The organism is Allgaiera indica, from assembly GCF_900106675.1.
Classification (GTDB): domain Bacteria; phylum Pseudomonadota; class Alphaproteobacteria; order Rhodobacterales; family Rhodobacteraceae; genus Acidimangrovimonas; species Acidimangrovimonas indica.
This window is the reverse complement of record NZ_FNOB01000001.1, coordinates 112,398-168,116: the sequence shown is the minus strand read 5'-3', so window position 1 is coordinate 168,116 and position 55,719 is coordinate 112,398. Positions and strand designations below refer to the sequence as shown.

Annotated in this window: 51 protein-coding genes (2 of these 51 running past the window's edge); 27 read left to right on the top strand and 24 right to left on the bottom strand. The window is 67.4% G+C overall.

The window, feature by feature from the left end:
* The 6 genes from BLV97_RS00770 to mdh form a co-directional block, all read right to left on the bottom strand.
* Positions 1–4: the start of a 2-oxoglutarate dehydrogenase E1 component gene (locus BLV97_RS00770; protein WP_092163902.1), read on the bottom strand. It extends 2,957 nt beyond the left edge of the window; 4 of the gene's 2,961 nt are visible here — the first part of the coding sequence; it begins with the start codon at positions 2–4; its stop codon lies off the left edge, out of view.
* Between the two features lie 338 nt (positions 5–342).
* Positions 343–1,224, bottom strand: coding sequence for a succinate--CoA ligase subunit alpha (gene sucD / locus BLV97_RS00765; protein WP_035845955.1), 882 nt, complete (start codon positions 1,222–1,224; stop codon positions 343–345).
* Between the two features lie 149 nt (positions 1,225–1,373).
* Positions 1,374–1,625 (bottom strand): hypothetical protein, encoded by a 252-nt coding sequence (locus BLV97_RS00760; RefSeq protein WP_143037466.1) that lies wholly within the window; start codon positions 1,623–1,625, stop codon positions 1,374–1,376.
* Between the two features lie 128 nt (positions 1,626–1,753).
* A complete protein-coding gene (sucC, locus tag BLV97_RS00755) occupies positions 1,754–2,947 on the bottom strand; it encodes an ADP-forming succinate--CoA ligase subunit beta (RefSeq protein ID WP_035845937.1) in 1,194 nt (397 codons plus the stop codon).
* A 196-nt stretch (positions 2,948–3,143) separates the two neighbouring features.
* On the bottom strand, positions 3,144–3,839 hold the full coding sequence (locus tag BLV97_RS00750; protein ID WP_051646272.1) for a sulfotransferase family protein: 696 nt from the start codon (positions 3,837–3,839) through the stop codon (positions 3,144–3,146).
* Positions 3,839–4,801, bottom strand: coding sequence for a malate dehydrogenase (mdh, locus tag BLV97_RS00745; protein WP_035845939.1), 963 nt, complete (start codon positions 4,799–4,801; stop codon positions 3,839–3,841). Before mdh ends, BLV97_RS00750 begins: the two co-directional genes overlap by 1 nt.
* Positions 4,802–4,983: 182 nt before the next feature.
* Here mdh and BLV97_RS00740 point away from each other — a divergent pair, with 182 nt between their 5' ends.
* The 3 genes from BLV97_RS00740 to selD are packed head-to-tail and all read left to right on the top strand — an operon-like array spanning position 4,984 to position 9,022.
* Positions 4,984–5,736 (top strand): sulfite exporter TauE/SafE family protein, encoded by a 753-nt coding sequence (locus tag BLV97_RS00740; RefSeq protein ID WP_035845941.1) that lies wholly within the window; start codon positions 4,984–4,986, stop codon positions 5,734–5,736.
* 56 nt (positions 5,737–5,792) lie between these two features.
* Entirely contained in the window at positions 5,793–6,848 is a 1,056-nt protein-coding gene (gene mnmH, locus BLV97_RS00735; protein ID WP_035845942.1) for a tRNA 2-selenouridine(34) synthase MnmH, read from the top strand.
* A complete protein-coding gene (selD, locus tag BLV97_RS00730) occupies positions 6,836–9,022 on the top strand; it encodes a selenide, water dikinase SelD (RefSeq protein ID WP_092163901.1) in 2,187 nt (728 codons plus the stop codon). The genes mnmH and selD overlap by 13 nt, the downstream gene beginning before the upstream one ends.
* A 174-nt stretch (positions 9,023–9,196) precedes the next feature.
* Here selD and BLV97_RS00725 read toward each other — a convergent pair whose 3' ends face one another.
* From BLV97_RS00725 to BLV97_RS00715, 3 genes are all read right to left on the bottom strand, one after another.
* Positions 9,197–12,301 (bottom strand): DNA translocase FtsK, encoded by a 3,105-nt coding sequence (locus BLV97_RS00725; RefSeq protein WP_035845946.1) that lies wholly within the window; start codon positions 12,299–12,301, stop codon positions 9,197–9,199.
* A gap of 16 nt (positions 12,302–12,317) precedes the next feature.
* Positions 12,318–13,511 carry an aminotransferase class I/II-fold pyridoxal phosphate-dependent enzyme gene (locus BLV97_RS00720; RefSeq protein WP_035845947.1) on the bottom strand — a complete coding sequence of 398 codons (1,194 nt, stop codon included), beginning with the start codon at positions 13,509–13,511 and terminating at the stop codon, positions 12,318–12,320.
* A gap of 167 nt (positions 13,512–13,678) precedes the next feature.
* Entirely contained in the window at positions 13,679–15,010 is a 1,332-nt protein-coding gene (locus BLV97_RS00715) for an amidase (protein ID WP_092163900.1), read from the bottom strand.
* Between the two features lie 156 nt (positions 15,011–15,166).
* On the opposite strand from BLV97_RS00715, the gene BLV97_RS00710 reads away from it, so the two are divergent.
* Both BLV97_RS00710 and BLV97_RS00705 read left to right on the top strand, forming a co-directional pair.
* Positions 15,167–16,405 carry an FAD-dependent monooxygenase gene (locus BLV97_RS00710; RefSeq protein WP_035846696.1) on the top strand — a complete coding sequence of 413 codons (1,239 nt, stop codon included), beginning with the start codon at positions 15,167–15,169 and terminating at the stop codon, positions 16,403–16,405.
* A 3-nt stretch (positions 16,406–16,408) separates the two neighbouring features.
* Complete coding sequence (locus tag BLV97_RS00705; protein ID WP_035846698.1) at positions 16,409–16,858, top strand: hypothetical protein; 450 nt, start codon at positions 16,409–16,411, stop codon at positions 16,856–16,858.
* A gap of 227 nt (positions 16,859–17,085) precedes the next feature.
* Here the strand turns inward: BLV97_RS00705 and BLV97_RS00700 are convergent, their stop codons facing one another.
* Positions 17,086–17,619, bottom strand: a complete 534-nt coding sequence (locus BLV97_RS00700) for a DUF3576 domain-containing protein (protein WP_035846700.1) — start codon at positions 17,617–17,619, stop codon at positions 17,086–17,088.
* Between the two features lie 296 nt (positions 17,620–17,915).
* Here BLV97_RS00700 and BLV97_RS00695 point away from each other — a divergent pair, with 296 nt between their 5' ends.
* Both BLV97_RS00695 and BLV97_RS00690 read left to right on the top strand, forming a co-directional pair.
* Entirely contained in the window at positions 17,916–18,896 is a 981-nt protein-coding gene (locus BLV97_RS00695) for a porin (protein WP_035846703.1), read from the top strand.
* Between the two features lie 96 nt (positions 18,897–18,992).
* Positions 18,993–19,652, top strand: coding sequence for a YggS family pyridoxal phosphate-dependent enzyme (locus tag BLV97_RS00690; protein ID WP_035846705.1), 660 nt, complete (start codon positions 18,993–18,995; stop codon positions 19,650–19,652).
* 105 nt (positions 19,653–19,757) lie between these two features.
* Here BLV97_RS00690 and BLV97_RS00685 read toward each other — a convergent pair whose 3' ends face one another.
* Positions 19,758–20,759 (bottom strand): polyprenyl synthetase family protein, encoded by a 1,002-nt coding sequence (locus tag BLV97_RS00685; RefSeq protein ID WP_035846707.1) that lies wholly within the window; start codon positions 20,757–20,759, stop codon positions 19,758–19,760.
* 53 nt (positions 20,760–20,812) lie between these two features.
* Between BLV97_RS00685 and BLV97_RS00680 the strand changes: the two genes are divergently transcribed.
* From BLV97_RS00680 to BLV97_RS00670, 3 genes are all read left to right on the top strand, one after another.
* Positions 20,813–21,028 (top strand): putative signal transducing protein, encoded by a 216-nt coding sequence (locus BLV97_RS00680; protein WP_035846711.1) that lies wholly within the window; start codon positions 20,813–20,815, stop codon positions 21,026–21,028.
* Positions 21,009–21,797: a tRNA1(Val) (adenine(37)-N6)-methyltransferase gene (locus BLV97_RS00675; protein WP_035846713.1), complete on the top strand. Its 789-nt coding sequence runs from the start codon at positions 21,009–21,011 to the stop codon at positions 21,795–21,797. The genes BLV97_RS00680 and BLV97_RS00675 overlap by 20 nt, the downstream gene beginning before the upstream one ends.
* A 132-nt stretch (positions 21,798–21,929) precedes the next feature.
* Positions 21,930–22,097 carry a YdcH family protein gene (locus tag BLV97_RS00670; RefSeq protein WP_081825210.1) on the top strand — a complete coding sequence of 56 codons (168 nt, stop codon included), beginning with the start codon at positions 21,930–21,932 and terminating at the stop codon, positions 22,095–22,097.
* A gap of 260 nt (positions 22,098–22,357) precedes the next feature.
* Here the strand turns inward: BLV97_RS00670 and phbB are convergent, their stop codons facing one another.
* The 3 genes from phbB to BLV97_RS00655 all read right to left on the bottom strand — a co-directional run bounded on the left by phbB (position 22,358) and on the right by BLV97_RS00655 (position 25,372).
* Positions 22,358–23,080: an acetoacetyl-CoA reductase gene (gene phbB / locus BLV97_RS00665; RefSeq protein WP_035846715.1), complete on the bottom strand. Its 723-nt coding sequence runs from the start codon at positions 23,078–23,080 to the stop codon at positions 22,358–22,360.
* Between the two features lie 105 nt (positions 23,081–23,185).
* Complete coding sequence (locus BLV97_RS00660) at positions 23,186–24,361, bottom strand: acetyl-CoA C-acetyltransferase (protein ID WP_035846718.1); 1,176 nt, start codon at positions 24,359–24,361, stop codon at positions 23,186–23,188.
* A gap of 183 nt (positions 24,362–24,544) precedes the next feature.
* Entirely contained in the window at positions 24,545–25,372 is an 828-nt protein-coding gene (locus tag BLV97_RS00655; RefSeq protein WP_035846720.1) for an EAL domain-containing protein, read from the bottom strand.
* A 191-nt stretch (positions 25,373–25,563) separates the two neighbouring features.
* On the opposite strand from BLV97_RS00655, the gene BLV97_RS00650 reads away from it, so the two are divergent.
* Positions 25,564–26,133 (top strand): DNA-3-methyladenine glycosylase I, encoded by a 570-nt coding sequence (locus tag BLV97_RS00650; protein WP_035846722.1) that lies wholly within the window; start codon positions 25,564–25,566, stop codon positions 26,131–26,133.
* A gap of 71 nt (positions 26,134–26,204) precedes the next feature.
* On the opposite strand, the gene lpxK is transcribed toward BLV97_RS00650, so the two are convergent.
* The 3 genes from lpxK to BLV97_RS00635 are packed head-to-tail and all read right to left on the bottom strand — an operon-like array spanning position 26,205 to position 28,758.
* Positions 26,205–27,203, bottom strand: a complete 999-nt coding sequence (gene lpxK / locus BLV97_RS00645; RefSeq protein ID WP_092163921.1) for a tetraacyldisaccharide 4'-kinase — start codon at positions 27,201–27,203, stop codon at positions 26,205–26,207.
* A complete protein-coding gene (locus tag BLV97_RS00640; protein ID WP_051646325.1) occupies positions 27,203–28,504 on the bottom strand; it encodes a 3-deoxy-D-manno-octulosonic acid transferase in 1,302 nt (433 codons plus the stop codon). The genes lpxK and BLV97_RS00640 overlap by 1 nt, the downstream gene beginning before the upstream one ends.
* Before the next feature lie 8 nt (positions 28,505–28,512).
* Entirely contained in the window at positions 28,513–28,758 is a 246-nt protein-coding gene (locus tag BLV97_RS00635) for a DUF4170 domain-containing protein (protein ID WP_035846727.1), read from the bottom strand.
* A gap of 221 nt (positions 28,759–28,979) precedes the next feature.
* Between BLV97_RS00635 and BLV97_RS00630 the strand changes: the two genes are divergently transcribed.
* The 3 genes from BLV97_RS00630 to BLV97_RS00620 are packed head-to-tail and all read left to right on the top strand — an operon-like array spanning position 28,980 to position 33,396.
* Complete coding sequence (locus BLV97_RS00630) at positions 28,980–31,781, top strand: molybdopterin oxidoreductase family protein (protein WP_035846729.1); 2,802 nt, start codon at positions 28,980–28,982, stop codon at positions 31,779–31,781.
* Positions 31,778–32,515: a 4Fe-4S dicluster domain-containing protein gene (locus BLV97_RS00625; protein WP_035846731.1), complete on the top strand. Its 738-nt coding sequence runs from the start codon at positions 31,778–31,780 to the stop codon at positions 32,513–32,515. Before BLV97_RS00630 ends, BLV97_RS00625 begins: the two co-directional genes overlap by 4 nt.
* Positions 32,515–33,396, top strand: a complete 882-nt coding sequence (locus BLV97_RS00620; protein WP_035846732.1) for a dimethyl sulfoxide reductase anchor subunit family protein — start codon at positions 32,515–32,517, stop codon at positions 33,394–33,396. Before BLV97_RS00625 ends, BLV97_RS00620 begins: the two co-directional genes overlap by 1 nt.
* 150 nt (positions 33,397–33,546) lie before the next feature.
* Here BLV97_RS00620 and BLV97_RS00615 read toward each other — a convergent pair whose 3' ends face one another.
* On the bottom strand, positions 33,547–34,200 hold the full coding sequence (locus BLV97_RS00615; RefSeq protein WP_035846733.1) for a peroxiredoxin: 654 nt from the start codon (positions 34,198–34,200) through the stop codon (positions 33,547–33,549).
* A 220-nt stretch (positions 34,201–34,420) separates the two neighbouring features.
* On the opposite strand from BLV97_RS00615, the gene BLV97_RS00610 reads away from it, so the two are divergent.
* Complete coding sequence (locus BLV97_RS00610) at positions 34,421–35,869, top strand: aldehyde dehydrogenase family protein (protein ID WP_035846735.1); 1,449 nt, start codon at positions 34,421–34,423, stop codon at positions 35,867–35,869.
* Between the two features lie 285 nt (positions 35,870–36,154).
* Here BLV97_RS00610 and BLV97_RS00605 read toward each other — a convergent pair whose 3' ends face one another.
* Positions 36,155–36,994, bottom strand: a complete 840-nt coding sequence (locus tag BLV97_RS00605) for a universal stress protein (RefSeq protein ID WP_035846737.1) — start codon at positions 36,992–36,994, stop codon at positions 36,155–36,157.
* Between the two features lie 255 nt (positions 36,995–37,249).
* Between BLV97_RS00605 and ccoN the strand changes: the two genes are divergently transcribed.
* The 4 genes from ccoN to ccoP are packed head-to-tail and all read left to right on the top strand — an operon-like array spanning position 37,250 to position 40,677.
* Positions 37,250–38,851, top strand: coding sequence for a cytochrome-c oxidase, cbb3-type subunit I (gene ccoN, locus BLV97_RS00600; RefSeq protein WP_035846740.1), 1,602 nt, complete (start codon positions 37,250–37,252; stop codon positions 38,849–38,851).
* Between the two features lie 12 nt (positions 38,852–38,863).
* Positions 38,864–39,592, top strand: a complete 729-nt coding sequence (gene ccoO, locus BLV97_RS00595; protein WP_035846743.1) for a cytochrome-c oxidase, cbb3-type subunit II — start codon at positions 38,864–38,866, stop codon at positions 39,590–39,592.
* 9 nt (positions 39,593–39,601) lie between these two features.
* Positions 39,602–39,805, top strand: coding sequence for a CcoQ/FixQ family Cbb3-type cytochrome c oxidase assembly chaperone (locus BLV97_RS00590; RefSeq protein WP_035846746.1), 204 nt, complete (start codon positions 39,602–39,604; stop codon positions 39,803–39,805).
* Positions 39,802–40,677 (top strand): cytochrome-c oxidase, cbb3-type subunit III, encoded by an 876-nt coding sequence (ccoP, locus tag BLV97_RS00585; protein ID WP_035846748.1) that lies wholly within the window; start codon positions 39,802–39,804, stop codon positions 40,675–40,677. The genes BLV97_RS00590 and ccoP overlap by 4 nt, the downstream gene beginning before the upstream one ends.
* Positions 40,678–40,740: 63 nt before the next feature.
* Here the strand turns inward: ccoP and BLV97_RS00580 are convergent, their stop codons facing one another.
* Positions 40,741–40,977 (bottom strand): hypothetical protein, encoded by a 237-nt coding sequence (locus tag BLV97_RS00580; RefSeq protein WP_035846751.1) that lies wholly within the window; start codon positions 40,975–40,977, stop codon positions 40,741–40,743.
* 98 nt (positions 40,978–41,075) lie between these two features.
* Between BLV97_RS00580 and BLV97_RS00575 the strand changes: the two genes are divergently transcribed.
* A complete protein-coding gene (locus tag BLV97_RS00575; protein WP_035846753.1) occupies positions 41,076–41,975 on the top strand; it encodes a LysR family transcriptional regulator in 900 nt (299 codons plus the stop codon).
* On the opposite strand, the gene BLV97_RS00570 is transcribed toward BLV97_RS00575, so the two are convergent.
* Positions 41,957–42,514 (bottom strand): acetate uptake transporter, encoded by a 558-nt coding sequence (locus BLV97_RS00570; RefSeq protein ID WP_035846756.1) that lies wholly within the window; start codon positions 42,512–42,514, stop codon positions 41,957–41,959. The genes BLV97_RS00575 and BLV97_RS00570 overlap by 19 nt on opposite strands.
* Positions 42,515–43,242: 728 nt before the next feature.
* Between BLV97_RS00570 and ccoG the strand changes: the two genes are divergently transcribed.
* From ccoG to BLV97_RS00545, 5 genes are all read left to right on the top strand, one after another.
* Complete coding sequence (gene ccoG / locus BLV97_RS00565; protein WP_035846759.1) at positions 43,243–44,793, top strand: cytochrome c oxidase accessory protein CcoG; 1,551 nt, start codon at positions 43,243–43,245, stop codon at positions 44,791–44,793.
* A gap of 1 nt (position 44,794) precedes the next feature.
* Positions 44,795–45,247 carry a FixH family protein gene (locus tag BLV97_RS00560; protein WP_035846761.1) on the top strand — a complete coding sequence of 151 codons (453 nt, stop codon included), beginning with the start codon at positions 44,795–44,797 and terminating at the stop codon, positions 45,245–45,247.
* A 3-nt stretch (positions 45,248–45,250) separates the two neighbouring features.
* A complete protein-coding gene (locus tag BLV97_RS00555) occupies positions 45,251–47,452 on the top strand; it encodes a heavy metal translocating P-type ATPase (RefSeq protein WP_035846763.1) in 2,202 nt (733 codons plus the stop codon).
* A 9-nt stretch (positions 47,453–47,461) separates the two neighbouring features.
* Complete coding sequence (gene ccoS / locus BLV97_RS00550) at positions 47,462–47,620, top strand: cbb3-type cytochrome oxidase assembly protein CcoS (RefSeq protein ID WP_035846765.1); 159 nt, start codon at positions 47,462–47,464, stop codon at positions 47,618–47,620.
* Between the two features lie 83 nt (positions 47,621–47,703).
* Complete coding sequence (locus BLV97_RS00545) at positions 47,704–48,897, top strand: lytic murein transglycosylase (protein ID WP_035846771.1); 1,194 nt, start codon at positions 47,704–47,706, stop codon at positions 48,895–48,897.
* Positions 48,898–48,914: 17 nt separating this feature from the next.
* On the opposite strand, the gene smc is transcribed toward BLV97_RS00545, so the two are convergent.
* A complete protein-coding gene (smc, locus tag BLV97_RS00540; RefSeq protein ID WP_035846773.1) occupies positions 48,915–52,370 on the bottom strand; it encodes a chromosome segregation protein SMC in 3,456 nt (1,151 codons plus the stop codon).
* A gap of 266 nt (positions 52,371–52,636) precedes the next feature.
* On the opposite strand from smc, the gene BLV97_RS00535 reads away from it, so the two are divergent.
* Positions 52,637–53,014: a GFA family protein gene (locus tag BLV97_RS00535; RefSeq protein WP_035846792.1), complete on the top strand. Its 378-nt coding sequence runs from the start codon at positions 52,637–52,639 to the stop codon at positions 53,012–53,014.
* Complete coding sequence (locus BLV97_RS00530; RefSeq protein WP_035846775.1) at positions 53,011–53,478, top strand: GNAT family N-acetyltransferase; 468 nt, start codon at positions 53,011–53,013, stop codon at positions 53,476–53,478. The genes BLV97_RS00535 and BLV97_RS00530 overlap by 4 nt, the downstream gene beginning before the upstream one ends.
* On the opposite strand, the gene BLV97_RS00525 is transcribed toward BLV97_RS00530, so the two are convergent.
* Together BLV97_RS00525 and serA are read right to left on the bottom strand one after the other, a co-directional pair.
* A complete protein-coding gene (locus tag BLV97_RS00525; protein WP_035846781.1) occupies positions 53,472–54,209 on the bottom strand; it encodes a metallophosphoesterase in 738 nt (245 codons plus the stop codon). The genes BLV97_RS00530 and BLV97_RS00525 overlap by 7 nt on opposite strands.
* A gap of 178 nt (positions 54,210–54,387) precedes the next feature.
* On the bottom strand, positions 54,388–55,719 hold the 3' portion of the coding sequence (gene serA / locus BLV97_RS00520) for a phosphoglycerate dehydrogenase (protein WP_092163899.1). The gene runs 264 nt beyond the window's last position; the window shows 1,332 of its 1,596 coding nt (coding positions 265–1,596); its start codon lies beyond the right edge, outside the window — the gene reads right to left on this strand; the stop codon is at positions 54,388–54,390.

The following is a 55,719-nucleotide window of genomic DNA, read 5'->3' as shown; positions in this document are numbered from 1 at the left end:
TCATGATGTTACCTCGAGCGGGTTTGGACCGTAGGGAAGGGGGCCGGGCTGCGAGCGCCGGAAAGGCCGCCGAAGCGGCCCGGGGGCGGGATGTGCCCCGGAATGGAAAATGCAGGAGTTCGGATGCAGGGACCGGAGGCGCCGGGCAGGGTGGGGGCGCCCCGCAAGCCGGGCGCCGGGACGCGGTGCCTCGGCGTCGTCCGGCTGGGCGCGAAGGGGGGGCCGCCGCAGCAGGGCGGGCGCGTCAGGCCGCGCGAAGAAGCGATGCTTCCCCGAACACGTCCTGATTGCCTGCGCGAACCCCATCGGGGGAACTCCCTCTTCTGCGCGTGGCGGCCGGGGTCAGCCGATCGCCTTCAACACTGCCTCGCCCAGGCCCGCCGGGCTGTCGGCCACGACGATCCCGGCCGATTTCATGGCCTCGATCTTCGATTCCGCGTCGCCCTTGCCACCTGCAACGATGGCGCCGGCATGGCCCATGCGCCGGCCCTTCGGCGCCGTGCGGCCGGCGATGAAGCCCGCGACCGGCTTCTTGCGGCCACGCTTTGCCTCATCACGCAGAAACTGCGCCGCCTCTTCCTCGGCCGAGCCGCCGATTTCGCCGATCATGATGATCGACTGGGTCTCGTCGTCGGCCAGGAACCATTCCAGCACGTCGATATGCTCGGTGCCCTTGATCGGGTCGCCGCCGATGCCGACGCAGGTGGACTGGCCCAGGCCTACATCCGTCGTCTGTTTCACGGCTTCATAGGTAAGCGTCCCCGAGCGCGAAACAACACCGACAGAGCCGCGCTTGTGAATGTGACCGGGCATGATGCCGATCTTGCAGGCGTCGGGGGTGATGACGCCCGGGCAGTTCGGACCGATCAGGGTGGACTTGGACCCGTTCAGCGCGCGCTTGACCTTCATCATGTCCAGCACCGGGATGCCCTCGGTGATGCAGACGATCAGCTCGATCTCGGCGTCGATGGCTTCCAGGATCGAATCCGCGGCGAAAGGCGGCGGGACGTAGATCACGGTGGCGTTCGCCTCGGTCTTGGCGACGGCTTCGTGAACCGAGTCGAAGACCGGCAGATTCAGATGGGTCTGGCCGCCCTTGCCCGGGGTCACGCCGCCGACCATCTTGGTGCCATAGGCGATCGCCTGTTCGGAATGGAAGGTCCCCTGGCTGCCGGTGATGCCCTGGCAGATGACGCGGGTGTTTTCGTCGACGAGTACGGCCATCTGGCCCTCCTGCTTGGTCTTAGGGTCGGGCGCCGCGAAGCGCCTGTAAATCTTGCGGCTGCAAAACATCCCCCGCCGCAGCCCGCCCTAGGGCGCGGGGATGGCCTGTCGGCGCGACGGCGCAGCCAGCCGCCGCGAGGGGATCCAGGTCAGCCGGCGGGCTTCGAATGCCCGCCGGTCGTGGTGACCGTCGGATCCCAGTAGTTCACCTTCTGCGGACCACAACGCACCGGCGAACTCGGCGTGCCGTGCATGTATTTCTGAGCCACGGGGTCGAGGTTCGGGCAGGTCAGGGTGCCCTTGTAGGTGTGTTCCTCGACATGGATCCCGTCGGCGCAGCCCGCCAGGGCCACGCAGCCAAGAATGGCTGCCAGTCCTGCTTTCGGAAGGTGTATCCTCATTCCGTTACTCTCCTCTTTGGCATACCCATGCTCACTCATACCACGGATCGGGCGCTTGCCGTTCACCGCCTTCGCTTCACTGTGCCAAAGGACAAGTCGCGTGATGTATTTGACTCAGGCGTCGTGGTTCAACCCTTCACCGCCTTGACGACCTTCTGGGCCGCATCCGACAGGTTGTCGGCCGCGATCACGTTCAGGCCGGAATTGCGGATGATCTCCTTGCCCTTCTCGACATTGGTGCCTTCCAGGCGGACCACCAGCGGAACCTTCAGCCCGACTTCCTTCACTGCGGCGATGACGCCCTCGGCGATGATGTCGCAGCGCATGATGCCGCCGAAGATGTTCACCAGGATGCCCTTCACGTTCGGGTCCGAAGTGATGATCTTGAAGGCCTCAGTGACCTTCTCCTTGGTGGCGCCGCCGCCGACGTCGAGAAAGTTCGCAGGCTCTGCCCCGTACAGCTTGATGATGTCCATCGTGGCCATCGCCAGGCCCGCGCCGTTCACCATGCAGCCGATTTCGCCGTCCAGCGCGACATAGTTCAGGTCATACTTGGACGCCGCCAGTTCCTTGGGGTCCTCCTCGGTCTCGTCGCGCAGCGCGGCGATGTCGGCATGGCGGTAAAGCGCGTTGCCGTCGAAGCCGAATTTTGCGTCGAGCACCTTCAGATCGCCGCCCTCGGCCACGATCAGGGGGTTGATCTCGAGCATCTCCATGTCCTTGTCGAGGAACAGCTTGTAGAGCGTGCCCATCAACGCGACGCATTGCTTGACCTGCGGACCCTTCAGCCCCAGCGCAAAGGCGATGCGGCGGCCGTGGAAGGCCTGGTAGCCGGTCGCGGGATCGACGCTGAACGACAGGATCTTTTCGGGGGTGTTGGCGGCCACATCCTCGATGTCCATGCCGCCCTCGGTCGAGCAGACGAAGGAAACGCGGCTGGTCTGGCGGTCCACCAGCAGCGCAAGGTACAATTCGCGCTCGATGCCCGAGCCGGCCTCGATGTAGATCCGGTTCACCTGCTTGCCGGCCGGGCCGGTCTGGTGGGTGACCAGGGTGCGGCCCAGCATCTGCTTGGCCATCGCCTCGGCCTCTTCGACCGACTTGGCCAGCCGCACGCCGCCCTTGTCGCCCGCCTCGGCCTCCTTGAAGTGGCCCTTGCCGCGCCCGCCGGCGTGGATCTGCGCCTTCACGACCCAGAGCGGTCCATCGAGTTCGCCCGCCGCCGTCTTGGCCTGATCGGATTGAAGCACAACGCGCCCGTCCGACACCGGAGCGCCGTAGTCGCGCAGAAGGGCCTTGGCCTGGTATTCATGGATGTTCATGAACTCGTCCCGTCTCTGAGAAATTTCAGCCGACATGGCACATCGCGGCGGGCGGAGAAACGGATATCTACAGGAAATCGCGGATTTGCGAAAAAAAAGGGGGCTTTGTGATCACGCAATTTGAAGCTGTGATCACATATCTATGCGGCCCCTCTCTGCGGCAGGGTGTCGCGGCCGAGTCGGCCGCATGGACGACTCACGGCCGGCATCGGCACCAGGCGTACACCGCGTAATCCGCGGCCAGCCATCCGCGCAGCGCCGCCGCCGCCTCGGGCGAAAGCCGGGCACGCTGCGGTTCGGGGTTGCGATGGGCGCCGACGGCGTCTTCGGGCGGGGCGAGATCGTGCGCCAGCCCAAAGCGCGCCTTCAGTCGCGCGATGTCGGCCGCGAACCTTTCGGTCTGGCCGATGAAGCCGATCCGCGGCGCCAGATGGTCCAGCGTTTCGGGACTGCCCAGGAAATGCGCCAGACCTTCGCGCGTGTGCTGTATGGCCTGCAGCGCGGCGTGGGCACGGGGATCGTCCGCGGCCAGAGCGCGGCCCAGGGCATCGGGGCTGTCGAAATCCGCGAATGCGCGGGCCTCGTCCTCGGTCCAGGGGATGTCATGGCGCGGCCAGCCCCGCCGTTGGCGCGACAGAAAGCCCGACACCAGCCGATCAAGCGGATCGCGGATGAAGAACCCGATCTCGGCGCGCGGATACCGGGCCGCGGCCTGGTCCAGCGTCACGCTATGGGGAAGGATCACGAACGGGCGCTGCCCGGTCCGCGCAAAATGGGCGCGAAGCATCGCCCGCAACGCGGTGCCCCCGGTCTTGCCGATATGCAGAAAGACCGTGCGGCGCAGTGCATGCCCCCGGCCGGGGTTTTCGTTGGCCGGGGGCTGCCTCGTCATCAGGAGAGCGAGGAGTCGATGCTCTTGCAGGCTTCGACCAGGCCCTTCACGGCGTCGACCGATTTCTGGAACGCGGCTTTCTCTTCCTTGTCCAGCTTGATGTCGATGACCTTCTCGATTCCGCCGGCGCCGATCACCGTGGGCACGCCCACATAGATGCCGTTCTGGCCCAGCGCGCCGTCGACCCAGGCGGCGCAAGGCAGCACGCGCTTCTGGTCCTTGAGGTAGGCCTCGGCCATCTCGATGCCGCTGGTGGCGGGGGCGTAGAAGGCCGAACCCGTCTTCAGAAGGCCAACGATCTCGGCGCCGCCGTCACGGGTGCGCTGGATGATCGCGTCCAGTTTCTCCTGGCTGGTCCAGCCCATTTCCACCAGGTCGGGCAGGGTGATGCCGCCTACGGTGGAATAGCGCGGCAGCGGCACCATGGTGTCGCCGTGGCCGCCAAGCACGAAGGCGGTGACGTCGCGCATCGAGACGCCGAATTCCAGCGACAGGAAGTGGCGGAAGCGTGCGCTGTCCAGCACGCCGGCCATGCCGCAGACCTTGTTGTGCGGCAGGCCCGAGAATTCGCGCAGCGCCCAGACCATCGCGTCGAGCGGGTTGGTGATGCAGATCACGAACGCGTTCGGGGCATGCGCCTTGATGCCTTCGCCGACCGATTTCATGACCTTCAGGTTAATGCCCAGCAGGTCATCGCGGCTCATCCCCGGCTTGCGCGGCACGCCGGCGGTAACGATGCAGACATCGGCACCCGCGATGTCGGCGTAGTCGTTGGTGCCTTTCAGCGAGGCATCGAACCCCTCCGCGGGACCGGATTCGGCAAGGTCGAGCGCCTTGCCCTGGGGAATGCCTTCGGCGATGTCAAACAGGACGACATCGCCGAGTTCCTTGATCGCGGCGAGATGGGCGAGCGTGCCGCCGATCTGACCGGCGCCGATGAGGGCGATCTTGGGTCTGGCCATGAGAAGGGTCTCCGGATCGGTTGAATTTGCGCGATGCGTAGTCCCTTCGGGCCGGACGCGCAAGGGTGCCGCGCTGCGGCGACAGGGTCGTGCCGGGCGGTGGCGGGCTGGCGGGGGCCAAGCGATTGCGCTAAATCCGGCCAGCGCGCGGGGTTAGCGCGGGTGAAAGGCAGGACACAGTCATGGTATTCGACCTGACCTTCTTCGCGCTGGCGATCCCGGCGGTGCTGTTCGCGGGCATCTCGAAAGGCGGGTTCGGCTCTGGCGCGGCCTTTGCGGCGACGCCGATTCTGGCGCTGATCCTGACGCCCGGCCAGGCGCTGGGGCTGATGCTGCCGCTCTTGATGCTGATGGATGTGACCAACCTGCGCCCCTATTGGCGCAAGTGGGACGGCGGCGCGGCGCGCGCCCTTCTGATCGGCGCGGTGCCGGGTATCGCGCTGGCGGCCGCGATCTACCATATCGCCGATCCGGAATTCTTCCGGCTGCTGATCGGCTCGATGGCGCTGGCCTTTGTCGCCTGGCAATTCGTGCTGGCGCGCGGCTGGGTGCGGCTGGGCCGGCGCAAGTCGGGTCGGGGCCTGGGTGTCGCCATGGGCGTGATCGGCGGCTTCACCAGCTTCGTGTCGAACGCCGGTGGCCCGCCCGCGGCGATCTACCTGCTTTCGATCGGCATCGGAAAGACCACCTACCAGGCTACGACTGTGGTCGTATTCTGGGTGATCAACATCCTGAAATTCTTCCCCTTCCTCTATCTCGGCATCTTCACCCACCAGACCGTTCTGGGCGATCTGATGCTGGCCCCCTTCGCCGTCCTCGGTGCCTGGATCGGGGTCAAGGCGCATCATATGGTGCCCGAGAAATGGTTTTTCGCCCTGACCTATGTGCTGTTGGTGCTGACCGGGGCCAAGCTGATCTGGGACGCGCTGGCCTGACGGTCGCGCATCCGGGCCCCCTTTCCAGCGCCGCGCGCACAGGGTAATCCCGGGCCATGGCCGTGACCCTGACATCGCTGACCGACCTCGCCTCGCTGGGCTTCGACGCCGTGATCGACGTGCGTTCCCCCGCCGAATTCGCCGAGGACCACATGCCCGGCGCGATCTCGCTGCCTGTCCTCGACGATGCCGAACGCGCCCGGGTCGGCACGATCTACAAGCAGGAAAGCCCCTTCAAGGCGCGCAAGATCGGCGCCGCTTTGGTGGCGAAGAATGCCGCCCGCCATATCGAAGGGCCCCTGGCCGATATGGACGGCGGCTGGCGTCCGCTGGTCTATTGCTGGCGCGGCGGCCAGCGGTCGGGTTCCTTCGCCACGATCCTGGGCCAGATCGGCTGGCGGGCCGAAACCGTCGCAGGCGGCTACAAAAGCTGGCGCGCGCTGGTGGTGAAGGCACTTTACGAAACCCCCTTCCCGGCGCCGGTGGTGGTGCTGGACGGCAATACCGGAACGGCGAAGACGGCACTGCTGCATCAGCTGCGGGCGCGCGGCGTGCAGGTGATCGACCTCGAGGGGCTGGCCAATCACCGGGGGTCTCTCTTCGGGCAGATGGTGGGCGGGCAGCCGGCGCAGAAGGGGTTCGAGACCGCGCTGGTGCAAGAGATCGCGGCGCTCGACCCGACCCGGCCCGTGGTGGTCGAGGCCGAATCGAGCAAGGTGGGCGATCTGCGCCTGCCGCCGAAGCTGTGGCGCGCGATGTGCGACGCGCCGCGCATCCATGTCGCGGCCCCGCTGGAGGCGCGCGCGGCCTTCCTGGCGCGCGCCTATGCCGACCTGACCGCCGATCGCGAGGCCCTGCATCGGGTGATCGACAAGCTGCGCCCGATGCAGCCCGCCGAGTCGATCGAGCACTGGCACGGCCTTGCGGACACGGGCCGGTTCCAGACGCTTGCGGCAGAACTGATGCGGCAGCATTACGACCCGCGCTACGACAAGCAGCGCGCCCGCACCGCCGGCGACCAGGCCCGCACCGTCACCACCGAAGATCTGGGCGAGGCCGCGCTACCCGGTCTAGCGGCCCGAATCGAGGCGCTGATCCAATGCAGCCGCTGATCCCCGCCACCCGGGACGTGGTGCTGATCGGCGGCGGCCATGCCCATGCGCTGGTGCTGCGCCGCTGGGGGATGCGGCCGCTGCCCGGCGCCCGGCTGACGCTGATCAACCCGCATCCCACGGCGCCCTATTCGGGCATGTTGCCGGGCCATATCGCCGGCCATTACGACCGTGCCGCGCTGGAAATCGACCTGGTGCGCCTTGCCCGTCACGCCGGCGCCCGGCTGATCCTGGGCCGGGCCGAAGGCATCGACCGCGCGGCGCGCACCGTCCATGTTCCCGGCCGCCCGCCGGTGGCCTATGACGTGGCCTCCATCGACATCGGCATCACCACTGAAATGCCCGAGCTTGAGGGCTTTGCCGCGCATGGCGCGCCGGCCAAGCCGATGGACGATTTCGCCGCGCGCTGGGGGGCGTTCACCGCCCTCGCCGCGCGCGGCGAGGTGGCGGCGCAGGTCGTGGTGCTGGGCAGCGGCATTGCCGGGGTGGAACTGGCGCTGGCCGCCGCGCATCGGCTGCGGCAGGTGGGCATCACCGACCCGCAGGTCACGATCGTCGAACGCGCGCCCGAGGCGCTGCCCAACATCGGCAAGGGCGCGCGTTCCGCGTTGCTACGTCATCTGGCAGAGGCCCGCGTGACCCTGATCACCGATGCGGTGGCCAAGACTGCCACCGCCGAAGGCCTGCGTCTGGCCGATGGTCGCCTGATCCCCGCCGCCTTCCAGTTGGGCGCGGCGGGGGCGCGGCCGCAGGGCTGGCTGGCCGACACGGGGCTGGAGCTGCACGAGGGCTATGTCAGCGTCGGCCCGACGCTTCAGTCGCTGACCGATCCCGCGATCTTCGCGGTCGGCGATTGCGCGCATCTCAGCCATGCGCCGCGGCCAAAGGCCGGGGTCTTCGCGGTGCGCGAAGCGCCCGTGCTGTATCACAACCTGCGCGCCGCGCTGGGGGCGGGCGACCTGCGGCCCTATCGGCCGCAGCGCGACTACCTGAAACTTGTTTCGACCGGGTTCAGGGGCGCGGTGGCCGACAAGGCGGGGCTGCGGCTGGGCGGGCGCTGGCTTTGGCGTTGGAAGGATCGGATCGACCGCAAGTTCATGCGCAAATTCCATGACTTGCCGGCGATGCCTCGGCCACCGCTGCCGCGAGAGGTCGCCGCCGGCGTGGCCGAGGAACTGGCCGACGGCAAGCCGCTTTGCGGCGGTTGCGGCGCCAAGGTGGGGCCCGGGGCGCTGTTCGCGGCGCTTGCGGGGCTGCCGGGGCCGCAGCGCGCCGATACCCTGTCGGGGCCGGGTGACGATGCCGCGGTGCTGACCCATGGCGACGGCGTGCAAGTGATCACCACCGACCATCTGCGCGCCTTCACCGAAGATCCCTGGCTGATGGCGCAGATCACCGCGATTCATGCGCTTGGCGACATCTGGGCGATGGGCGCGGCGCCACAGGCGGCGCTGGCGCAGATCACCCTGCCTCGGCTGTCGCCCGACCTGCAGGCCCGCACCCTGGCCGAGATCATGGCGGCCGCCGAGTCTGTCTTTCGCGCAGCGGGGGCGGATCTGGTGGGGGGCCATACCTCGGTCGGGTCGGAACTGACGCTCGGCTTCACCCTCACCGGCCTCGCGCCCCGCGCCACGGCCAAGGGCGGTGCGCGCCCCGGTGACCTCCTGATCCTGACGAAACCCCTGGGCACCGGCACCATTCTGGCCGCCGAGATGGCCCGCGCCGCCCCCGGCCGTGCCGTCGCCGCCTGCTTTGCCAGCCAGTCGCGGCCCTTGTCAGCAGACGCCGCAATCCTGGCCCCCGAGGCCCATGCGATGACCGATGTGACCGGCTTCGGCCTGGCCGGGCATCTTTTCGAGATCCTCGACGCCTCGGCCTGTGCCGCCAAGCTGGACCTTGCGCAGATCCCCTTCATTGAGGGCGCTGCGGATCTGGCCGGTCGGGGCCATCGCTCGACGCTCTATCCCGCCAACCGGCGGGCCGCCACGCGGATGGCGGTGCCCGACGGCCCCGAACCGGATCTGCTCTTCGATCCGCAAACCGCGGGCGGGTTGCTTGCGGCGGTGCCCGGGCCGCGCGCCCAGGCCCTGTGCGCCGCTCTGAGGGACGCTGGCGCGCACGCTGCGGTGATCGGCGAGGTCACCGAAGGCTTCCCCTGGATCGACGTGACCTGAGCGCCTAAGGCCCGTCCGGGACGTGTTTCCGCGAAGCCGAGGGCGGAAAGCGCCTTGATCTTCATCTTGGTCCAAATACTCCGGGGGTGCAGGGGGCAGAGCCCCCGCCGCCGGCGCCGCAAACGAAAACCAGGGCCCGAGGGCCCTGGCACGAACGCCATGCTGGGGGTCGCCCTATTGCTCTGGCACCAGGATCTCGCGCTTGCCGACATGGTTCGCGGCGCTGACCAGGCCCTCTTCCTCCATCTGCTCGACCAGGCGCGCGGCCTTGTTGTAGCCGATCGCCAGCTTGCGCTGGATGTAGGAGGTCGAAACCTTGCGGTCCTTCAGCACCACCGCCACCGCCTGATCGTAAAGCGCGTCCTCGCCGTCGGTATTGCCGCCCAGGCCCAGCACCAGATCGATATCGTCGGCCTTCTCGTCATCCGGTCCCTCGACCACGCCCGACATGTATTCCGGCGGGCCGAAGCTCTTGAGGTGGTTTACCACTTCCTCGACCTCCTCGTCCGACACGAAGGGCCCGTGGACGCGGATGATGCGGCTGCCACCGGCCATGTACAGCATGTCGCCCATGCCCAGCAGTTGCTCGGCACCCTGTTCGCCCAGGATCGTGCGGCTGTCGATCTTCGAGGTCACCTGGAACGAGATCCGGGTGGGGAAGTTCGCCTTGATCGTGCCGGTGATGACATCGACCGAAGGCCGCTGCGTCGCCATGATCAGGTGAATGCCCGAGGCCCGCGCCATCTGCGCCAGGCGCTGGATGCAGGCCTCGATCTCCTTGCCGGCGACCATCATCAGGTCGGCCATCTCATCGACGATGACCACGATGTAGGGCAGCGACTTCGGCTCGAATTCCTCGGTCTCGAACACCGGCTCGCCGGTGTCCTCGTCGAAGCCGGTCTGGATCGTGCGCTTGAAAAGCTCGCCCTTGGACTGGGCTTCCTTCACCCGGCCGTTGAAGCCCTCGATGTTGCGCACGCCCATCTTGGACATCTTGCGATAGCGCTCTTCCATCTCGCCGACGACCCACTTCAGGGCGACGACCGCCTTCTTGGGGTCGGTCACCACGGGCGACAGCAGATGCGGGATGCCGTCGTAGACCGACAGTTCCAGCATCTTCGGGTCGATCATGATCAGCCGGCATTCCTCGGGGCTCAGCTTGTAAAGCAGCGACAGGATCATCGTGTTGATCGCCACCGACTTGCCCGAGCCGGTGGTCCCGGCGATCAGCAGGTGGGGCATCTTTGCAAGGTTGGCCACGACCGAGCCGCCGCCGATATCCTTGCCCAGTGCCAGTGGCAGCTTCAGATGGCTGTCGCCGAAATCGCGCGCCGAGAGGATCTCTCGCAAGACCACCTTCTCGCGGTTGGCGTTGGGCAGTTCGATGCCGATGACAGAGCGGCCCGGCACGGTGGAAACCCGCGCCGACAGCGCCGACATCGAACGCGCGATGTCGTCGGCCAGGCCGATCACGCGGCTGGCCTTCAGGCCCGGGGCGGGCTCCAGCTCATACATCGTGACCACCGGGCCGGGGCGGACGCTGACGATCTCTCCCTTCACGCCGTAATCGTCGAGCACGGTCTCCAGCATCCGGGCGTTTTCCTCCAGCGCCTCGTCCGACAGGTGATGACGCTCGACCTCGGCCGGGTTGGTCAGCAGGCCCAGGGGCGGGTGCTCGTAGGCGGGCGCCTGCGGCTCGGCGAAGCGCAGCGCGGGCTGGGCCTCTTCCTGGGCCCGACGCGAGGGTTGGGCGGGCTTGTGCGGCGGATGCTGCACCACGCGCCGAGGCTCGGGCGCGGCCACGCGCGGGGTGGGGGAGGGGGCCGCGGCGATATCGGCGTCGGGATAATCCGCGGTGCCGGCGGCGTGGTCCATCTGCGGGTCCGCCGGTGCATAGTCGGGCTCCATCACCGCGTCGTAGTCGGCCAGGTGATCGGGGACGTAGTCGCCCTCCAGATCCTCGACATCGACCGCCATCGGGGCGGGGGCATTGCGCGGTGCGCGCGCCAGCGCCGCGCCGACCGCGCGGCTGATGGCCGAGGCGGCGGGCGCCGGCGCCGGGCTGTTGGCGGTAACTGGCGGCTCGGCGCGGGTCGAGGCGGTCAGCGGCGGTTCCTGCCGCGGCGCACGGGATCCGCCGCCGAAGCGCGGCAGGCGGAAGCGTGGCGGCACATCCTCGGGGACGGTGATCTTAGCCGTGTCGCGTACCGGCTCGGGCCGGGCCTGGGCGCGGGCATGGATCGCGCTGGTGATACGGGCACGGATGCGATCTTCGCTGGGGGCTGTTTCGTCCCACTCCTGGGGCCCGGGTTCCACCAGTTCGGGCTCGGGCGCCGGCATCGACGCGCGTTTCACCAGCCCCGGCATCCGCGACAGGAACGTGGCTTTCGTCGGTTGCACAAGCGGGGCGGGGTGCTGTTCGGCCGCGAAATGCGGTTCGGGCGCATGGTCGCGCGACTGCACGAGCCGCCGCAAAGGAGAACCGACAGTCATCGGCTCGGGGCGCAGGTTCGGTTCCGCATCGGGGAGATAGTCATTGGCGTCATGTTGCTTGGCGCGCGCGCGCACTTCCGCGCGGCGGCTGCGGCGGGTGTCGGCATAGCTGCGCGCCAGCCCCGCCCCGCCCGAGGCGGTACGCCCCATCAGCCGTAGCAGGCCAGCGTAAAGCAGCACGACCCCCAGCGCCAGGAACTTGCCCAGCGTCTTGACCTCGGCGCCGTCGAAGCCGGTCACGAACAGGCCCATGGCGATGACCGCGACCGCCATGATCAGCGACATCAGCTTCAGCGCGAAAGCGGCGGGCAGTGGTACGACGCCCAGCACCGCCCCCAGCACCGTATCGCCGAACAGCCCGCCCAGGCCGAAGGAATGGTGCCAGCCCGGCCCCGGCGTCAGGGTCGAGGCATAGACAGACAGAACCGCGATCGCGATCGGGGCGAAGATGACCCGATTCAGGGCGCGTTCCGATCCACGGTGAAAGATGAAACGCAGGCTCCAGATCAGCAGCACCACCACAAGGCCCCAGGCTCCGCGCCCGGCGATGATGATCAGTGGCGAGGCGATCGTGGCCCCGAACTTGCCCAGCAGGTTGTGCACGGGCCCGTCGGTCGCCGCCATCCAGCCCGGATCGCCCGCGGTGTAGGAGCCCAGCATCAGCGCGATCATCAACGTCGCCAGCAAGAGCGCCACGCCGATCAGTTCGCGCCCGCGTCGTTCAAGCAATGCCTGCATCTTCTGGTCGAGAAGCGGATCGCGCTGTCTGATCTGATAGGAAGCCATGCCTGTCGTCCTCACCTTACCCGTAGAGGCAGTCGCGCAGCTGGATCAGCCCGCGCTGCATCTCGTCTTTTGGGGCCACCAGGGCGACCCGGATATACCCCTTTCCGGGGTTCTCTGCGTTCACGTCCCGCGCCAGATAGGCACCAGGCAGCACCCGGACGCCGGTCTCTTGCCAAAGCTTCAGCGCCGCGGTCTCGCCGTCGCCGATGGCGTCGGGCACCGGCAGCCACAGGAAGAAGCCGCCCTCGGGGCGCTGATACCCCTGAAGACCAGAGAAGATCTTGTCGGCCAGGCGGAACTTTTCCTGATACAACGCGCGGCTTGCCTCGACATGGGCTTCGTCTGCCCAGGCGTGTTCCGCCACCCGTTGCAGCGGCAGCGGCAGCGGCGCGCCGGCATAATTGCGCAACTGCTTGATCCGCGCCAGCCCCTCGGGCCCGCCCGCCACGAAGCCCGAGCGCAGCCCCGGCAGGTTCGAGCGCTTGGACAGCGAATGGAAGACGAAGACGCGCTCGGGGTCGGCGCCCTGCGCCTGTGCCACCTGCAGCGCGCCGGGGGGCGGCGCGGTGCGCCAGATCTCGGAATAGCATTCGTCGGCGAAGATGCGGAAATCGTGCTTTTCCGCCAGCGCCATCAGATCGGCCAGGTATTCGGCACTGGCCACCGCGCCCTGCGGGTTCGAGGGCGAACATAGATAGGCGATCGCGGTGCGGTCCAGCACCTCGGGGGGAAGGGCGGTGTAATCGGGCAGAAAACCCGACGCGGCTGTGGCGGGCACATAGACCGGCTCGGCCGCGACGGCCAGGGCGGCCACGGCATAGACCTGATAGAAGGGGTTCGGCGTCAGGATCATCGGCCTGGCGCCGCGCTTGGTCTCGGGGCAAAGCGCGACGGCCGCGTTGAACAGCCCCTCGCGGGTGCCGTTCAGTGCCATGATCTGGCGCGCGGGGTCCAGCGCGGCGCCATAGCGGCGGGCGACCCAGGCTGCGATCGCCTCCAGCAGTTCGGGCGTGCCGTCGTTGGGCGGATACTTGCCGAATTCCCCGACATGGGCGGCCAGCACCTCGGCCACGAAATCGGGCTGCGCATGGCGCGGCTCGCCGATGGTCATGGCAATCGGCGGCCCGCCCGGCTGGTGCGAGTCGATTAGCGCGCGCAGGCGCGGAAATGCGTAATCAGGCAGGTTCGAAAACCGCTCCGGAAATGCCATATGCTGCCTCGTGACCGGGATCATGCCGTCCCGTTTCAGCGCTCAATCTATCGTCGCTTTGTCCGAGGGTCCAGAAAAACGCCCCGTTTGCGGGCGTTTAAATGGCTTGATTGTGACTTTTTCGCCCCGACGCCGCACGCAGGTGATTCGACCCCCGCCGCCGGAGGTCAACGCCCGATGGCGCGCTCGGCCGCCGCCCCCAGACGCAGCAGGCGCTCTTCCGCGAAAGGCAGCCCCAGGAACATGATCCCGGTCGAGGGCACGCCCGTGGGCAACGTCAGCCCGGCCGATCCCATCAGGTTACCGATCCGGGTATTGCGCAGCGTCATCAGGTTTTCGGGAACATAGTAATCGGGGTCTTCCATCAGGCGCGCGGCGTTGGGCGGCAGGATCGGCGCGGTCGGCAGGATCACCGCGTCGAAGGGCGCGATGCGGGCGTTCCAGGCGGCGCGCAGTTCCTCCAACCGGCGCCAGGCGGCGATGTAATCGGTGGCGGTGGTCGCGGCACCACCCCGGAAACGCTCGAGGATCGGCGCGAACATCAACCCGGGCCGGGCCTCGATCTGCTGGTGCCAGATCGCATAGGCCTCGGTCGAGAAGAGCACCTGCGCCATCGCCATCGCTTCGGTGACCTCCGGCGCGGCGATATGGGTCAGGCTTGCCCCGGCTTGGGCGAGGCGGGCAGAGGCCTGTTCGAATCCCTTCGCCGGTTCGGCGCGCAGATCGTCCAGCGCCACCGTGTCCAGCACCGCCAGCCGCGCGCCCGCCAGCGTCGCGCCGCGCAGATCGCAGGCGCGCCGGCCTTCCAGCAGCGCCAGAACCTCGGCCGCGTCCTCGACCGTGCGGCATAGCGGGCCCACGGTGTCGAAACGTTCGCACAGCGGCACCACGCCCTTGTTGCTGAGGCGTCCAAGCGTGGTCTTGAGCCCCACAAGATCGTTCCAGGCCGAAGGGATGCGTACCGAACCCCCGGTGTCAGAGCCGATCGCCGCCGGCGCCAGATCGAAGGCCACCGAAGCCGCCGCACCGGAGGAAGAGCCCCCTGGCACCGCCTCGGGGTCGTTGACGCAGGGCGGCGTCGCGGTGACCGGGTTCAGGCCCAGCCCCGAAAAGGCCAGCTCCGACATATGGGTCTTGCCCAGGCAGACCGCGCCGCCCAGCGTGGCGGCGACCAGCACCTGGGCATCCGCTTCGGGCGTGCGGCCGCGCAGCAGGGCCGATCCGGCCTCGGTTTCCACCCCGGCGGTGTCGAACAGATCCTTCCAGGAGATCGGCACCCCGTCCAGCAGCCCCAGGCGCAACCCGGCGCGGGCGCGGGCGCGGGCGGCCTCGGCCTCGGCCAGGGCGCGGGGGGCGGTGGTGCGGGCATAGATGCGGCGGCCGTCGGGATGCGCCGCGATCGCATCAAGGAATGCCTCGGCCAGCGCGACCGGGTCGATCCGTCCCGCGCCGATCCCGCGGCCCAGATCCGATGCACTTTGTTTCCGCCAATTTTCCATGTGGGTCTCCGCCATCTGTCCGGCGCGACGGTAGCGGCGCGGGCGCGCATGGACAATCCCGTCGCGACGCGCATAGTGGCCCCAAGGTGGCCGGTGCCGATCGCTCATCCGATGAGCATTTCGGAACCGCCGCAACGGATGCAGGAGTGGGCGACGATGGCAGGCACGGAGGCACGGGACAGCGATGTGGTGATCGTCGGCGGCGGGCTGAACGGGCCGGCGCTGGCGCTGGCGCTGGCGCAGGGGGGGCTGTCGGTGACGGTGATCGACGCGCTGCCCGAAGCCGCCCGCGAGGCCGAGGATTTCGACGGCCGCGCCTATGCGCTGGCGCTGGCCTCGCAGCGGATGCTGGCGGCGCTGGGGGTGTGGAAGCGGGTCGCGGACCGGGCGCAGCCGATCCTTCAGGTCAAGGCCTCGGACGGGCGCGCGGGCCAGGGGCCTTCGCCGCTGTTTTTGCATTTCGACTCGGGCGAGATCGAGGAAGGGCCGATGGGCTATATGCTCGAGGATCGTTTCCTGCGCCGGGCGCTGATCGCGTCGATGGCCGAGGTGCCGGGGATCACGCGGATCTCGGCTGACACGGTGGTGGCGCAGGCGGTCGAGGCCGCGGGGGTGACGGTGACGCTGGCTTCGGGCGGGCAGGTGCGGGGCCGGGTGCTGGCGGGCTGCGATGGGCGGGCCTCGGGCACCGCGGCGCGGGCCGGGATCCGGCGCATCGGGCATGGCTATGGCCAGTTGGCGCTGGTCTGCGCGATCGAGCATGAGCTGCCGCACAACGGCGTCGCGCAGCAGTTCTTCCTGCCGAGCGGGCCGCTGGCATTGCTGCCGCTGTCCGGCAACCGCACGGCGATCGTGTGGTCCGAGGACGAATCGCTGGCGCCGCAGATCCAGGCGATGGATGATGCGGCCTATCTGCAGGCACTGCATCTGCGGGTGGGCGACCATCTGGGCGCCTTCCACCTGGTGGGCAAGCGTTTCACCTATCCGCTGTCGCTGTCGCTTGCCAATGCCTATGTCGCGCCGCGGCTGGCGCTGGTGGGGGACGCCGCCCATGGCGTGCATCCGGTCGCCGGGCAGGGGCTGAACCTTGGGCTGCGCGATGTCGGCGCCCTGGCCGAGGTGCTGGTCGAGGCCGCGAGGCGGGGCGAGGATATCGGCGCGCTCGATGTGCTGACCCGCTACCAGGCCTGGCGGCGCTTCGATGCGACCCTTCTGGCCTTTGGCATGGATGCGGTGACGCGGCTCTTTTCCAACGACAACCCGGTGCTGCGCGGTGCGAGAGACCTGGGGCTGGGCGCGGTGAACGCCCTGCCAGGCCTGCGCCGGCGCTTCATCCGCGAGGCCGCGGGGCTGTCGGGCGACGTGCCGCGGCTGCTGCGCGGGCGGGCGATCTAGGCGATGGGGCCGGCGCCGATCCTGTTTGCGGCGGTCCTTGGCCTTTGGTGGGGCAGGGTCGCGCTTGCGCTGGCCCAGGCGCTTGGCCTGGGACTGGCCGGCGCCGTGCTGCCGGCGCTGATCGCGCTGGCGGCGGCGGCGCTTGCCGGACACCGCTACGTTGCGATGGGTGCCGGGGCGGCGGCCCAGACCAGCCGGGGTTTTCTGGCGCTGGGGCTGTCCTTTGGCCTTGGGGCCTTGCCGCTGGCGGGCGTCGCGATGCGGGCAGGCGAAGATGCGGGCGCCGCCGCGGCGGGCGGAGCGAATCCCTTGGGCCCGGTGTTCGGAACGGTTCTTGCGCCGATCCTGGCAGGCAATCTGGTCGCCGGGCTGATGGTCGTGCTCGCGGGGATTGCCGCGGCTCTCTGCCTGACGCTCGCGGCGGTGTTCAGGCTTGCGGCGCGGCGCGGCTGAACCGGGCAAGCCATGGCTTGAAATCAAGTAGGCCGAGTCCCGCCGCGGATACCTGTTCCGCGCGCTCACGCCCCCGTGGCGTGCTTTCCCCACGCACAGGCACGATTGGTCCTGTGGTGTTCGCTTTGGCAGAGGTAGCCTGGGGCGTGCAGCGGGCACAGCCCCCACCGCCGAGGCGTCAATGCCGACGCCAAGGACCGATCGTGAATGTCTGAGCGGCCGGGCGCCTACAGCTTGCCGTCGGCGACGCGCAACTGGCGCGCCCGCGTCAGGATCGCATCGACCACGGCGCGCTGGGTCGCGGCGCTGACCGGACCTGATCGCGTTGCCAGCGCCACATGCAGCGCGCGCGCGTCAAGCGCGGGGTCTTGCACATAGACAGTCGCGCGGTAGGCGCGGCCACCGCCCGGCGGGCGCCCATAGCCCGTCACGATCACGCCGCTGAACGGATCAACCGATTCGATCGGCAGGAAATCCAGCACCTGCAGTGCGGCGTTCCAGATATACTTGTTCACCTCGATGGTGACGTTCGGGTTCTTGCCCGGCGCGAACAGCGCCTTGATCGAGGGCGTACGGCCCAGCCCCGTCGGGTTTTCTTCGCGGCTTGCCTCAGGCGTGGCCGCAGTGCCCTGCGCCGAGGTCTTGGGGGCCGCCTTGCCGCGCCCGAACAGATTACCGCTGAAACCGCTGGTGCCGCATGCGGCCAGCGCGGCAAGGGCGCCGCTCATCAGACCCGCGCGGAGAATGCGTTTCAAGCTCATACTGCCTGCCCTCTTCCGTTTCGGTCTGTCTAGCCGAGCAACCCCGCGCGAACAAGGCTTTTGCGTGCGTGCCCCCGGGGGCGTGTCCGGGGCCAGGGAAAGAAGCCGCTCCGGGGCGCAGCCGGCTGCCCGGCGGGGCCCCGGCGGGACTGTGGCAAAGCTGCACCAATTTTTGGACCTTCGCGGCACGGGTCTCGGGTTCACCTTGCATTGAAAGGGTGGAACCGGGAAATAGAGCCATACCCAATTTGGACTGTCCCGAGTTGGGCCGACCTTTTGAGACAACGAGGGAAACCATGAAAAAGATCCTCCTTGCGACCGCTGCAGTGGCTCTGACCGCTGGCGCCGCTTCGGCCGACGTGACCTTCAGCGGCTATGCCCGCGCTGGTATCAGCTACTCGAAGCCGAAGAACGGCACCGCGACCACCGCGCTGACCGACCGCTTCCGCCTCTACCTGAAAGTCGACAAGAAAACCGACTCGGGCCTGGAGTTGGGCGTCAAGACCCGCTTCCAGAGCGATTCTAACAGAGCCAACATCAGCGGCACCGGCACCGGCGTCCTGCAGAACGGCGCTAGCCAGATCTGGATTCAGCAGAACGGCGTGAAGGTTGAGTTCGACAACGTCGATGGCCCGATCGAAGATATGCCTGGTGTTTACGCTCCGACGACCGGTCTGACCGGCCTGAGCTACGGCGGCATGGTGACCAACTACTATGACGCTGGCGGCACCTACCACTCGTTCGACTGGATGGGTAATTATCAAGGCTACGGCGCTAATGGTACCTATGGCAACGCCTCGGGTGTTCAGGTCAACTACACCATGGGCGCTCTGCACGCCGAGCTTGCCCGCGGTGGCCTTGCGACCGGCGCCGGCAACACCAGCACTCAGGCGATGATCTCGTACAACTTCGGTCAGTTCACCGGTGCTCTCGGCTATTCGACCGGCAGCTACAACGGTTCGCAGAGCCGTCGCGTTGTAGGCACCGTTTCCGGTAAGATCGGCCCGGTCAATCTGACCTTGGGTGCTGCGAGCAACGCTCCGGTCACTAACGGTACCAAGGGTACCAACGTGACCAAGTACGCGCTGAACGCGGCCTACACTATGGGTGCGGTCACGATGAACGCCTACTACGCGCATCAGGACAAGAACGCTCCGTCGAACGCCTACGGCGTCGGCGCGAAGTACGACCTGGGCGGCGCTGCGCTGCAGGGCGGCGTCGCGAAAGATCCGTCGGGCGCGACCAAAGCCGACTTCGGTGTGATCTTCACGTTCTAATTCGGAACGGGACAGTGACTTGGGAAGAGCGGGCCTTGGCCCGCTCTTTTCTTTTGCGCCGGTCTGTGTCCATTTGGCGCCGGAAACGGAGGCGAGATGGGACTGAGTGAGATCACCGCGCGGGTGCGCGCGGCCGAGGCGGCGGCGGGCCGGGCAGAAGGCTCGGTGCGGCTGATCGCGGTGTCGAAGGTGCAGCCGCTGGAGCGGGTCGAGGCCGTGCTGGAGGCGGGCCATCGCCTGTTTGGCGAGAATTATGTACAGGAAGCGGCATCGAAATGGCCCGATTTCCGGGCGCGGTTTCCCGGGCTCGAGGTGCATATGATCGGCCCCCTGCAATCGAACAAGGCCAAGCAGGCGTTGGAGCTGTTCGAGGCGATCCATACGCTCGACCGGCCGTCGCTGGCGAAGAAGCTGGCCACGCAGGTCCAGGCGCGCGGCGCGGCGCCCGAACTGTTCGTGCAGGTCAACACGGGCCGCGAGCCGCAGAAGGCGGGCGTCCTGCCCGAAGCGGCCGAGACCTTCATTGCGGATTGCCGGCGGATGGACCTGCCTTTGGCCGGGCTGATGTGCATCCCGCCCGAGGGGGCCGATCCGGTGCCGCATTTCACGGCATTGGCGCGGCTTGCGGCGGAGAGCGGCTTGCACGGACTGTCGATGGGCATGAGCGCGGATTTTGAGGCCGCGATCGCCGCCGGGGCTACGCACGTGCGCGTGGGCAGCGCGATCTTCGGCGCCCGGGATTACGCCAAGGCGTGAGCGCCGATTGTTGGCTGGGTGGCGAGGGGCTGTCTGCCCCTCGCGCTCCCCGAGAGTATTTGCGCCAAGATGAAGGGGGTGGTTTCCGAGGCGTGGACTTGCGCCCTAGGCGACCCGCTCGACGACGTAATCGGCCAGATCGCGCAGCATGTCGCGCAATTCGTGCGCTGGCAGCGGGGCAAGCGCGGCCTTGGCCTTGGCGGCCCAGTCCATGGCCTCGGCGCGGGCCGCGTCGAGTGCGCCATGGGCGCGGAGCAGTTTAAGAGCCTGTTCCAGGTCGCCTTCGCGCTGATCGCCCTTCTCGATCACCCTGGTCCAGAACGTGCGTTCGTCCGCATCGGCGGTGGCGATGGCCTTGATCACCGGCAGGGTGAGCTTGCGTTCGCGGAAATCGTCGCCAACGTTCTTGCCGATCACGGCGCTGGTGCCACCGTAATCGAGCAGGTCGTCAACGATCTGGAAGGCGATCCCCAGCGCATCGCCATAGGCGAAGAGGGCGTCGACCTGATCCTCGGGCGCACCGGCGATGACGCCGCCGACCTGGGTTGCCGCCGAGAACAGCGCCGCCGTCTTGCCGCGCACGACCTTGAGGTAGATATCCTCATCTGTGCCCAGGTCCTGCGCCGCGGTCAGTTGCAATACCTCGCCCTCGGCGATTACCGCCGACGCGTTCGACAGGATCGACAGTACGCGCAGGTTGCCGCATTCGGTCATCAGCTGAAAGGCGCGGGCAAACAGATAGTCGCCGACCAGCACGCTTGACTTGTTGTCCCAAAGCAGGTTCGCGGTCGGTCGGCCACGACGCTGCCGGCTTTCGTCCACGACATCGTCATGCAGCAGCGTGGCGGTGTGAATGAATTCAACCGTCGCCGCCAGATGGACGTGATAGGGCCCGCCGTAGCCGCACAGCCGCGCCGCCGCCAGCGTCATCATCGGGCGCAAGCGTTTGCCGCCGGCTTCCACCAGATGGGCGGTGACTTCCGGAATGCGCGGCGCATGTTCGCTTGCCATCCGGTCGCGGATCAGCCCGTTCACGGCGCTCATGTCCTCGGTCAGCCAGCGCGCCAGCTGGTCCTGAGGCTTGTTCGTGGTTTCCATCAACCCCATGCCGCCCTCAAGGCTTCTCGACATTCGCCCGCGATTGGCCTTAACTCGCGGGCATGAAAGAACTTCTGCGTACCACGGATCCGACGATCATCGCCTTCGCCACAGCGCTTCTGCAAGGCGAGGGTATAGACAGCTTTCCACTGGACGTAAATATGAGCGTCCTCGAAGGCTCGATCGGCATATTGCCGCGCCGCTTGATGGTGCGCGATCGGGATTTGTACCGCGCCGAACTGATCTTGCGCGACAACGATGTCGACCTCGGGCGCTGAGCGGGCCTTCGCCGCCGACGAGCTAACCGAAGACGGCTTTCTCGGCGGCAGGTTGCGGATCGCGCAGCCCCGAAACGGCTACCGCGCCGCGACCGATCCGGTGCTGATGGCCGCCGCCTGCCCCGCCCGCCCTGGCCAGGCGGTGCTGGAGCTGGGCTGTGGCGCCGGCGTTGCCTCGATCTGCCTGGGCGCGCGCGTCGCGGGGGTCGAACAGACCGGCATGGAACTGCAGCACGCCTACGCCGACCTGGCCAGGCGCAACGCGCGCGCGAACGGCATAGCGCTGCGGGTGATCGAAGGCGATGTCGCCCGGCCGCCGGCGGATTTGCGCGCGCTTGGCTTCGATCATGTGATGATCAACCCGCCGTGGTACCCAGCGGGCGGCGGGACGGAGGCGCGGGATCCGGGCCGAGAGACCGGCCTGCGCGAGGCCACGCCGCTTGCCGCCTGGATCGACCTTGCCGTTCGCAGGCTGCGGCCCGGCGGTTGGCTGACGCTGATTCACCTGGCCGCGCGCCTGCCGGATCTGCTGGCGGGCTGCGATGGGCGGCTGGGCAGCATGGATCTGCTGCCTCTGGCGCCGCGCGGCGGGCGCCCGGCAACGCGCATCTTGCTGCGGGCCCGCAAGGGCGGCCGTGGCGGCTTTCGCCTGCTTTCCCCCTTCGTTTTGCACGAGGGCGCGGCCCATCTGCGCGACGAAAACAGCCATTCCGCTGCCGCCGAAGCCATTCTACGCCACGGCGAGGCGCTGAATTGGCCGGCGCGGTAACCGGTTCTTAAGGTTTCGGCAAGTTTTGGCGGTTCCAATGTCAGTGATGGTGCGTGACTCGGCATCGGGGATGACACGACTCGGCAAACGTGCTGTCATGAAATTGTCCTATTTCAGAAGAGGAGGAAGACTATGACCATCGTGTCCCACCTGCAGGAGCTTCGGCGGAAGCATCAGACCCTCTCTGAAAAGGTGGAACAGGCGCAACGTAACCCCGCCATGGATGGGTTGCAGATCGCCGAAATGAAGAAGCAGAAACTTCGCCTGAAGGAAGAGATCCAGCGGCTCAGCCAATCCTGACGGTGGGGAGAAGCTTGGTACCCGGCCCAAGTGGCCGAAGGGGCGGGGGGAAACCCACGCCCCTTGTGTTTGGCGTCAGCACTTGGTGTCGCCCCGGTGTCGTCTGACGTGACACCGAGGCGACACTCGGGCCGTGATCTACGATTGTCGAAGCGGGCGGCCCGGCGGGCCTTGTTCGCGCCGAGGCCGGGCGGGCTGTAGGACGGCTATTCAGGCCGGAACAGGCGCAGATGGTCTCCTTCCGCCGAAACCCGCAGCGGTCAAGAGAAGAACTGCGCCCCGTTCGCCGAAATGGTTGACCCGTTGATGAATTCGGAGTCGTCCGCGGCCAGGAAGGTCACCACGCGCGCGATTTCTTCCGGCTGACCCAGACGTCCGGCGGGGATTTGTCCGATGATCGCTTCGCGCACCTTTTCGGGCACCGCCATGACCATGTCGGTCCCGATGTAGCCCGGACAGATCGCGTTCGCGGTGATGCCGAACCGCGCGCCTTCCTGCGCCAAGCTCTTGACGATTCCCAGGTCCCCGGCTTTGGTCGCGGCATAGTTGACCTGGGCGAACTGGCCTTTCTGGCCGTTGATCGACGAGATCACGATGATGCGGCCGAACTTGCGTTCGCGCATCCCGATCCAGTTCGGATGGATGGTATTGAACACACCCGTCAGGTTGGTGTCGATCACTTCGTGCCATTGCTCGGGCGTCATCTTGTGAAACGGTGCGTCGCGGGTGATGCCGGCATTTGCGACGACGATCTCGATTGGGCCCAGATCAGCCTCGATCTGCGCCATCCCGGCTTTTGAGGCCGCGTAATCGGCGACGTTCCACTTGTAGGTCTTGATCCCGGTCTGGTCCGAAAACTTGGCGGCGGCGGCGTCATTGCCGGCGTAATTCGCCGCAACCTTGTATCCTGCATCGCGCAGCGCGACCGAAATTGCGGCACCGATTCCGCGGCTTCCACCAGTCACTAAGGCTACTCTGGACATGCTTCCTCCCGGGACTCGATTGGCTTTGAAACAGTATTACCTAGAAAAAGTTCCACGCGCAATAAAGTTGCGCGCAGAATTGATGCCTATCGGTCCCGCGCGGGATCAGGGGCGCTCGAGACACATGGCGACGCCCATGCCACCACCGATGCACAGCGTGGCCAGTCCCTTTTTCGCGTCGCGGCGCTTCATTTCGAAGAGCAGCGTGTTCAGGATGCGCGCGCCCGAAGCGCCGATCGGGTGACCGACGGCAATGGCGCCGCCGTTCACGTTCACGATCGCCGGATCCCAGCCCATGTCCTTGTTCACCGCGCAGGCCTGGGCGGCGAAGGCCTCGTTGGCTTCGACCAAGTCCAGGTCGGATACCTTCCAGCCCGCTTTCTCCAGCGCCTTGCGGCTGGCGGGGATCGGGCCGGTGCCCATGATCTTGGGATCGACGCCGACGGTGGCGTAGCTGGCGATCCGGGCAAGTGGCTCCAGCCCGCGCTTTTCGGCCTCTTCGGCCGACATCAGCAGCACTGCCGCCGCACCGTCGTTGATGCCCGAGGCGTTGGCCGCGGTGACCGAGCCGTCCTTGGTGAAGGCGGGGCGCAATTTCTGCATCACCTCGATCGTGGCGCCGTGGCGGATGTATTCATCGGCATCGACCACGATGTCGCCCTTGCGGGTCTTGACGGTGAAGGGGGCGATTTCGTCGGCGAAGCGGCCCGCCTTTTGCGCCGCCTCGGCCTTGTTCTGGCTGGCGACGGCGAACTCATCCTGCGCGTCACGGCTGATCTGCCACTGGGCGGCGACATTTTCGGCGGTCTGGCCCATGTGATAGCCGTTGAAGGCATCCCACAGCCCGTCCTTGATCATCGAATCGATGAACTTCATGTCGCCCATCTTATGGCCGGAGCGCAGATGCGCGACATGGGGCGAAAGGCTCATGTTCTCCTGCCCGCCGGCGGCGACGATCCGGGCGTCGCCCAGCAAGATGTGCTGCGCCCCAAGCGCTACGGCGCGCAGCCCCGATCCGCAGACCTGGTTGATGCCCCAGGCGGCGCTTTCGATCGGCAAGCCGGCATTGATATGGGCCTGGCGCGCTGGGTTCTGGCCCTGGCCGCCCGTCAGCACCTGGCCGAGGATGGTTTCGGACACATCCGCCTTGTCGATTCCGGCGCGGGCGACGATGGCTTCGAGCACCGTGGCGCCAAGATCATGCGCGGGGGTGTTCGCAAAGGCTCCATTGAACGAACCCACGGCCGTTCGGGCGGCCGAGACGATAACGACATTGGTCATGCTGCATCCTTTCCATTGCCGATTCCGGCGCCCGCAGGCTGGCGGATGCGCCGCTTTGCAGCATGACTAGGCTTTTGCGGGATGAAGCGCAACGAAAAGGGGGACGTCGGCGGGGCGCGGTGGCGGTGGGCCCGCGCCCGGGAAGGCCCCCGTCCACGTACGGGCGGGCCGGCGGCACGGTGATCAGGCGCGCAACTGGCGGCGGTCCATCCGGGCGACGAAGGGCGGCTTGGTCGTGGGCGCGCCGAAGAGGTAGCCTTGCAGGCAATCCACCCCGACCCGCGCCAGGAAGTCCGCGTCGCGTTGATCCTCGACGAATTCGGCGACGCTGAACATGTCGAAATGCCGCGCGATCGAAACCATTGCCTGCACCAGCACCTGATTGTCGGGATCGGCATGGACCCCGCGAATGAACTGCCCGTCGATCTTGAGGATATCGAAGTAGAAATCCTTGAAGTGCCGGATCGCGGTGTAGCCCGCCCCGAAATCGTCCAGCGCGAAGGACACCCCGACGCGCTGCAGATCGCGCATGAAGACCGAGACGAGATCCGGCATCAGCATGGCCGAGCTTTCGGTGATCTCCAGGATCAGCCGCTCGGCCAAAGTCGGATCGGTCTTGATCGCACGCGTCAGCGCCGCCTTCCATTCGGGATAGCCGATCGACCGTGCCGACATGTTGATCGACAGGCGCAGCGCAGGAAACCGCTGTAGAGCCGCCAGCCCCAGTTCCAGCGCGCGGGTGTCGATAAGACGGCCGAGTTCGCTGGTTTCGGTCACCGTGATGAATTCTCTGGCAGGGATGACGCGGCCGGTGTGGTCCATCAGCCGAATCAATCCTTCCTGGAAGGCCACCCGCGCTGTATCGCGCGCATGCACCACCGGTTGGAACGCCAGGCAGGCATGGCCCGATTTCAGGGCGCGGCGCACCATTTGCATCACGTCGCGGTCGCGCTCCGTCACCGCGCAGGAAAGCGGGCTGTCAGCGCCATGGATGATCGTTTCCGCGATCATCGCGTCCGAGTCCGCAATCGTCGCGTCCCGGGACGCTGGGTCCGACCCAGGTTTTCCAGCCTCTGCCATCGCGCGCTCCTTCCCCTGCCCGGCGATCTTGCAGCGTGGGGCGTAAAGAACTGGTGAATCCGCGCCATCCCCACTAGTTTTTCCACGGGCATTTTGCACAAGCGCGGTGGAAAGGAAGGCAGATGGGCGAGCGTTGTGGCTGGTGTGGCAGCGATCCTGTGTACATGGCCTACCATGACACCGAATGGGGTGTGCCCGAGCGCGACAGCCGCGCGCTGTGGGAAAAGCTGGTTCTCGACGGTTTTCAGGCGGGTCTGTCCTGGATCACCATCCTGCGCAAGAGAGAAGCCTTTCGTGCCGCGTTCGAGGGCTTCGATCCGAACGTGATCGCGACCTGGGGTGAGGCCGAGGTGCAGCGCCTGCTGGGTGATGCGGGGATTGTCCGGTCGCGCGCCAAGATCGAGGCGACGATCGGCAATGCCCGAGCCTGGCTGGATATCGAGGCCGACGAAGGTTTCGAGAATTTCCTGTGGTCGCGGGTGGGTGGTGCGCCGATCCGCAACCGCTGGCAAAGCCAGGCCGAGGTGCCGGCTGAAACCGAGCTGTCGCGCCGGATCTCGAAGGATCTGAAGGCACGGGGGTTTCGCTTTTGCGGCCCGGTGATCACCTATGCCTTCATGCAGGCGGTGGGCATGGTGAACGACCATCTGATGACCTGCCCGGCGCATGAACGTATCGCCGCGCTGGGGTGAGACGCCGCGGGCGGGGGCGCCGCCCCCTGCGCCCCCGGAGTATTCCCGCCAAGATGAAGAAGGGTGCAGGCTCAGGCGCCGAAGAGCCGGTCGAGGGGCGCGTCCAGCGCCTCTGGCGCGTCCAGTTGCAGCCGCACCGGCAGCGTCAGCACCTTCGGGCGGAAGTGCGCGGGCAGGCGCACGGCGTCCTTTTCCGTCGTCACCAGTTGGGCACCGGCGGCTTCGGCGTCGCGTTCCAGCCGGGTCATCAGCGCCTCGGTCAGCGGCTGGTGGTCTTCCAGCGCCTCGACATGGATCATCCGGGCGCCCAGGCCGCGCAGCGTGGCGAAGAATTTCTCGGGGTGGCCGATGCCGGCGAAGGCGAGCACCGGCTGATCGTGCCAGTCCATCCCCATCTGCAACGGTGCGAGTTCGCCCGTCAGAAGGGGCAGGCCCGGGGGCAGGGAGGAACCCCAGCGGTCGCGAAACGACCTCTGCGCCGGATCCGGGCCGATCGACAGCAGCAGCCCCGCGCGAGACAGGCCGGTGGCGACGGGTTCGCGCAGCGGGCCGGCGGGCAGGCACAGCCCGTTGCCGAAGCCGCGCGCGGCATCGACCACGACGATCGCCAGATCCTGAACCACGGCGGGGCTTTGAAAGCCGTCGTCCAGCACGATCGCCCGCGCCCCCGCCGCTTGCGCCGCGCGCACCCCGGCGGCGCGGTCGCGGGCGATCCAGGCGGGGGTGAAGGCGGCCAGCAGCAAGGGCTCGTCCCCGACATCGGCGGCGGTATGGCGCGCGGGGTCGACGCGCAGCGGCCCCGCAAGCCGCCCGCCATAGCCGCGCGAAACCGTATGGGCGGTGATGCCGCGTTCGGCCAGGCGCTGAACCAGGGCGATGACGGTGGGTGTCTTGCCGGTGCCGCCGGCGCTGAGATTGCCGACGCAGATCACCGGGACCTGGGCGCGCATGCCCGGCCCGCCGCGCGCCAGCCGCCGTGCCGTGCCCATGGCGTAAAGCGCGCCGAGTGGCTGCAGCAGCCGCGCGGCCAGCGTGGCGCGGGGCAGGTCCCAGAAGGCGGGCGCGCGCATCATGGTGCTTCCCTTTCGGTCGGAGCGCCGCGACCGGGCCCCGCCGCGGCGGTGTCCGCGTCAGCCTCGTCGCCCGCGTTGTCGGCCGCTGGCTGTGGCAGGGCGGCGGCGATCATCGCGGCCAGCCGGTCGGTGGCCTCGGCGCCGGCGGTGCTGGCCTCCCATGCGTTGTGCGACAATGCGGCGGCGCGGTCGGGGGCGATCAGTTCGGCCACCGCGCGGCCCAGCTCTGGCGAGGACAGGATCGGCCGGGTGGCGCGGGCCTCGGCCAGGCGTACGAAGGTGGCGCCGTGGGGGCCGTGCTCGGGCCCGTGGACGATGGCGGAACCCAGCGCGGCGGCCTCCAGCGGAGAGCGCCGCGCGCCGGACGTGAGGCTGCCGCCCATGTAGCTGATCGGCGCAAGGCGGTACCAAAGGCCCATCTCTCCTTCGGTGTCGGCGATATAGGCCTGGACCTCTTCGTCGGGCTCCTCGTCGGACGAACGGCAGGCGACGGACCAGCCCTGGGCGATCTCCATCTTGGCGCGCAGCGCCTCGGCGCGCGCCGGATCGTGCGGCACGGCGATAAGCAGCAATCGATGCGCCTTGCGCAGCGCCGCGCGGTGGGCTTCCAGCACCAGGTTTTCCTCGGCCTCGGGCAGGCCCGCGGCCAGCCAGATCGGGCGCGCGCGCAGCAGCGCCGCCATCGCCTCGCGCTCGGCCTCGACGTAAGGAAGGACGATGGGTTCCTCATGCGGGGCGCCGGCGATCTCGATGCGGCTGTCGGACGCGCCCAGGCGGCGCAGGGCACGGGCGGATTCGCGATCGCGGGCGACGATCAGGGAAAGGCTTTGCAAAAGCGCGCGCAGCACGCCGGGAAAGCGCTTTGGGTGCCCGGCACGCGGCGGGGCGGCGTCGATCCATTGCACGGCGATGCCGGCGCGCCTGGCCTCGTGGATCAGGGCCGCGGGCAGGCAGTCACCCGTCAGCACCACCAGATCGGGGCGCCAGCGATCCAGAAAGCGGCGGATATCGGGCAGGGACTGGGGCGGGGCCGAGGCCACCAGCACATCGGGCGGCAGGGAAGGGGACGCGTCGCCGGGCAGGGTCACCAGCACCTCGGGGGTGCTCCGGGTCGCGCCGGGTGCCTCCTGCAAGTGGCCGATCAGCTGGGGCAGGCTTGGGGGAATGCCGCCCGCAAGCGGCATCCAGATCAGCGGCCCCGAAGGGCGATCCGCTCGGCCGGCCGGCTCCTGTCCGCCAGGGCGCGCGCGCCGTGCCGTGGCGAAAAGGTAGAGTCTCAGCCCAAGCGGGAAGGCCATCGGCGGCCCTAGTCGCCCAACTCTTCCGTCGCGCTGGCGGGGGTTTCCTCGTCACGCAGGCGGTGCAGGTGGGCGATGAAATAGCGCGTATGCGCGTCGTCCACCGTGCGCTGGGCTTCGGCTTTCCAGGCGGCATGGGCGGATTTGTAATCGGGGTACATGCCGACGATGTGGATCTTCGAGACATCCTTAAAGACCGACTGGGCGGGGTTTATCAACTCCCCGCCGAAGACGAGATGAAGGCGCTGGGTCATGCGAGGCTCCTGTTAGGCGGAAGTTGCGCGCAACCTAGACATTGCGCGCCGAGGGTCAAGCGGCACGGAGGCCCGATTCAACCCGTCCGTCCGATAATTAACCGGTCCGGACGGAAAGCGAAAAATGCCGACACAGCGTCGTGAGGAAACTTGGAGTTGGAACAAATTGCTGATTAGTATATTCGGACGCCTGCATATGTGGCTGGAGGAGCGCGACAGGGATGACATATCGGCAGCCGATACTGGACACCTCTCCGAAGGTATCCGACGAGATCCGCAAGACCACCTGTTATATGTGCGCCTGCCGTTGCGGTATCAACGTGCACATGAAGAACGGCCGTGTCGCCTATATCGAGGGCAATCGCGACCATCCGATCAACAAGGGGGTGCTCTGCGCCAAGGGTTCCTCGGGGATCATGCAGGTCACCGCGCCCTCGCGCCTGCGCCACCCGATGAAGCGGGTCGGGCCGCGCGGCTCGGGCGAGTTCCAGGAGATCAGCTGGGACGAGGCGCTTGAACTGGCCGTCAGCTGGCTTAAACCGCTGCGCGAGACCAACCCCGAAAAGATGGCCTTCTTCACCGGGCGCGACCAGTCGCAATCGCTGACCGGTTTCTGGGCCCAGGCCTATGGCACGCAGAACTACGCCGCGCATGGCGGCTTCTGCTCGGTCAACATGGCGGCGGGCGGGATCTACACGATCGGCGGCGCGTTCTGGGAATTCGGCACGCCCGACTGGGACCGCACCAAGCTGTTCGTCCTGTTCGGCGTGGCCGAGGATCACGACAGCAACCCGATCAAGATGGGCATCGGCAAGCTGAAGACCCGCGGCGGCAGGGTCATCGGCGTGAACCCGATCCGTTCGGGCTATAATGCCGTGGCCGACGATTGGTATGGCGTCACGCCAGGCGCCGACGGTCTGCTGATCCTGGCGCTGGTGCATGAGCTGTTCAAGGCCGGCAAGATCGACCTCGAATACCTGGCGCGGTTCACCAACGCGCCCTGTCTGGTCAAGGCCGACGCGGGCCCCGAGAACGGCCTGCTTCTGCGCGATGCCGACGACAAGCTTCTGGTGATCGACAAGCGCTCGGGCAAGCCGGTGCCCTTCGACACCCCCGGCGTGCGGCCCGATCTGGGGGCCACGCACCAGGGCTGCCGCACCGTCTTTCAGGTGATGGCCGAGAAATACCTCGACGAGAAATACGCCCCCGAGGCCGTGGCCGAACGCGTCGGCATCAGCGCCGAGCGCATCAAGGGTTTCGCCGCCGAGCTGGCGCACGTCGCCTTCGACGAGGCGATCGAGCTGGACCAGCCCTGGACCGATTTCCGCGGCGACAAGCATGACAAGATGATCGGCCGCCCGGTCAGCTTCCACGCGATGCGCGGCATCTCGGCCCATTCCAACGGCTTCCAGACCGCGCGTGCGCTGCACATGCTGCAGGTGCTGCTGGGGGCGGTGGAATGCCCCGGCGGCTGGCGCATGAAGCCGCCCTATCCGAAACCCGTGGAAGGCCATCCCAAGCCGCATTGCGGCGTGACGCCCGGCAAGCCGCTGAACGGCCCGCATCTGGGCTATCCTTTGGGGCCAGAACATCTGGCGCTGAAGGAAGACGGCAGCCCCGCGCGCATCGACAAGGCGTTCTCGTGGGAGAACCCGCTGTCGGCGCACGGCATGATGCACATGGTCATCTCGAACGCCCATGCCGGCGATCCCTACAAGATCGACACGCTGTTTCTATACATGGCGAACATGGCGTGGAACTCCTCGATGAACACCCGCGCGGTGATCGAGATGCTCACCGACAAGGGCGAGGACGGCGAATATGTGATTCCGCGAATCATCTATTCCGACGCCTATTCGTCCGAGATGGTCGCCTATGCCGACCTGATCCTGCCCGACACGACCTATCTGGAACGCCACGATTGCATCAGCCTGCTCGACCGTCCCATCGGCGAGGCCGACGCGGCGGCGGATGCGATCCGCTGGCCGGTGGTCGAGCCGGATCGCAATGTGCGCGGCTTCCAGTCGGTGCTGATCGACCTGGGCGCGCGGCTGGGTCTGCCGGGCTTCGTCAATGAGGACGGCGGCGCCAAGTACAAGGACTACGCCGACTACATCGTCAGCCACGAGCGCCGCCCCGGCGTGGGGCCGCTGATGGGCTTTCGTGGCAATGGCGAAGGTGTGGGCCGCGGCGCCCCGAACCCCGACCAGATCAAGCGCTACATCGAGAACGGCGCCTTCTTCCTGGCGCACATGCCCGAGGACGGCTCCTACTTCAAACCCTGGAACAAGAGCTATCAGGACTGGGCGGTGAAGATCGGGCTGTTCGACGCGCCCTCGCCCTATCTCTTCTCGCTCTATTCCGAACCGATGCGCCGCTTCCAGCTGGCCGCCGAGGGTCATGGCGACCGCCAGCCGCCGGACCATCTGCGCGACCGGCTGAAACAGGCGATGGAGCCGCTTCCCTGCTGGTACACCCCCTTCGGGGACGAGGACGCCGAGGATTATCCCATCCACGCCCTGACCCAGCGGCCGATGGCGATGTACCATTCCTGGGGCAGCCAGAACGCCTGGCTGCGCCAGATCCACGGGCAAAACCCGCTCTACCTGCCCACCGGGATCTGGGAAAAGCACGGCTTCGCCGAGGGCGACTGGGCGCGGGTAAGCTCGCCACATGGCGAGATCGTGGTGCCGGTGGCGCATATGGCGGGGCTGAACCCGAACACGGTCTGGACCTGGAACGCGATCGGCAAGCGCAAGGGCGCCTGGGCGCTGGAAGAGAACGCGCCCGAGGCGACCAAGGGCTTCCTGCTCAACCACCTGATCCACGAACTGCTGCCGGCCAAGGGCGACGGGCTGCGCTGGTCGAATTCCGATCCGGTGACGGGGCAGGCGGCCTGGTTCGACCTGCGGGTGAAGATCGAGAAGGCCCCGGCCCGGCATCACACCGAGCCGAACCTGCCGCCGATCAAGTCGCCGGTGCCCGAGGCACCCAAGCACCGTCGTCAGGGGGAAAAGGCATGACCGAGCTGCCGCAAAAGACCGATCGCAAGCTGGGCCTTGTGATCGACCTGGACATCTGTGTCGGCTGCCACGCCTGCGTGACCGCCTGCAAGGGATGGAATACCGAAAACTACGGCGCGCCTCTGGCCGACATGAATGCCTATGGGGAAGATCCCTCGGGGACGTTCCTCAACCGCATCCATTCCTACGAGGTACAGCCCTCGGGCGGGGGCTGCGCGCAGACCGTGCACTTCCCCAAGTCCTGTCTGCATTGCGAGGACGCGCCCTGCGTCACCGTCTGCCCCACCGGCGCCAGCTACAAGCGCGCCGAGGACGGCATCGTGCTGGTCAACGAAGACGCCTGCATGGGCTGCGGCCTTTGCGCCTGGGCCTGCCCCTACGGCGCGCGCGAGATGGATCGCGCCGCGGGCGTGATGAAGAAATGCACGCTTTGCGTTGACCGGATCTACAACGAGAACCTCCCCGAGGTGGACCGCGTGCCCGCCTGCGTGCGTACCTGCCCGGCCGGCGCGCGGCATTTCGGCGATTTTGCCGATCCCGACAGCAATGTCAGCCGCATGGTGGCCGAACGAGGCGGCATGGATCTGATGCCCGAACAGGGCACCAAGCCGGTGAACAAATACCTGCCGCCGCGTCCCAAGGATCGCCCGGCCGCCGCGCCGCTGACCCCCATCGCCGACGTCAAGGCCACCGGCGTGGCCGGCTTCCTTGACCGCCTGCTGGAGAAACTCTGATGCATCCTGCGCCCTCCGTCATCGTCTTTACCGTGCTCTCGGGGCTGGGTTTCGGCTTCCTCGCCTATCTCGGCGCCGGCCTCGTGGTGCCGCCCGCGGGCTGGGCGGCCTTCCTGGTCTGGGGCCTGGGCTACGGGTTTGCCGTGGTCGGCCTGCTGGCGTCGGTTTTCCACCTTGGCAACCCCAAGAACGCGATCCGCGCCTTCAGCCAGTGGCGCACCAGCTGGCTTAGCCGCGAGGGCATCTTCTCGGTCCTTACCCTGCTGATCCTGGCGCCCGTCGCCCTGTTCGAGATCTTCGGCGGCTTCCCGCTGGCCACCCTGGGCTGGCCGGGCGCGCTGCTGGCGCTGGTCACGGTGTTCTGCACCTCGATGATCTACGCGCAGCTCAAGACAGTGCCGCGCTGGAACCAGTGGCTGACCCCGGTGATGTTCATGACCTTCGCCCTGACCGGCGGGGCGATCCTGTCCGGCTTCAACGTGCTGTCGATCCTTCTTTGCGTGGTGCTGACGGCCGTGCTGGTCGCGATCTTCAACGTCGGCGACAAGCGCCTGGCCGACAGCGGTTCGACCATGGAAACCGCGACGGGCCTGGGCAAGATCGGCAAGGTGCGGCTTTACGAGGGGCCGCATACCGGCACCAACTATCTGATGGACGAGATGATCTATGTCGTCGGTCGCCGCCATGCCCAGAAGTTGCGGGTGATCGCCGTGGCCTTCGCGGCCATCCTGCCCGCGCTGGTTATGCTGATCGCCCCCGAGGGCAGCCTGTTCGGCATCGCCCTGGCGCTGATCTTTCACCTGACCGGCGCCGCCGCGGCACGATGGCTGTTCTTCGCCGAGGCCGAACATGTCGTGGGCCTTTATTACGGCGCACGCTAGGCGGGCTTTACGTGCCCCCCCCCGGGGGGTCACGGACCGGAATGCGCGGATCCGGGCGCAAACGGTCCAGGGCGACAGGGCGCCCGCGACATGAAAGAGGCCCCGGAATTCCGGGGCCTTGCGCATTTCCGGTGTCGCCATGCGTCCGGGTCAGGACGGAACCCTGATCGTGCGCAGATAGGGCAGCTTCACCTCGACTTCACCGAATTTCGCCTGGGCCTCCTCGGTCGAGACCGACATGGCCACGATCATGTCGTGACCGGGCAGCCAGTTCGCCGGGGTGGCGAAGGGCGCGCCGTCGGTCGCGCGAACCGCATCCAGGGCGCGCACGATCTCGGCGAAGTTGCGGCCCACCGACATCGGATAGGTCATCGTCAGCCTCACCTTCTTGTCGGGGCCGATGATGAACACCGTGCGCACCGTGGCACTGTCGGCCGGGGTGCGGCCATCGGGCAGGTAGGCTTCGGCGGGCAGCATGTCGTAAAGCTTCGATACCGTCAGCGAACTGTCGTCGATGATCGGGAAGTTCGCCGGCACCCCCGCCACCTTCTCGATGTCGGCTTTCCACTTCATGTGTTCGGCGACGCTGTCCACGGACACACCCATGACCTTGGTGTCGCGCTTCTCGAAGTCCTGGGCCAGTTGGGCCACGGCGCTGAATTCGGTGGTGCAGACAGGGGTGAAGTCCTTCGGATGCGAAAATAGAATCGCATAGCTGTTTCCGATCCAGTTGTGGAAGGAGATCTTGCCCTCGGTGGAGTCGGCAGTGAAATCGGGGGCGATATCGTTGATGCGCAGTCCCATGGTAGATCCTTTCGTCTGAGGCGGTCGCCGGGTCACAAATATACAATGTGCGCGCGAGATAAAGATCTTAGATCCAAATGCCGCTCTTTCCAGCGGGTCGGCGGGTTCCCCCGGTCCGGGCGCCCGGGTCCGGGCGCCCCTGGGGCAGCCGAGGTCGCACTTGCGGGTCGCGGGGCCCGGTGGCAGGGTGGCGCCAGTTTTCCAGGAGGAGGGGCTGCCAATGATCCGCAAGACCGATTTCTACATCGACGGCGCCTGGGTGGCACCCGCCGCCGCGCGCGATCACGAAGTCATCGATCCGGCGACCGAAGATCCCTGCGCGGTGATCTCGCTGGGCGACCAGGCCGATACCGACGCCGCCGTCGCCGCAGCCAAGCGCGCCTTCGAGACCTGGTCGCGGACCGATCCCTCTGCCCGGGTCGATGTGGTGAAGAAGATCCTAGAGATCTACAAGGCGCGCGGCGAGGACCTGGCCCAGGCGATCAGCCTGGAGATGGGCGCGCCGATAGACATGGCGCGTCAGCAGCAGGTACCGGCCGGGATCGGCCATATCAAGAACTTCATCCGGGCGATGGATCAGATCGAGTTCCTGCGCCCTCTGGGTCCCCACGCGCCCGACGACCGCATCGCGATGGAGCCGATCGGCGTGGTCGGCCTGATCACGCCGTGGAACTGGCCGATGAACCAGATCACCCTGAAGGTGATCCCCGCGCTACTGGCCGGCTGCACCATGGTGCTGAAACCTTCCGAGGAGGCGCCGCTGTCGGCGGTGGTTTTCGCCGAGATCCTGGATGAGGCCGGCGTGCCCGCGGGCGTCTTCAACCTGGTCAACGGCGATGGCGCGGGCGTGGGTAGCCAGCTTTCCACCCATCCCGATGTCGAGATGATCTCGTTCACCGGCTCGACCCGGGCCGGCAAGGCGATCTCGAAGGCGGCGGCCGAGACGCTGAAACGCGTGGTTCTGGAGCTGGGCGGCAAGGGCGCGAACCTGATCTTTGCCGATGCCGACGACAAGGCGGTGAAGCGCGGCGTGCTGCATTGCTTCAATAACACCGGCCAAAGCTGCAACGCGCCGACCCGGATGCTGGTCGAGCGTCCGATCTATGACCAGGCCGTCGAGATCGCGCGCGAAGTGGCCGGCAAGCTTTCGGTGGGCAGCCCGCGCGACGAGGGGCGGCACATGGGGCCGGTGGTCAACGCGGCGCAGTTTGAAAAGATCCAGGGTCTGATCCAGGCGGGTATCGACGAGGGCGCGCGGCTGGTCGGCGGCGGCACCGGCCGGCCCGAGGGCGTGAACCGAGGCTATTTCGTGCGGCCCACCGTCTTCGCGGATGTGACCCCGGGTATGACCATCGAGAAGGAAGAGATCTTCGGCCCGGTGCTGGCGATGATCCCCTTCGACACCGAGGAAGAGGCGGTGCGGATCGCCAACGACACGGTCTACGGGCTGGCGAACTACGTCCAAAGCCAAGACCCGGCAAGACGCAACCGCGTGGCGCTGCGCCTGCGGTCCGGCATGGTCGAGATGAACGGCCAGCCGCGCGGTGCCGGGGCGCCGTTCGGCGGGGTGAAATCCTCGGGCCGGGCGCGCGAGGGTGGCGTCTGGGGGATCGAGGAATTCCTTGAGGCCAAGGCGATTTCCGGCTGGGGAAGCGAAGCCGCGCAATAGGTCTTTGGCGGCAGGCGCGGTTGATCAATGATGCTCGGGCAGGCGTTTTTCCCCGTGTCGGCGGCGGGGGTGCTGCGCCTGCCAGGGCGTATTTGAGGAACGCTGAAAGGCGGAAGGTTCCGCGCGTTTTGCCGTGCGAAATGCTTCGTCGGAAGTGTCGGCAGCCGTGCTGCCGGCCCAGGCCCCCGGGGGGGCGTGGCATCTCCGGCTTTGGGAAACGCGCCACGCGGGCGCGCGGCGACCCAAGAGGGGCGCGGGCGGCGAATGCGCAGGTCGGGTGGCGGATCAATGCGCCATGAACACCGGCAATTCCGCGCCTTCGAGCATGGCGCGCGTGGCGCCGCCCAGAATCGCCTCGCGCAGGCGCGAGTGGCCGTAGGCGCCCATCACCAGCAGATCGGCGTTCTGATCGCGCAGATGCCGCTTGAGCACCTCGGACACCAGCGGCAGGGTCTTCGCCAGCACCGACACCTCGACCTTCACGCCATGGCGCGCCAGCATCTGGCTGAGCAGTCCGCCGGGATCGGACCGCTCGGGTCCGTGCTGGGGCGGGTCGACGATGGCGATGTTCACCACGTCGGCCTCGATCAGCAGCGGCAGCGCGCGGCGCACGGCGATGAGGGATTCATTGCTTTGATTCCACGCTGCGACGATGTGCCGCCCGAAGCCTTCGCGCAGCCCGGAGGCCGGCACCACGAGCACCGGCGCCTGGCCTGCGAACAGTGCCGCTTCGATCGTGGCTTCGTCTTCCGGACCCCGCCCCGGACCATAGGGCGGCGGTAGCACGACCAGATCGGCAAAGCGCGCGTGCAGCGCCACGGTGGTGCCGACTCCGCCGATCTGAGCGACCCCGGCCTCGACCGACCAGCCGATCGTCTCGCCCGATAGAATCGCGCGTGTCTTCTTTGTCAGATCCTGGGCGTCGGCCTTGGCGCGGTCGATCATTTCCTGTTGTAGCATCATGTTAACGCCGGCCTCGTAGTAGCCCGCATGGGTGCGGTCGATGCCAAGGCAAAGCACCTCCAGATGCGCGCGTTCGCGATGTGCGATCGCGGTCGCGGCGGCAAGCGTCCCCTCCGCTCCGTCGGGCGAGGTCAGTACCGTCAGCAAAGTCTTGTAGGACATCCCGCGCCTCCCGAAGCATTCGTTCCGACATCTTCACCGGGCGTTATCGCCCGCTCCGACCAATATCCAAATTGGCGCCGCCGCGCAGGCGGCGCCTTGATCGGGATCAATCTTAACATCACGCGGCCACACTTTTTGCTCACGAAATCTTGACATGGATCAAGGCGTCTTTATCCGGTGGGGGGCACAAGCGTTCGGAACGAGGACTGCCCGCCGGTTCGGCGTTGGCGGGGCACGACTGAGGAAACACGGGCAATGTGGGACTACATCAAACTGGTCGCGTTGGGGTTGATTGCGATCTTCGCCGCCATCGCCGCCAATTTCGCGCATGACGTCGCCTATCAGGTGCATGCCTTTCTTATCCTGGTGGTCGCGACGGTGATGTTCATCATCTCCTTGCGGCGGACAGGCGACATCCGGGCGCCGGCGCCCGCGGGCGAATATTTCGACAGCGTCATACGCTATGGTGTGGTCGCCACCGCCTTCTGGGGCGTGGTCGGGTTCCTGGCGGGAACCTTCATCGCCTCGCAGCTTGCCTTTCCGTCGCTGAACTTCGAATGGGCGCAGGGCTACATGAATTTTGGCCGACTGCGGCCCTTGCACACCTCGGCCGTGATCTTTGCCTTTGGCGGCAACGCCCTGATCGCGACCTCGTTCTATGTGGTGCAACGCACCTCGGCCGCGCGGCTGTGGGGCGGCAACCTCGCCTGGTTCGTGTTCTGGGGCTACAACCTGTTCATCGTGCTGGCCGCGACGGGCTATATCCTGGGCTCGACCCAATCCAAGGAATATGCCGAGCCGGAATGGTATGTCGACCTGTGGCTGACGATCGTGTGGTTGGCCTATCTGGCGGTCTTCCTGGGCACCATCCTGAACCGCAAGGAAAAGCACATCTACGTCGCGAACTGGTTCTACCTGTCGTTCATCGTGACGGTGGCGATGCTGCATGTCTTCAACAACATCTCGATTCCGGTGTCGATCTTCGGATCCAAGTCGGTGCAGGTGTTTTCGGGCGTGCAGGACGCGATGACCCAGTGGTGGTATGGCCACAACGCCGTGGGCTTCTTCCTGACCGCGGGCTTCCTGGGGATGATGTATTATTTCGTGCCCAAGCAGGCCGAACGCCCGGTCTACAGCTACAAGCTGTCGATCATCCACTTCTGGGCGCTGATCTTCCTGTATATCTGGGCCGGTCCGCACCATCTGCACTACACCGCGCTGCCCGACTGGGCCTCGACGCTTGGGATGATCTTCTCGATCATGCTGTGGATGCCGTCCTGGGGCGGCATGATCAACGGGTTGATGACGCTGTCGGGCGCCTGGGACAAGCTGCGCACTGATCCGATCATCCGGATGATGGTGATCTCGGTCGGCTTCTACGGCATGTCCACCTTCGAGGGGCCGATGATGTCGATCCGTTCGGTCAATTCGCTGTCGCACTACACCGACTGGACCATCGGCCATGTCCATTCCGGCGCGCTGGGCTGGAACGGCATGATCACCTTCGGCGCGCTCTACTTCCTGGTGCCGCGGCTGTGGCATCGCGAACGGATCTATAGCCTCAGCCTGGTCAGCTGGCACTTCTGGCTCGCCACCATCGGGATCATTCTCTACGCCGCCTCGATGTGGGTGTCGGGGATCATGGAAGGCCTGATGTGGCGCGAGGTCGATGCCAACGGCTTCCTGGTGAACTCCTTCGCTGACACCGTCGCCGCGAAATTCCCGATGAACGTGGTGCGGGCCGTGGGCGGGGCGATGTACCTGACCGGGGCGCTGATCATGTGCTTCAACCTGTGGAAGACCGTGACCTCGGTGGGGGCCAAGGCGCCCGCCGGCGCCGCGATCCCGGCCGAGTAAGCGGAGGCAGACATGGCATTTCTGGACAAACACAAGGTCATCGAGACCAACGCCACCCTGCTTCTGGTGCTTGCCTTCCTGGTGGTCACCATCGGCGGCCTGGTCGAGATCGTGCCGCTGTTCTACCTCAAGAACACGATCGAGAAGGTGCAGGGGGTCCGCCCCTACACGCCGCTGGAGCTGGAGGGGCGCAACATCTACATCCGCGAGGGCTGCTACGTCTGCCACAGCCAGATGATCCGCCCGATGCGCGACGAGGTCGAGCGCTATGGCCATTACAGCCTGGCGGCGGAATCGATGTACGACCATCCGTTCCAATGGGGCTCGAAACGGACGGGGCCCGATCTGGCGCGGGTCGGCGGGCGCTATTCGGATGCCTGGCATGTGGATCACCTGACCAATCCGCAATCGGTGGTGCCGGAATCGATCATGCCCAAATACGGCTTCTTGCTGAACCGGATGATCGAGGGCGAATACATCGCCGACACGATGAAGACGAACCGCTTCGTGGGCGTGCCCTATACCGACGACATGCTCAAGAGCGCACGCGCCGATTTCGCCGCGCAGGCCAACCCCGATGCCGACGGGGTGGAGGCGCTGCAACGGCGCTACTCCAAGACCAATGTGCGCAATTTCGACGGCCGCCCGGGAATTTCCGAGATGGACGCGCTGGTCGCCTATCTTCAGGTGCTGGGCACGATGGTCGATTTCTCGACCTTCACCCCCGACGCCAGCCGGTAGGGGGCGGGGATGAGCACCTACGACACCCTGCGCCATTTCGCGGATAGCTGGATGCTGCTGTTTCTGGTTCTGGTCTTCCTTGGCGTCATCGTCTGGGCCTTCCGTCCAGGCAGCCGCAAGGACCAGGACGAGGCCGCGACCGCGATTTTTCGTAACGAACACAGCCCGGCCCGTGATGCGGCCGACGCCGCCGAGAAGGAGGCGACGCAATGAGCGACCCGACCAAACCCGACCGCAAGCCCGGCGATGTCGAGACCACCGGCCATAGCTGGGACGGGATCGAGGAATTCAATAACCCGATGCCCCGCTGGTGGGTGATGGTGTTCTACGTCTGCATCATCTGGGCGGCGGGCTATTCGATCTTCTACCCGGCCTGGCCGCTGATCAACGGCGCGACCCCGGGCGTCCTGGGCTGGTCGACGCGCGGCGACGTGAAGGCCGAGATGCAAAGCTGGACCAATCAGAACAAGGCGATCCAGGCCAAGCTGGTCGCGACCGATCTGGGCCAGATCAAGAACGACCCTGCGCTGTCGCAATATGCCACCAATGCCGGTGCCGCGGTGTTTCGCACCTGGTGCGCGCAATGCCACGGTTCGGGCGCGCAGGGCAACAAGGGCTTCCCCAACCTGCTTGACGACGACTGGCTTTGGGGCGGTACGTTGAAGGATATCGCCTTCACCGTGACCCATGGTGTGCGCAACACCGACGACAGCGAGGCGCGCTATTCCCAGATGCCCGCCTTCGGCCGCGACGGCATCCTGACGCAGCCGCAGATCGCTCAGGTCGTGCAATATGTGATGTCGCTGACAAATGCGGCGACGGATCCGAAGGCGGTCGAGGCGGGAAAGACAATCTTCGCCGACAATTGCGCCGCCTGCCACGGCGCAGGGGGCAAGGGCGATCGCGCCATGGGGGCGCCGAATCTGACCGACGCGATCTGGCTTTACGGCGGCGACCGCAAGACGCTGACCGAAACCGTCACCAACGCCCGCTTCGGCGTGATGCCCGCCTGGGGCAAGCGTCTGTCCGAGGCCGATATCCGGGCCGTAACCTATTACGTCCACAGCCTGGGCGGTGGCGAATAGACGCTGCGCCCGGGCCGCAGAATCCGACGGAAAGGCCCGGCCCCCGCCGGGCCTTTTTGCTGATCATTCCGCACCGGTTTCCGGCGACGGCCTGCGCCGCCCGCGCCAGAATGCGGGCTTCGCGCGGCGGTGCTCCACCCGTTCGGCGCGACGGTAGCGGCGCTCGAAGTCGGCGGAAAGCCAGACGCGCTCGGGGTCGTGGGCGGCGGGGCTGTCGACCACGCCTTGCGCCCGCCGCTCGGGCCGGGGGCGGGTGACGCCGCTGGCCAGAAGAAAGCTATCTGCAAATATTCTCAACATGAACTGACTCCGTTCTGTGCCTGGGTGCCCTTTCAGCTTTGGCAAAAACGGTTCATCATGCGAGTCTGGAATATTTTCGATATGTAAGATCAGATTGAATGATACCTTGGCGCGATCTTCCCCCGCTCACCGCCCTGCGCGCGTTTTCGGCCTATGCCGAAACCGGCACCGTGGTCGCCGCGGCCGATGCGCTGGGCGTCAGCCATGCCGCGATCAGTCAGCAATTGCGGGTGCTCGAGGCCCATCTGGGCGTGCAGCTTCTGCGCCGCGCTGGCCGGGCACTGACGCTGACACCCGAGGGCGAACTTCTGGCCGGGGCGCTGGCCGGCGGCTTTGGAGAGATCGCCCGCATGGTCGAGCGCCTGACCGGGGCCGAGGCCGCGCGCCCGTTGCGCCTGACCACGACGCCCAGCTTCGCCGCCGGCTGGCTGATGCCGCGGATCGCCGAGTTTCGCGATCAGCACCCGGACATCGACGTGGTGATCGATCCCAGCGGGGCGGTGCAGCCGCTGGGGCGCGGCGGCTATGACATCGCCCTGCGCTACGGTAGCGGTGACTGGCCGGGCTACGTGGTGCATCGGCTGGTGGATTCGGGAATGGTGGTGGTCGCGGCGCCCGGGCTGGTGGGCGCGGGGCCGGTGGGCGACCTTGCCGATCTGGCGGGTTATCCCTGGATGCAGGAGCTGGGCACCAGCGAGGCCACGGATTTCCTGCAGGCGCATGGTGTGGCCACCAGGGCGCGACGCGGGATCGTATCGCTGCCCGGCAACATGATGATCGACGCGGCGCGCGACGGAATGGGGGTGGCAGTGATCGCCGGGGCCTTCGTCGCGGCGGATATCGCCGCGGGACGGCTGCGCGTGCTGTATGCCGACGATCGCAAGAAGGGGTATTTCCTGGTGACGCCCGAGGGCGTGTTGCGCCCGCCGGCCCGTGCCTTCGCCCGATGGGCGCGGCGGCAGGTGGCGGGCGCGGGGCCTCAGACGGCGGAGGCGTAGGGGCCGATCGGCAGGACCGTACGGCCGTAGTTCTCGTTGATGACCTCGGCGGCCGAAAGGTAGAAGGCGAGCACCGCGGTCACCAGCCCGACATAGCCGCCGATGGTGCCCAGCACGGGGGCGAACCAAACGCCCAGGGCAAGCAGCACGAAGGTCAGCCACAGCGCCAGGAACACCAGCTGCAGCGCCTTGTTGGCGCGGAAGGTGGCCAGCCACATGTAGAAGGTGAAGACCCCCCACACGAACAGGTACCAGCCGATGAAAATGCCAGGTGCCTTGCCGTGGAACATCATCGTGAACAGCGCCCAGGACCACCAGAAGGCGCCATAGCTGACGAAGGCGACCAAGCCAAAGGTGTTGCCGCGCGGGTATTCCAGAAGCCCGGCCAGCAATTGGGCCGAGCCGCCGTAGGCGAACGCGAGCGCCAGCACAAGGTCGACGTCGGCACCTCCGAACCAGCCTGCGTTATGCATGCTGAGCATCCAGGTGGTGAAGGCGAAACCGGCAAGCCCCAAGGGGGCGGGATTGGCAAACTTCATCGAGTCTCCTCCTCTTCGGGCCCGATAGATGGCATCGGCGGCTCAGGCGGGGTCCGGGCCCGGCCCCGTCCGCGTCTTGCGCGTGGCTCTGCTCTGAGCGCACCCACAGGTGGAAATCCACCGATGACAGGCAGAGCTAGCTCCGCCGAAACCACATGTCATCCATGTCTGTATTGCCGCGCGGGATCGTGACAATCTGCTCGCGAACTCTGACCGCAAGGTGATCGCGCCGTGATTGCGCTGCCGCCGCGAAGTGCCCTTCCGCGCCGGGGGGGGGGCGGGGCTGCGGTACATATTCCGGCCGCGGTCGGGCGGGGGTGCCGTTCGGCTGCAGCGCGCGGCAGCTGCCCCGCCCGCGGCCGGAAAAACGCTACGGCTGGTCCGTACGCGGAGGCCGGAGCGGCGCCCCCGCCCGACCGCGGCCTTGACGCCGTGCAAGGCGCGACCACAAAGCGGCGCGCCATTTGATACAGGTCAAGGCGAATCCCCCCGGAACGTTCCAGATTGATCCGAGCCCTGGCAACGGGGCCAGCACCGGTGCCCCGTCCTGTTCGCGCGTTTCCTGGGGGCACCGGTGTCTATCTTTCCGGGCGTCGCAGAAGGGCAAAGGCGGCGCCCGTTATCGTTCTTTCAAGCCATGGCGTGTTATTGACGCAGGTCAAGGCACGGCCCTTGCGGTTGTCCGATATCTCGATCACACGAGTTCGTGATTTCAGCGGAGGCCGCAGTTGAGTTCGCAAGACACCAGCCCCGAGCCACTTTATACCGCGCGGGCGCCGATCTTCCCGCGCCGGGTGCGCGGCCGCTTTCGCAGCCTCAAGTGGGTGATCATGGCGGTGACACTGGGGATCTACTACGTCACCCCCTGGATCCGCTGGGATCGCGGACCAAACCTGCCCGATCAGGCCGTGCTGGTGGATCTGGCCAACCGGCGTTTCTTTTTCTTCTGGATCGAGATCTGGCCGCACGAGTTCTATTTCGTCGCGGGGCTTCTGATCATGGCCGGGCTGGGGCTTTTTCTGTTTACCTCGGCGTTGGGCCGGGTCTGGTGCGGCTATACCTGCCCGCAGACCGTCTGGACCGATCTCTTCCTTCTGGTCGAGCGCTGGATCGAGGGCGACCGCAACGCGCGCCTGCGGCTCTATCGAGAGGATTGGAGCGCGCGCAAACTGCGCCTGCGGGTAATAAAATGGATCGCCTGGATGCTGATCGGCCTGGCCACCGGCGGCGCCTGGGTGTTCTATTTCGCCGATGCGCCGACGCTGCTGGTCAATCTGCTGACGGGTCAGGCCCATCCCGTCGCCTATATGACCGTCGCGGTGCTGACCGGCACCACCTTTGCCTTCGGCGGCTTCGCGCGGGAACAGATCTGCATCTATGCCTGCCCCTGGCCGCGTATTCAGGCCGCGATGATGGACGAGGACACGATCACCGTCGCCTATCGCGAATGGCGCGGAGAGCCGCGTGGCAAGCACCGCCGCCGCGCCGAGATGCAGCAAAAGACCGCCCAGGCCGAGGCCGAACTGCGCGCCGTGGGGCCCAAGGCCGGCGGGTCTCCCTACATCCCGATGCCGGGGATGCCTTTGGGCGTGGGCGGCGCCATCCCGCCCAAGGATTCGCTGGGCGATTGCATCGATTGCAACGCCTGCGTCAACGTCTGCCCGATGGGGATCGACATCCGCGACGGCCAGCAGATGGCCTGCATCACCTGTGCGCTTTGCATCGACGCCTGCGACGAGGTGATGGACAAGATCGGCAAGCCGCGCGGGCTGATCGGCTACATGGCGCTGACCGACGAGACCGCGGAACGCGTCGGCCGCGCGCCGCGCCGGATCTGGAAGCACGTCTTCCGCCCCCGCACCATCGTCTATACCGTGCTGTGGTCGGCGGTGGGCCTGGGGTTGCTTGCCGCGCTTTTCCTGCGCGCGCCGATCGGCCTGACCGTCGCCCCGGTGCGCAATCCGCTGTACGTCACCCTGTCGGACGGGTCGATCCGCAACACCTATGACGTGCGGCTGCGCAACAAGCAGCACGAGGCCCGCCCCTTCGCGATCACCATGGATCCGATACCGGGGCTGAGCCTCAGCCTGGAAGGTACCTCGGGCTATGTGGTCAAGGTTCCCGCGGATGAGACGCGCCTGCAGCGTGTCTACATCGTCGCCGCGCCGGGCAGCGCCCCGGCCAAGGCCGATCGCACCGCGGTGCGGCTTTGGGCGCAGGATATGACCGGCTTTGACAAGGTGCAGGAAAAGACCGTGTTCTTCGGCAAGGAGAAATGACATGGCACCACTGACCGGACGCAAGGTCCTGGCGATCTTCGTGGCCGCCTTCTCGGTGATCATCGGGGTCAATCTGCTGCTCGCCTACCAGGCGGTGCACAGCTTTCCCGGGCTCGAGGTCGAGAACGGCTATGTCGCGAGCCAAAGCTTCAATCGCGACATGAAGGCCCAGAAGGCGCTGGGTTGGACGGTACAGCTGGGCTACGAGTCCGGGGTGTTGACCGTCGATGTCGACCGCGCGCCCGGATCGCCCGCCGACGTGGCCAGCCTGGGCGTGCTGGTCGGCCGCCCGACCGAGGCGAAGGAGGACAAGCGCCCAAGTTTCACCCGCAGGGGTGACCGGTTCTCGGCCCCCGTGGAATTGCGGCGCGGCAAGTGGATGGTGGTGATCAGCGCCCAGGCCACGAACGGCACCCATTTCAAGCAGCGCCTGTCGCTGGTGGTTCCGGGCTAGCCCATGCCCGGCGTCTCGACCCCCGGCTTTTCGGCCTGCCCCGCCTGTGCCGTCGCCCCGGCGGCAGAGGATCTGGCGCAGCGCGCCGAACAGACCGCGGCGGCCGGGGCGGCTGGGCGGCTGATGTTGTCGCTGCCCACCGCCCATTGCGCGACCTGCATGAGCACGGTGGAACGCGGTCTGCGCGCCGTTCCTGGCGTCCGCGATGCCCGGGTGAACCTGACCCTGAAACGTGTCGCGGTCGAAGCCGCGCCCGGCGTCGATGCCGCCCAGCTGATCGAGGTGCTGGCCGGCCTGGGCTATGAGGCGCATGAGCTGGACCCCGGCGTCCTGAGCGCCACCGAGGCCGACCGGCAGGGCCGCGATCTGCTGATGCGGCTGGGCGTCGCCGGCTTCGCGATGATGAACGTCATGCTGTTGTCGGTCGCGGTCTGGTCGGGGGCCGAGGCCGAAACCCGCGACCTGTTCCACTGGATCTCGGCGCTGATCGCGCTGCCGACGGTGGCCTTCGCGGGTCAGCCCTTCTTTCGCAGCGCGCTGGCGGCGCTGAAGGCCCGGCGGCTGGGCATGGATGTGCCGATCTCGCTGGCGATCCTGTTGGCCGCGGGGCTGTCGCTTTTCGAGACCATCGAGGGCGGGCGTCACGCCTATTTCGATGCCGCCGTGTCGCTGACTTTCTTCCTGCTGGCCGGGCGCTACCTGGATCACCGCACCCGCGCCGTCGCGCGTTCGGCCGCGCAGGAACTGGCCGCGCTGGAGGTGCCGCGCGCCCTGCGTCTGCGCGACGGGCAGGAAGCCGAAGTGCCGATCGCCGAGCTTCGCGTGGGCGATCTGATCCGCCTGCGCCCCGGCGGGCGGGCACCGGCGGACGGGGTGGTGACCGAGGGCGCGTCGGAACTGGATCGCTCGCTGTTGACCGGAGAGAGCCTTCCATCACAGGCCGCGCCGGGCACACATGTCAGCGCGGGCGAGGTAAACCTGACCGGGCCGCTGATCCTGCGGGTCACGGCGGCGGGGCGCGACAGCGCACTGTACCGGATGGCCGATCTGGTGGCCGTCGCGGAAAGTGCGAAGAACAAGTACACCTCGCTTGCCGACCGGGCGGCGCGGATCTATGCGCCGGGCGTGCATCTGCTCAGCCTGGTGGCCTTTCTGGGCTGGCTGTGGATCTCGGGCGATCTGCGGCTGGCGGTGAACATCGCCGTGGCCGTGCTGATCATCACCTGCCCCTGCGCCCTGGGTCTGGCGGTGCCGGCGGTGGTGACGGCGGCCTCGGGGCGGTTGTTTCGCAAGGGGCTGCTGATCAAGGACGGCACCGCGCTGGAACGTCTGGCCGAGGTCGACGCGGTGGTCTTCGACAAGACCGGCACGCTGACGCTGGGCACGCCCGAGCCGATGAACCTGGGCGATCACCCCACGGCGGATCTGCAACTGGCCGCGGCGCTGGCGCAGGGCTCGTCGCATCCGCTGGCCCGGGCGCTGGCACAGAGGGTCGCGGCGCGCGGCCTGACCCCGGTCGCCGTGACCGATCTGCGCGAGGTGCCGGGCTATGGCGTCGAGGGCCGCTGGCAGGGGCGCCGCGTGCGCCTGGGCCGCGCCGAATGGCTGCAGGCCTCGCCCGAGGCCGCCACCGCCACCTACCTGGATACCGGCGCGGGCACCCCCCGCGCCTTCACCTTCACCGACCGCCTGCGCCCCGGCGCCGAGGCGGCGGTGCGCGGCCTTGCCGCCCAGGGCAAGGCCGTGCATCTGATCTCGGGCGACAGCCCGGCGGCGGTGCGGGCGATGGCCGAACGGCTGGGCATCGCCCGCTGGCAGGCCGGGGCGCTGCCCGCAGACAAGGCCGCGCGGCTGGCCGAGATGGCCGCCGAGGGCCACAAGGTGCTGATGGTCGGTGATGGGCTGAACGACACCGCGGCGCTGGCGGCGGCGCATGTCTCGGTCTCGCCGGCCTCGGCGCTGGATGCGGCGCGGGTGGCGTCGGACATCGTGCTTTTGGGCACCGATCTGGCGCCGCTGGCCGAGGCCGCGCATCTGTCGCGCCGCGCCGTGCGCCGGATCAAGGAGAATTTCGCGATCTCGGCGGCCTATAACCTGATCGCGGTGCCGATCGCGCTGATGGGGTTGGCGACGCCGCTGGCGGCGGCCTTGGCGATGTCGGCCTCCTCGATTACCGTGTCTTTGAACGCCTTGCGCCTGCGCTAGGGGATGGTCATGGATGTGCTTGCCTATCTAATCCCGATTTCGCTGTTCCTCGGCGCCATCGGCCTGGCCGGGTTCTTCTGGACCCTGCGCCACCGACAGTATGAGGATCCCGATGGTGACGCGCAGCGCATCCTGTCGGACGAATGGGACGAGCACCCCAAACCCTGACCCGCGCGGCAAAGGCCCGGTTTGCCTTTGCCCCGTGCCCTGTTAGGCTGGTCCGGCCAACCTTCCCAGCCCCGGAGATCGCAATGCGCCGCGCCGCCTTCTCGCTTCTTGCCGCCGTCCTGCTTTCTGCCGGCCCCGCCCTGGCCGAAGCCGCCGCGCCCGTCCCCTGCGGCGGTCCGCTGCCGGCCTTCCTGAAGGCCTTCGAGGCGCGCGCAGTCGCCCAGGGCCACGACGCCGCCGCGGTGCGCGCCTTCTTTCGCGGCGCCCGGATCGATCCGAAAGTGCTGGCCGCCGACGGCGCCCAGGGGGTGTTTCGCAAGACTTTCCTGCAATTCTCCAGCGCCCTGATCAGCCGCAGCCGCGTGGTCGGCGGCGAACGCAACGCCCGCCGCTACGCCGCTATCTTCGCCCGGGCCAAGCGCGATTATGGCGTGCCCAAGGGCATCTTGCTGGCCTTCTGGGCGTTCGAGACCGATTTCGGCGCCGTCCAGGGCAATTTCAACACCCGCGACGCGCTGCTGACGCTGGCCCATGATTGCCGCAGGCCGCAGGTGTTCCAGCCCCAGTTGATGGCCGCGATCACGCTTTACGAGAAGGGCGAATTCAATCCCCAAACCACCACCGGCGCCTGGGCGGGAGAGATCGGGCAGGTGCAGATGCTGCCCCGGGACATCCTGGAGCGCGGGGTGGATGGCGACGGCGACGGCAAGGTGACGCTGAAGACATCGGTGCCCGACGCGCTGCTGTCGGCGGCCCACACGTTGCAGATGCTGGGCTGGCGCGCGAACCAGCCCTGGATGGTCGAGGTCCGGGTGCCGAAGGATCTGGACTGGGCCAGGACCGGGCTGAACACCCGGCTGCCGGCACGGCAATGGGCGGCGATGGGGGTGCGGGCGCGGCAGGGGCAGCTACCGGGGGGCGACCTGCCGGCCTCGATCCTGCTGCCCCAGGGGCGCAAGGGCCCGGCCTTCATGGTGTTTCCCAATTTCGACGTGCTGTTCCACTGGAACAAGAGCTTCGTCTACGTCACCACCGTGGCCTATTTCGCCGATCTGATGGAGGGCGCGCCGCGTCTGGATCCGGGACATCCCGACCCACAGCTTGACCTGGCGCAGATGAAGGCCCTGCAACGCAAGCTGCAAGCGCGTGGCTATGACGTGGGCAAGGTCGACGGAATCCTTGGCCGCAAGACCCGCACCGCCGTGCAGAAGGAACAGAAGCGCTTGAACCTGCCCGCCGATGCCTGGCCCACGCTTGGCCTGCTGAAACGGCTTTGAACCCTCGGGCGCGGGCCTCAGGCCACCATCTGTTCGGCCCGCTTGAGGTCGACCGAAACAAGCTGGCTGACGCCCTGTTCCTGCATCGTCACACCGAACAGGCGGTCCATCCGGCTCATCGTCACCGCGTGGTGGGTGATGATCAGGAACCGCGTGTCGGTCTGGCGGGTCATCTCGTCCAGCATGTCGCAAAACCGGGTGACGTTGGCGTCGTCGAGGGGCGCGTCGACCTCGTCGAGCACGCAGATCGGCGCCGGGTTCGCCAGGAACACCGCAAAGATCAGCGCCATCGCCGTCAGCGTCTGCTCGCCCCCCGACAAAAGCGACAGCGTGGACAGCTTCTTGCCCGGCGGCTGGCACATGATCTCCAGCCCCGCCTCCAGCGGATCGTCGCTTTCGACCAGCACCAGCCGGGCCTCGCCGCCGCCGAACAGATGGGTGAAAAGCATCGAGAAATTGCCGTTCACCTGCTCGAAGGCGGTCAGCAGCCGTTCGCGTCCCTCGCGGTTCAGCCCGGCGATGCCAGAGCGCAGCTTCTTGATCGCCTCTTCCAGATCCGCCTTTTCGCTGACCAGATTGTCATGCTCGGCGGTCACCTCCTTGGCGTCCTCCTCGGCGCGCAGGTTCACCGCGCCCAGCGCGTCGCGCTGACGCCGCAGACGGCCGACCTCGATTTCCAGCGCCTCGGCGGCGGGCATCGCCTCGGGGTCGGTCGCCAGCGAGGCAAGCAGCGCGCCGGGGGTCATCTCGGTCTCTTCATGGATGCGCTCGGCGGCGTGGGTCACGGTCTCGCGCGCGGCTTCGGTGCGGGCCTCGGCACGGGCGCGGGCCTCGCGGGCCTCGCCGGCCAGACGCTCGGTCTCGCGTTCGGCGATCTGGGCCTCGCGCAGGGCGGTCTCGGCCTCGGCCAGCGCGTCGGCGGCCTTGCGGCGCCGCGCCTCGGCGGCCTCGATCGCTTCGGACAGCTCGGCACGCTTCTCGGCGATCTCTTCGGGCGCGGCGGCGGCGGTTTCCAGTTCCGCCTCGCTCTCGGCGCGGCGTTCTGCCAGTTCGGCCGAGCGTTTCTCGGCCGTCTCCAGCCGCAGCTTCCAGCCCGAGATCTCCTTCACGATCTCCTGCCCGCGACGCACCCGCGCCTCGCCCTCGCGGCGCAACTCATCGTGGCCCGACCGGCGGGTCATCATCGTCATCCGCGCCGCCTCGACCGTCATCTTGACGTCCTCGATCCCGGCGCGCGCGGCGTCCAGATCGGGCAGGGTTTCCAGCCCGCGCTCGGCCTCCTTCAGCCGTCCGCGTGCCGCCATCGCCTCTTCCTCGTGGCGCTTCACGGCCAGATCGGCGGCCTCCAGCTTGCCCTGCGCGATCGAGCTTTCGGCCTCGGCCCGGGCCAGCGCCCGGTTGGCCTCGGTCACCGCCTGATCGGCGCGGCGGCGGGCATCGCGGGCGGCCTGATCGGCACGGGCCAGATCGGCAAGCTGCTGCTGCAGATGCTCATGCGCCTGCTGCGCCCCGGCCGCGCGGGCCGACACATCTTCAAGATCGCGCTTCAGCGCCACAAGGCGGTTCAACTGCTGGAGCCGCAGCGCCGCGGCCGAGGGCGCATCCTCGGCGCCGGCACGGAAGCCGTCCCAGCGCCACAGGTCGCCCTCGCGGCTGACCAGCCGCTGGCCGGGCTGCAACATCGGTTGCAGATGCGGGCCGTCGGCGCGTTCGACCAGCCCGATCTGCGCGATCCGGCGGCGCAGCACCTCGGGCACCTCGACCTGGGCCGACAGCGGCGCGACGCCCGGAGGCAGCGGCTGGGTCTCGTCGTAATCGGGCAGACCGGCCCAGCCCGAGCCCTCGTCGCCGTCCAGTTCGGGGGCACGCAGATCATCGGCCAGGGCGGCGCCCAGGGCGGCCTCATAACCAGGGGTCACGCGCACCCGATCCAGCAATTGGCTGCCGGCATGGGATTCGCGTTCGACCAGCTTGGACAGCGCCGAGACCTCGGCGCGCAGCGCGCTGGCCTCGCCCTCGGCCTCTGATCGCAGGGCGCGGGCGTCGGCCTCGCGGCCCTGAACCTCGGCCCGCGCGGCCTCGGTCTCGGCCAGATGCGCTTCCGCGGCCTCGGCGGCTTCGGCCGCAGCGGCAGATGCCTCCTCGGCGCCCGCGAAATCCTCGGCCGCGCGGTCAAGCGCCGCCTTTGCCGCGGCCACCGCCTCGCGGGCCCTGGTGGCTTCGGCCTCGTTCTTCTCGACCGTGGTGCGCACTTCCGACAGCATCCGCAGCGCCGATTGGTGCCGCGCGGCAAGGCGGGCCACATCCTCGGTGCGTTCGGCCAGTATCTCCTCGCGCTCCGACAGAACGGAAGCCGCCTCGCGCGCCGCCTCGGCGGCTTCGGCCAGGCGGTCGTCATGACCCGCATGGGCCTTTGCGATCTGCGCCTGTTCCCATTCCAGCCGGGTGATCGTCTCGCCCGCGTCGTGATTGAGGCCGGTCTCGCGCTCCATGTCGCGGCCGAGCTGGTCGATGCGGGCGGTCAGGGTCTCGATCAGCCGGCGGGCGCGGGCTTCTTCGTCGTTCAGGGCGTCGCGCTGGACGTTCAGGCGCTGCAGGACGGCCGCCGCGATCGCCTCTTCCTCGCGCTTCGGCGGCAGGCCGTCCTCGGCCTTGGTCCGCGCCGCGGTGGCCGCGCGCGCCGCGGCTTCGGCCTGGGCGGCGGCCTTGGTGCGTTCGGTCAGCGCCTGATCGGCGGCCAGGCGGGCCTCGTCGGCCTCCTTCCACCGCCGATACAGCAGCGTCCCCTCGGCCCGGCGCAGCTCTTCCCCGATTTCGCGGTAGCGCGCGGCCTGGCGCGCCTGCCGGGCCAGCGTGGCGATCTGCCCGGCCAGCTGTTCGACCACATCCTCGACCCGCGCAAGGTTGGTCTCGGTCGCCGACAGTCGCAATTCGGCCTCGTGCCGGCGCTGGTAGAGGCCCGAGATCCCCGCGGCTTCTTCCAGGATCCGGCGGCGGTTCTTGGGCTTGGCGTTGATCAACTCGGAAATCTGCCCCTGGCGCACCAGCGCCGGCGAATGCGCGCCCGTCGAGGCATCGGCGAACAGCATCTGCACGTCGCGCGCCCGCACCTCCTTGGTGTTGGCGCGGTAAGCCGAACCCGCGTCGCGGGTGATCCGGCGGATGATCTCTATCTGGTCCTGATCGTTGAAACCCGAGGGCGCCAGGCGTTCCTGGTTGTCGATCGTCAGCGTCACCTCGGCGAAGTTGCGCGCCGGGCGGCTGGCGGCGCCGGCGAAGATCACATCCTCCATCCCGCCGCCGCGCATCGCCGTGGGGCGGCTTTCGCCCATCACCCAGCGCAGCGCCTCCAACAGGTTCGACTTGCCGCACCCGTTCGGCCCGACCACCCCGGTCAAACCATCATGGATGATCAGATCCGTCGGATCGACGAAGCTTTTGAAGCCGTTCAGACGCAGCCGGGTAAAGCGCAACACAGGGGCCTTTCAATGATTCCCGTATCCGTCTCATGCTCAAGATCACGGCGGCGCGAGTCAACAGGGAACCCCATCATCTGGCGGGGATCCGCAAGGTATTCACAAGATGTTGGGCGTTGTAACAATTTGGTAACGCCGGACTTGACCCTTGCGCGGCAGCGGCGCCTAATGTCCGGCACACAAGTGGAGACGGGGATGTCTGACGCCTATCTGCGGCGCGGTCCGGGCCAGGATGGCTGCCGGGCCTCTTGGCGGGCCTGGCGATGAGTGGCGGGCGCTGCCTTTGCACTGCCGTGCGCTTCGAGTTCGACGGCGCACCTCTTTGGCAGGCCCATTGCCATTGCGAAAGCTGCCGGCGCAACTGCGCCGCGCCGTTCACCTCGTTTTTCGGGGTCTCCGACGGCAGCTGGCGCTGGACTGGCGCCGCCCCAAGTGTTTATGTCTCCTCTCCTGGGGTCGAGCGGATGTTTTGCGGGACCTGCGGTACGCCGATGGCCTACCGCGCCGATCGCTACCCCGACGAGACCCATTTCTACGCGGCGACGCTGGACGATCCGGCCGCCTACAGCCCTCAAGAACATGTCCATTGGGACGAACACCTTCCATGGCTTTCCATATCCGACACTCTGCCGCGACGATGACCCCGATCCGCGCCATCCCCCCGTATGATTGGCAGGCGCTGTTGCGGCTGATCCAGACGAACTTTGCCTATATGGAAGGGCGGATCGACCCACCCTCGTCGATGCATCGGCTGACCGCGGGGGCGATCGCGCGCAAGGCCGAAGAAGGCGAGATCTGGGTGATCGAGGATGATCATCACCCGGTCGCCTGCGTCTTCCTGACCCCGCGCGAGGGCGCGCTGTACATCGGCAAGCTGACGGTCGCGACCAGCCATCGCGGCCGCGGCCTGGCGCGGCGCTTGGTCGAGATGGCGCAGACCCGGGCCGAGGCGCTGGGCCTGCAGCTGCTGGAACTGCAGTCGCGGATCGAACTGGTGGAAAACCACGCAGCCTTCGCCTCGATGGGGTTCGAACTGACCGGCGAGACGGCGCATCCGGGCTTCGACCGTCCGACCTCTCTGACGTTTCGCAAGCTGCTTCAGTAGGGCGGCAGAGGCTGGCGGCCGCGCTCGGTCAGTTCCCAGACGTCGCGGTCCTCGATCACGACCACGCTTAGTGGCCCGCCATAGGCTGCGCCGCTGTCGATGTTCAGCCGGTTGCCGTAATGGGTGGCGCGCTCGACCGGGGTATGGCCATGGACGATAAGCGCACCGTGATCGCGCAGATCATCCAGGAAGGCGCGACGGATCCAGGTCATGTCGTCCTCGGTCTGTGCCGTCAGCGGCAGGCCGGGGCGGATGCCGGCATGAACGAAGAAGACCTCGCCGCGATGCAGATGGGTGGGAAGACCGGCCAGAAAGGCATGGTGGGCGGCGGGCACTTTGTCACGCGCCTCGGCGTGAAGCTCGGCGACCGGGCGGCGCCCGGGGTTGGCGATGCCATAGGAGGCCAGCGTCTCAAGCCCGCCGACGCGGGGGTGAAGCCAGGTGTAGTCGGGCCGCAGCATCGGATCCTGGAAATCGGCGCGCTCCAGGAAACCCGCGAACATGCGGTCATGATTGCCCTTTAGCACCACCCAGGGCGCGCCCGCAGCGATCCCCTCTGACAGAAATGCGATCACCCCGGCGCTGTCGGGGCCGCGATCGACCAGATCGCCGACATGCACCACCGGCGCCTCCGCGTCACCGGTTTCGGCCCGATCGCGTTCGATCCGCGCATGTGCGCCGCGCAGAAGATCGATCTGGCCGTGGATGTCTCCAATCGCATAGCTGCGCATCTGGCGGGTCTCCGACTTTCAGTGTCCGGCCGCAGGCTAGCGTGCCAGGCGCCCAAGGAACAGGGGCGGCCCGCCCGCGTCGCGCCGCCCCTTCATCTTGGCGAAAATACTCCGGGGGCCACATCCGGCGGCCCGAACGGGCGGGGCGCCAGCCACGGGGGCAGCGCCCCCGCCCCCGTCAGGCCGCGTCGAAGACCAGCGGCCGCACCTGGTTGAACAGGCCGGTATCGGTCAGCGCCTTCAGCACGGATTGCGGCGGCGGCGCATCCAGGTAGAGCAGCGCGATCGCATCCTTGCCCACGGACGAACGACCCAGGGTGAAGTTCGCGATATTCACTCCGGCCTCGCCCATCGTGCGGCCCAGCGTGCCGATGATGCCGGGCACGTCGTTGTTGGTGGTGTAGAGCATATGCGTCCCCACCTCGGCGTCTATATTGATGCCCTTGATCTGGATGAACCGAGGCTTGCCGTCCGAAAAACAGGTGCCCGCGATCGAGCGCTCGCGCTTCTCGGTCACCACGGTCACCTTGATATAGGCATCGAACACCCCCGACTTCGCCTGGTTGGTGGTCGAGATCTTCATCCCGCGTTCCTTGGCGACGATCGGTGCCGAGACCATGTTCACATCGGGGTTGGTCGCCTTCATGATCCCCGCGATCACCGCGCAGTTCAGCGCCGCAAGGTTCATCTCGGCCACCGCGCCGTCATAAAGCACGTTCACCGCCTTGATCGGCTCGTCGGTCATCTGGCCGGTGAAGGTGCCCAGATGCTCGGCCAGCTTCAGCCATGGCCCCATGATCGCGGCCTCTTCGGCCGTGACCGAGGGCATGTTCAGCGCGTTCTGCACCGCGCCGGTCAGCAGGTAGTCCGACATCTGCTCGGCCACCTGGATCGCCACGTTTTCCTGTGCCTCGGTGGTCGCCGCCCCCAGATGCGGCGTGCAGACGACATTGGGCAGGCCAAACAGCACGTTCTCGGTCGCCGGCTCCTCCGCGAAGACATCCAGCGCCGCGCCCGCCACATGGCCCGATTTCAGCGCCTCGGCCAGCGCTGTCTCGTCGATCAGCCCGCCACGGGCGCAGTTGACGATGCGCACGCCCTTCCTGGTCTTGGCGATGTTTTCGGCCGACAGGATGTTGCGGGTCTTGTCGGTCAGCGGCACATGCAGGGTGATGAAATCCGCCCGCGCCAGCAACTCGTCCAGTTCCACCTTGGTCACGCCGATCTGCTTGGCGCGCTCTTCCGACAGGAAGGGGTCGTAGGCCACCACCTTCATGTGCAGTCCCAGCGCCCGGTCGCAGACGATCGAGCCGATGTTGCCCGCGCCGATCACGCCCAAGGTCTTGTTGAACAGCTCGACCCCCATGAAGCGCGACTTTTCCCACTTGCCGGCCTGGGTCGAGGCGTTCGCTTCCGGGATCTGCCGCGCCACCGCGAACATCATCGCGATGGCGTGCTCGGCGGTGGTGATCGAGTTGCCGAAGGGCGTGTTCATCACGATCACGCCCTT

What these genes read in the sequence shown, in the direction of transcription:
- sucD (WP_035845955.1), bottom strand. Translation starts at nt 1,224, where the DNA reads ATGGCCGTACTCGTCGACGAAAACACCCGCGTCATCTGCCAGGGCATC.
- BLV97_RS00760 (WP_143037466.1), bottom strand. Translation starts at nt 1,625, where the DNA reads ATGAGGATACACCTTCCGAAAGCAGGACTGGCAGCCATTCTTGGCTGC.
- sucC (WP_035845937.1), bottom strand. Translation starts at nt 2,947, where the DNA reads ATGAACATCCATGAATACCAGGCCAAGGCCCTTCTGCGCGACTACGGC.
- BLV97_RS00750 (WP_051646272.1), bottom strand. Translation starts at nt 3,839, where the DNA reads ATGACGAGGCAGCCCCCGGCCAACGAAAACCCCGGCCGGGGGCATGCA.
- mdh (WP_035845939.1), bottom strand. Translation starts at nt 4,801, where the DNA reads ATGGCCAGACCCAAGATCGCCCTCATCGGCGCCGGTCAGATCGGCGGC.
- BLV97_RS00740 (WP_035845941.1), top strand. Translation starts at nt 4,984, where the DNA reads ATGGTATTCGACCTGACCTTCTTCGCGCTGGCGATCCCGGCGGTGCTG.
- mnmH (WP_035845942.1), top strand. Translation starts at nt 5,793, where the DNA reads ATGGCCGTGACCCTGACATCGCTGACCGACCTCGCCTCGCTGGGCTTC.
- selD (WP_092163901.1), top strand. Translation starts at nt 6,836, where the DNA reads ATGCAGCCGCTGATCCCCGCCACCCGGGACGTGGTGCTGATCGGCGGC.
- BLV97_RS00725 (WP_035845946.1), bottom strand. Translation starts at nt 12,301, where the DNA reads ATGGCTTCCTATCAGATCAGACAGCGCGATCCGCTTCTCGACCAGAAG.
- BLV97_RS00720 (WP_035845947.1), bottom strand. Translation starts at nt 13,511, where the DNA reads ATGGCATTTCCGGAGCGGTTTTCGAACCTGCCTGATTACGCATTTCCG.
- BLV97_RS00715 (WP_092163900.1), bottom strand. Translation starts at nt 15,010, where the DNA reads ATGGAAAATTGGCGGAAACAAAGTGCATCGGATCTGGGCCGCGGGATC.
- BLV97_RS00710 (WP_035846696.1), top strand. Translation starts at nt 15,167, where the DNA reads ATGGCAGGCACGGAGGCACGGGACAGCGATGTGGTGATCGTCGGCGGC.
- BLV97_RS00705 (WP_035846698.1), top strand. Translation starts at nt 16,409, where the DNA reads ATGGGGCCGGCGCCGATCCTGTTTGCGGCGGTCCTTGGCCTTTGGTGG.
- BLV97_RS00700 (WP_035846700.1), bottom strand. Translation starts at nt 17,619, where the DNA reads ATGAGCTTGAAACGCATTCTCCGCGCGGGTCTGATGAGCGGCGCCCTT.
- BLV97_RS00695 (WP_035846703.1), top strand. Translation starts at nt 17,916, where the DNA reads ATGAAAAAGATCCTCCTTGCGACCGCTGCAGTGGCTCTGACCGCTGGC.
- BLV97_RS00690 (WP_035846705.1), top strand. Translation starts at nt 18,993, where the DNA reads ATGGGACTGAGTGAGATCACCGCGCGGGTGCGCGCGGCCGAGGCGGCG.
- BLV97_RS00685 (WP_035846707.1), bottom strand. Translation starts at nt 20,759, where the DNA reads ATGGGGTTGATGGAAACCACGAACAAGCCTCAGGACCAGCTGGCGCGC.
- BLV97_RS00680 (WP_035846711.1), top strand. Translation starts at nt 20,813, where the DNA reads ATGAAAGAACTTCTGCGTACCACGGATCCGACGATCATCGCCTTCGCC.
- BLV97_RS00675 (WP_035846713.1), top strand. Translation starts at nt 21,009, where the DNA reads ATGTCGACCTCGGGCGCTGAGCGGGCCTTCGCCGCCGACGAGCTAACC.
- BLV97_RS00670 (WP_081825210.1), top strand. Translation starts at nt 21,930, where the DNA reads ATGACCATCGTGTCCCACCTGCAGGAGCTTCGGCGGAAGCATCAGACC.
- phbB (WP_035846715.1), bottom strand. Translation starts at nt 23,080, where the DNA reads ATGTCCAGAGTAGCCTTAGTGACTGGTGGAAGCCGCGGAATCGGTGCC.
- BLV97_RS00660 (WP_035846718.1), bottom strand. Translation starts at nt 24,361, where the DNA reads ATGACCAATGTCGTTATCGTCTCGGCCGCCCGAACGGCCGTGGGTTCG.
- BLV97_RS00655 (WP_035846720.1), bottom strand. Translation starts at nt 25,372, where the DNA reads ATGATCGCGGAAACGATCATCCATGGCGCTGACAGCCCGCTTTCCTGC.
- BLV97_RS00650 (WP_035846722.1), top strand. Translation starts at nt 25,564, where the DNA reads ATGGGCGAGCGTTGTGGCTGGTGTGGCAGCGATCCTGTGTACATGGCC.
- lpxK (WP_092163921.1), bottom strand. Translation starts at nt 27,203, where the DNA reads ATGCGCGCGCCCGCCTTCTGGGACCTGCCCCGCGCCACGCTGGCCGCG.
- BLV97_RS00640 (WP_051646325.1), bottom strand. Translation starts at nt 28,504, where the DNA reads ATGGCCTTCCCGCTTGGGCTGAGACTCTACCTTTTCGCCACGGCACGG.
- BLV97_RS00635 (WP_035846727.1), bottom strand. Translation starts at nt 28,758, where the DNA reads ATGACCCAGCGCCTTCATCTCGTCTTCGGCGGGGAGTTGATAAACCCC.
- BLV97_RS00630 (WP_035846729.1), top strand. Translation starts at nt 28,980, where the DNA reads ATGACATATCGGCAGCCGATACTGGACACCTCTCCGAAGGTATCCGAC.
- BLV97_RS00625 (WP_035846731.1), top strand. Translation starts at nt 31,778, where the DNA reads ATGACCGAGCTGCCGCAAAAGACCGATCGCAAGCTGGGCCTTGTGATC.
- BLV97_RS00620 (WP_035846732.1), top strand. Translation starts at nt 32,515, where the DNA reads ATGCATCCTGCGCCCTCCGTCATCGTCTTTACCGTGCTCTCGGGGCTG.
- BLV97_RS00615 (WP_035846733.1), bottom strand. Translation starts at nt 34,200, where the DNA reads ATGGGACTGCGCATCAACGATATCGCCCCCGATTTCACTGCCGACTCC.
- BLV97_RS00610 (WP_035846735.1), top strand. Translation starts at nt 34,421, where the DNA reads ATGATCCGCAAGACCGATTTCTACATCGACGGCGCCTGGGTGGCACCC.
- BLV97_RS00605 (WP_035846737.1), bottom strand. Translation starts at nt 36,994, where the DNA reads ATGTCCTACAAGACTTTGCTGACGGTACTGACCTCGCCCGACGGAGCG.
- ccoN (WP_035846740.1), top strand. Translation starts at nt 37,250, where the DNA reads ATGTGGGACTACATCAAACTGGTCGCGTTGGGGTTGATTGCGATCTTC.
- ccoO (WP_035846743.1), top strand. Translation starts at nt 38,864, where the DNA reads ATGGCATTTCTGGACAAACACAAGGTCATCGAGACCAACGCCACCCTG.
- BLV97_RS00590 (WP_035846746.1), top strand. Translation starts at nt 39,602, where the DNA reads ATGAGCACCTACGACACCCTGCGCCATTTCGCGGATAGCTGGATGCTG.
- ccoP (WP_035846748.1), top strand. Translation starts at nt 39,802, where the DNA reads ATGAGCGACCCGACCAAACCCGACCGCAAGCCCGGCGATGTCGAGACC.
- BLV97_RS00580 (WP_035846751.1), bottom strand. Translation starts at nt 40,977, where the DNA reads ATGTTGAGAATATTTGCAGATAGCTTTCTTCTGGCCAGCGGCGTCACC.
- BLV97_RS00575 (WP_035846753.1), top strand. Translation starts at nt 41,076, where the DNA reads ATGATACCTTGGCGCGATCTTCCCCCGCTCACCGCCCTGCGCGCGTTT.
- BLV97_RS00570 (WP_035846756.1), bottom strand. Translation starts at nt 42,514, where the DNA reads ATGAAGTTTGCCAATCCCGCCCCCTTGGGGCTTGCCGGTTTCGCCTTC.
- BLV97_RS00560 (WP_035846761.1), top strand. Translation starts at nt 44,795, where the DNA reads ATGGCACCACTGACCGGACGCAAGGTCCTGGCGATCTTCGTGGCCGCC.
- BLV97_RS00555 (WP_035846763.1), top strand. Translation starts at nt 45,251, where the DNA reads ATGCCCGGCGTCTCGACCCCCGGCTTTTCGGCCTGCCCCGCCTGTGCC.
- ccoS (WP_035846765.1), top strand. Translation starts at nt 47,462, where the DNA reads ATGGATGTGCTTGCCTATCTAATCCCGATTTCGCTGTTCCTCGGCGCC.
- BLV97_RS00545 (WP_035846771.1), top strand. Translation starts at nt 47,704, where the DNA reads ATGCGCCGCGCCGCCTTCTCGCTTCTTGCCGCCGTCCTGCTTTCTGCC.
- BLV97_RS00535 (WP_035846792.1), top strand. Translation starts at nt 52,637, where the DNA reads ATGAGTGGCGGGCGCTGCCTTTGCACTGCCGTGCGCTTCGAGTTCGAC.
- BLV97_RS00530 (WP_035846775.1), top strand. Translation starts at nt 53,011, where the DNA reads ATGACCCCGATCCGCGCCATCCCCCCGTATGATTGGCAGGCGCTGTTG.
- BLV97_RS00525 (WP_035846781.1), bottom strand. Translation starts at nt 54,209, where the DNA reads ATGCGCAGCTATGCGATTGGAGACATCCACGGCCAGATCGATCTTCTG.